At 40.3% G+C, this 57,671-nt stretch carries 54 protein-coding genes, 2 pseudogenes and 1 riboswitch (1 of these 57 running past the window's edge); of the genes and pseudogenes, 28 read left to right on the top strand and 28 right to left on the bottom strand.

Going from position 1 to position 57,671, the window contains the following annotated elements:
* The 6 genes from QMF79_RS06920 to QMF79_RS06895 all read left to right on the top strand — a co-directional run.
* Nucleotides 1-379, top strand: the end of a protein-coding gene (locus QMF79_RS06920) for a lipopolysaccharide biosynthesis protein (protein WP_281773263.1). The gene continues 755 nt to the left of window position 1, outside the view; only the last 379 of its 1,134 coding nucleotides appear in the window; its start codon lies beyond the left edge, outside the window; its stop codon occupies nt 377-379.
* 1 nt (nt 380) lies between these two features.
* A complete protein-coding gene (locus tag QMF79_RS06915) occupies nt 381-1,151 on the top strand; it encodes a glycosyltransferase family 25 protein (protein WP_040216610.1) in 771 nt (256 codons plus the stop codon).
* Entirely contained in the window at nt 1,151-2,353 is a 1,203-nt protein-coding gene (locus tag QMF79_RS06910) for a hypothetical protein (protein WP_281773252.1), read from the top strand. Before QMF79_RS06915 ends, QMF79_RS06910 begins: the two co-directional genes overlap by 1 nt.
* Nucleotides 2,346-3,227, top strand: a complete 882-nt coding sequence (locus QMF79_RS06905) for a glycosyltransferase family 2 protein (RefSeq protein WP_281773251.1) — start codon at nt 2,346-2,348, stop codon at nt 3,225-3,227. Before QMF79_RS06910 ends, QMF79_RS06905 begins: the two co-directional genes overlap by 8 nt.
* A complete protein-coding gene (locus QMF79_RS06900; protein WP_281773250.1) occupies nt 3,227-4,027 on the top strand; it encodes a glycosyltransferase family 2 protein in 801 nt (266 codons plus the stop codon). Before QMF79_RS06905 ends, QMF79_RS06900 begins: the two co-directional genes overlap by 1 nt.
* Nucleotides 4,028-4,140: 113 nt before the next feature.
* Complete coding sequence (locus tag QMF79_RS06895) at nt 4,141-5,913, top strand: AMP-dependent synthetase/ligase (RefSeq protein ID WP_281773249.1); 1,773 nt, start codon at nt 4,141-4,143, stop codon at nt 5,911-5,913.
* A 324-nt stretch (nt 5,914-6,237) separates the two neighbouring features.
* Here QMF79_RS06895 and thrS read toward each other — a convergent pair whose 3' ends face one another.
* The 3 genes from thrS to rapA form a co-directional block, all read right to left on the bottom strand.
* Nucleotides 6,238-8,169: a threonine--tRNA ligase gene (gene thrS, locus QMF79_RS06890; protein WP_281773248.1), complete on the bottom strand. Its 1,932-nt coding sequence runs from the start codon at nt 8,167-8,169 to the stop codon at nt 6,238-6,240.
* Between the two features lie 215 nt (nt 8,170-8,384).
* On the bottom strand, nt 8,385-9,053 hold the full coding sequence (gene rluA / locus QMF79_RS06885; protein WP_281773247.1) for a bifunctional tRNA pseudouridine(32) synthase/23S rRNA pseudouridine(746) synthase RluA: 669 nt from the start codon (nt 9,051-9,053) through the stop codon (nt 8,385-8,387).
* 2 nt (nt 9,054-9,055) lie between these two features.
* Nucleotides 9,056-11,965 (bottom strand): RNA polymerase-associated protein RapA, encoded by a 2,910-nt coding sequence (gene rapA / locus QMF79_RS06880; protein WP_281773246.1) that lies wholly within the window; start codon nt 11,963-11,965, stop codon nt 9,056-9,058.
* Nucleotides 11,966-12,121: 156 nt separating this feature from the next.
* Here rapA and rlmD point away from each other — a divergent pair, with 156 nt between their 5' ends.
* Entirely contained in the window at nt 12,122-13,456 is a 1,335-nt protein-coding gene (rlmD, locus tag QMF79_RS06875; RefSeq protein WP_281773245.1) for a 23S rRNA (uracil(1939)-C(5))-methyltransferase RlmD, read from the top strand.
* A 1-nt stretch (nt 13,457) separates the two neighbouring features.
* Here rlmD and QMF79_RS06870 read toward each other — a convergent pair whose 3' ends face one another.
* Together QMF79_RS06870 and radA are read right to left on the bottom strand one after the other, a co-directional pair.
* Nucleotides 13,458-14,348: an ATP-grasp domain-containing protein gene (locus QMF79_RS06870; protein ID WP_281773262.1), complete on the bottom strand. Its 891-nt coding sequence runs from the start codon at nt 14,346-14,348 to the stop codon at nt 13,458-13,460.
* Between the two features lie 14 nt (nt 14,349-14,362).
* Complete coding sequence (radA, locus tag QMF79_RS06865) at nt 14,363-15,742, bottom strand: DNA repair protein RadA (RefSeq protein WP_281773244.1); 1,380 nt, start codon at nt 15,740-15,742, stop codon at nt 14,363-14,365.
* Between the two features lie 192 nt (nt 15,743-15,934).
* Here radA and QMF79_RS06860 point away from each other — a divergent pair, with 192 nt between their 5' ends.
* The 6 genes from QMF79_RS06860 (at nt 15,935) to yacG (ending at nt 20,510) form a co-directional block, all read left to right on the top strand.
* Entirely contained in the window at nt 15,935-16,402 is a 468-nt protein-coding gene (locus tag QMF79_RS06860; protein WP_281773243.1) for a pilin, read from the top strand.
* Between the two features lie 67 nt (nt 16,403-16,469).
* Nucleotides 16,470-17,855: a GspE/PulE family protein gene (locus QMF79_RS06855; protein WP_281773242.1), complete on the top strand. Its 1,386-nt coding sequence runs from the start codon at nt 16,470-16,472 to the stop codon at nt 17,853-17,855.
* A complete protein-coding gene (locus tag QMF79_RS06850) occupies nt 17,848-19,044 on the top strand; it encodes a type II secretion system F family protein (RefSeq protein WP_281773241.1) in 1,197 nt (398 codons plus the stop codon). The genes QMF79_RS06855 and QMF79_RS06850 overlap by 8 nt, the downstream gene beginning before the upstream one ends.
* A gap of 19 nt (nt 19,045-19,063) precedes the next feature.
* Nucleotides 19,064-19,690, top strand: coding sequence for a prepilin peptidase (locus tag QMF79_RS06845; protein WP_281773240.1), 627 nt, complete (start codon nt 19,064-19,066; stop codon nt 19,688-19,690).
* Nucleotides 19,691-19,710: 20 nt separating this feature from the next.
* Nucleotides 19,711-20,337, top strand: coding sequence for a dephospho-CoA kinase (gene coaE / locus QMF79_RS06840; RefSeq protein ID WP_281773239.1), 627 nt, complete (start codon nt 19,711-19,713; stop codon nt 20,335-20,337).
* Nucleotides 20,325-20,510, top strand: a complete 186-nt coding sequence (yacG, locus tag QMF79_RS06835) for a DNA gyrase inhibitor YacG (protein ID WP_281773238.1) — start codon at nt 20,325-20,327, stop codon at nt 20,508-20,510. The genes coaE and yacG overlap by 13 nt, the downstream gene beginning before the upstream one ends.
* A 110-nt stretch (nt 20,511-20,620) precedes the next feature.
* Here the strand turns inward: yacG and clpB are convergent, their stop codons facing one another.
* Entirely contained in the window at nt 20,621-23,194 is a 2,574-nt protein-coding gene (clpB, locus tag QMF79_RS06830) for an ATP-dependent chaperone ClpB (RefSeq protein ID WP_281773237.1), read from the bottom strand.
* Between the two features lie 266 nt (nt 23,195-23,460).
* Between clpB and QMF79_RS06825 the strand changes: the two are divergent.
* Nucleotides 23,461-24,108: pseudogene (locus QMF79_RS06825) on the top strand (OmpW/AlkL family protein).
* A 484-nt stretch (nt 24,109-24,592) separates the two neighbouring features.
* On the opposite strand, the gene bamE reads toward QMF79_RS06825, so the two are convergent.
* The 3 genes from bamE to greA are packed head-to-tail and all read right to left on the bottom strand — an operon-like array spanning nt 24,593 to nt 26,550.
* A complete protein-coding gene (gene bamE / locus QMF79_RS06820; RefSeq protein WP_040216583.1) occupies nt 24,593-24,952 on the bottom strand; it encodes an outer membrane protein assembly factor BamE in 360 nt (119 codons plus the stop codon).
* 58 nt (nt 24,953-25,010) lie between these two features.
* Nucleotides 25,011-26,015, bottom strand: a complete 1,005-nt coding sequence (yejK, locus tag QMF79_RS06815) for a nucleoid-associated protein YejK (RefSeq protein ID WP_281773236.1) — start codon at nt 26,013-26,015, stop codon at nt 25,011-25,013.
* A 58-nt stretch (nt 26,016-26,073) separates the two neighbouring features.
* The gene (gene greA / locus QMF79_RS06810; protein ID WP_005707342.1) at nt 26,074-26,550 is read right to left on the bottom strand and encodes a transcription elongation factor GreA; all 477 of its coding nucleotides are present in this window, start codon (nt 26,548-26,550) and stop codon (nt 26,074-26,076) included.
* Nucleotides 26,551-26,789: 239 nt separating this feature from the next.
* On the opposite strand from greA, the gene hemA reads away from it, so the two are divergent.
* A complete protein-coding gene (gene hemA, locus QMF79_RS06805) occupies nt 26,790-28,091 on the top strand; it encodes a glutamyl-tRNA reductase (protein WP_281773235.1) in 1,302 nt (433 codons plus the stop codon).
* Between the two features lie 38 nt (nt 28,092-28,129).
* Here hemA and rnt read toward each other — a convergent pair whose 3' ends face one another.
* Nucleotides 28,130-28,789, bottom strand: coding sequence for a ribonuclease T (rnt, locus tag QMF79_RS06800; RefSeq protein WP_281773234.1), 660 nt, complete (start codon nt 28,787-28,789; stop codon nt 28,130-28,132).
* Between the two features lie 5 nt (nt 28,790-28,794).
* Nucleotides 28,795-29,202 carry a lactoylglutathione lyase gene (gene gloA / locus QMF79_RS06795; RefSeq protein WP_281773261.1) on the bottom strand — a complete coding sequence of 136 codons (408 nt, stop codon included), beginning with the start codon at nt 29,200-29,202 and terminating at the stop codon, nt 28,795-28,797.
* Between the two features lie 86 nt (nt 29,203-29,288).
* Here gloA and QMF79_RS06790 point away from each other — a divergent pair, with 86 nt between their 5' ends.
* Genes QMF79_RS06790 through QMF79_RS06780 form a run of 3 tightly spaced genes read left to right on the top strand, consistent with a single transcriptional unit; the run spans nt 29,289 to nt 33,046 of the window.
* Nucleotides 29,289-30,110 (top strand): hypothetical protein, encoded by an 822-nt coding sequence (locus QMF79_RS06790; protein ID WP_281773233.1) that lies wholly within the window; start codon nt 29,289-29,291, stop codon nt 30,108-30,110.
* A 12-nt stretch (nt 30,111-30,122) separates the two neighbouring features.
* A complete protein-coding gene (locus QMF79_RS06785; protein WP_281773232.1) occupies nt 30,123-32,852 on the top strand; it encodes an intermembrane phospholipid transport protein YdbH family protein in 2,730 nt (909 codons plus the stop codon).
* Nucleotides 32,849-33,046 (top strand): YnbE family lipoprotein, encoded by a 198-nt coding sequence (locus QMF79_RS06780; protein ID WP_005707364.1) that lies wholly within the window; start codon nt 32,849-32,851, stop codon nt 33,044-33,046. The genes QMF79_RS06785 and QMF79_RS06780 overlap by 4 nt, the downstream gene beginning before the upstream one ends.
* Nucleotides 33,047-33,079: 33 nt before the next feature.
* Here the strand turns inward: QMF79_RS06780 and ribH are convergent, their stop codons facing one another.
* The 11 genes from ribH to QMF79_RS06725 all read right to left on the bottom strand — a co-directional run bounded on the left by ribH (nt 33,080) and on the right by QMF79_RS06725 (nt 44,449).
* Nucleotides 33,080-33,541 (bottom strand): 6,7-dimethyl-8-ribityllumazine synthase, encoded by a 462-nt coding sequence (gene ribH, locus QMF79_RS06775; protein ID WP_281773231.1) that lies wholly within the window; start codon nt 33,539-33,541, stop codon nt 33,080-33,082.
* A 148-nt stretch (nt 33,542-33,689) separates the two neighbouring features.
* Nucleotides 33,690-34,889, bottom strand: coding sequence for a bifunctional 3,4-dihydroxy-2-butanone-4-phosphate synthase/GTP cyclohydrolase II (locus QMF79_RS06770; RefSeq protein WP_281773230.1), 1,200 nt, complete (start codon nt 34,887-34,889; stop codon nt 33,690-33,692).
* Nucleotides 34,890-34,915: 26 nt separating this feature from the next.
* Entirely contained in the window at nt 34,916-35,458 is a 543-nt protein-coding gene (locus tag QMF79_RS06765; RefSeq protein ID WP_005707386.1) for a cysteine hydrolase family protein, read from the bottom strand.
* A gap of 9 nt (nt 35,459-35,467) precedes the next feature.
* A complete protein-coding gene (gene ribE, locus QMF79_RS06760) occupies nt 35,468-36,115 on the bottom strand; it encodes a riboflavin synthase (RefSeq protein WP_281773229.1) in 648 nt (215 codons plus the stop codon).
* On the bottom strand, nt 36,115-37,200 hold the full coding sequence (gene ribD / locus QMF79_RS06755; RefSeq protein ID WP_281773228.1) for a bifunctional diaminohydroxyphosphoribosylaminopyrimidine deaminase/5-amino-6-(5-phosphoribosylamino)uracil reductase RibD: 1,086 nt from the start codon (nt 37,198-37,200) through the stop codon (nt 36,115-36,117). Before ribD ends, ribE begins: the two co-directional genes overlap by 1 nt.
* Before the next feature lie 183 nt (nt 37,201-37,383).
* Nucleotides 37,384-37,506, bottom strand: a riboswitch (FMN riboswitch).
* Nucleotides 37,507-37,669: 163 nt separating this feature from the next.
* The gene (gene hisC / locus QMF79_RS06750) at nt 37,670-38,776 is read right to left on the bottom strand and encodes a histidinol-phosphate transaminase (RefSeq protein WP_281773227.1); all 1,107 of its coding nucleotides are present in this window, start codon (nt 38,774-38,776) and stop codon (nt 37,670-37,672) included.
* An 87-nt stretch (nt 38,777-38,863) separates the two neighbouring features.
* On the bottom strand, nt 38,864-39,898 hold the full coding sequence (locus QMF79_RS06745) for an oligopeptide/dipeptide ABC transporter ATP-binding protein (RefSeq protein WP_005707274.1): 1,035 nt from the start codon (nt 39,896-39,898) through the stop codon (nt 38,864-38,866).
* A 20-nt stretch (nt 39,899-39,918) separates the two neighbouring features.
* Nucleotides 39,919-40,827: an ABC transporter permease subunit gene (locus QMF79_RS06740; RefSeq protein WP_005707362.1), complete on the bottom strand. Its 909-nt coding sequence runs from the start codon at nt 40,825-40,827 to the stop codon at nt 39,919-39,921.
* Nucleotides 40,824-41,786 carry an ABC transporter permease subunit gene (locus tag QMF79_RS06735; RefSeq protein ID WP_111312146.1) on the bottom strand — a complete coding sequence of 321 codons (963 nt, stop codon included), beginning with the start codon at nt 41,784-41,786 and terminating at the stop codon, nt 40,824-40,826. The genes QMF79_RS06740 and QMF79_RS06735 overlap by 4 nt, the downstream gene beginning before the upstream one ends.
* Nucleotides 41,787-41,798: 12 nt before the next feature.
* Nucleotides 41,799-43,481 (bottom strand): ABC transporter substrate-binding protein, encoded by a 1,683-nt coding sequence (locus QMF79_RS06730; RefSeq protein WP_281773226.1) that lies wholly within the window; start codon nt 43,479-43,481, stop codon nt 41,799-41,801.
* Nucleotides 43,482-43,489: 8 nt separating this feature from the next.
* Nucleotides 43,490-44,449 (bottom strand): sigma 54-interacting transcriptional regulator, encoded by a 960-nt coding sequence (locus QMF79_RS06725; protein ID WP_040216546.1) that lies wholly within the window; start codon nt 44,447-44,449, stop codon nt 43,490-43,492.
* A 195-nt stretch (nt 44,450-44,644) separates the two neighbouring features.
* On the opposite strand from QMF79_RS06725, the gene lpcA reads away from it, so the two are divergent.
* The 4 genes from lpcA (at nt 44,645) to QMF79_RS06705 (ending at nt 48,890) form a co-directional block, all read left to right on the top strand.
* A complete protein-coding gene (gene lpcA, locus QMF79_RS06720; RefSeq protein ID WP_005707372.1) occupies nt 44,645-45,229 on the top strand; it encodes a D-sedoheptulose 7-phosphate isomerase in 585 nt (194 codons plus the stop codon).
* A gap of 219 nt (nt 45,230-45,448) precedes the next feature.
* Entirely contained in the window at nt 45,449-46,318 is an 870-nt protein-coding gene (locus tag QMF79_RS06715; RefSeq protein WP_281773225.1) for a DMT family transporter, read from the top strand.
* 6 nt (nt 46,319-46,324) lie between these two features.
* Complete coding sequence (locus QMF79_RS06710; protein WP_281773224.1) at nt 46,325-48,169, top strand: ATP-binding protein; 1,845 nt, start codon at nt 46,325-46,327, stop codon at nt 48,167-48,169.
* Between the two features lie 229 nt (nt 48,170-48,398).
* The gene (locus tag QMF79_RS06705; protein WP_111426889.1) at nt 48,399-48,890 is read left to right on the top strand and encodes a dihydrofolate reductase; all 492 of its coding nucleotides are present in this window, start codon (nt 48,399-48,401) and stop codon (nt 48,888-48,890) included.
* A gap of 37 nt (nt 48,891-48,927) precedes the next feature.
* Here the strand turns inward: QMF79_RS06705 and trpCF are convergent, their stop codons facing one another.
* Entirely contained in the window at nt 48,928-50,340 is a 1,413-nt protein-coding gene (gene trpCF / locus QMF79_RS06700; protein ID WP_281773223.1) for a bifunctional indole-3-glycerol-phosphate synthase TrpC/phosphoribosylanthranilate isomerase TrpF, read from the bottom strand.
* 230 nt (nt 50,341-50,570) lie between these two features.
* On the opposite strand from trpCF, the gene QMF79_RS06695 reads away from it, so the two are divergent.
* Genes QMF79_RS06695 through QMF79_RS06680 form a run of 4 tightly spaced genes read left to right on the top strand, consistent with a single transcriptional unit; the run spans nt 50,571 to nt 52,271 of the window.
* Nucleotides 50,571-50,882, top strand: a complete 312-nt coding sequence (locus tag QMF79_RS06695) for a YqcC family protein (protein ID WP_281773222.1) — start codon at nt 50,571-50,573, stop codon at nt 50,880-50,882.
* 1 nt (nt 50,883) lies between these two features.
* Nucleotides 50,884-51,609 (top strand): tRNA pseudouridine(65) synthase TruC, encoded by a 726-nt coding sequence (truC, locus tag QMF79_RS06690; protein ID WP_281773221.1) that lies wholly within the window; start codon nt 50,884-50,886, stop codon nt 51,607-51,609.
* A 21-nt stretch (nt 51,610-51,630) separates the two neighbouring features.
* On the top strand, nt 51,631-51,804 hold the full coding sequence (locus tag QMF79_RS06685; protein WP_082020083.1) for a YoaH family protein: 174 nt from the start codon (nt 51,631-51,633) through the stop codon (nt 51,802-51,804).
* Nucleotides 51,801-52,271: a hypothetical protein gene (locus QMF79_RS06680; protein ID WP_281773220.1), complete on the top strand. Its 471-nt coding sequence runs from the start codon at nt 51,801-51,803 to the stop codon at nt 52,269-52,271. The genes QMF79_RS06685 and QMF79_RS06680 overlap by 4 nt, the downstream gene beginning before the upstream one ends.
* A gap of 215 nt (nt 52,272-52,486) precedes the next feature.
* On the opposite strand, the gene fghA is transcribed toward QMF79_RS06680, so the two are convergent.
* From fghA to pip, 4 genes are all read right to left on the bottom strand, one after another.
* A complete protein-coding gene (gene fghA, locus QMF79_RS06675; RefSeq protein WP_281773219.1) occupies nt 52,487-53,314 on the bottom strand; it encodes an S-formylglutathione hydrolase in 828 nt (275 codons plus the stop codon).
* A gap of 8 nt (nt 53,315-53,322) precedes the next feature.
* Entirely contained in the window at nt 53,323-54,459 is a 1,137-nt protein-coding gene (locus QMF79_RS06670; RefSeq protein WP_425591887.1) for an S-(hydroxymethyl)glutathione dehydrogenase/class III alcohol dehydrogenase, read from the bottom strand.
* Nucleotides 54,460-54,603: 144 nt separating this feature from the next.
* Nucleotides 54,604-54,813 (bottom strand): hypothetical protein, encoded by a 210-nt coding sequence (locus QMF79_RS06665; RefSeq protein WP_281773218.1) that lies wholly within the window; start codon nt 54,811-54,813, stop codon nt 54,604-54,606.
* Nucleotides 54,814-54,935: 122 nt separating this feature from the next.
* The gene (gene pip / locus QMF79_RS06660) at nt 54,936-55,865 is read right to left on the bottom strand and encodes a prolyl aminopeptidase (RefSeq protein ID WP_281773217.1); all 930 of its coding nucleotides are present in this window, start codon (nt 55,863-55,865) and stop codon (nt 54,936-54,938) included.
* 125 nt (nt 55,866-55,990) lie between these two features.
* Here pip and yciA point away from each other — a divergent pair, with 125 nt between their 5' ends.
* Together yciA and QMF79_RS06650 are read left to right on the top strand one after the other, a co-directional pair.
* Entirely contained in the window at nt 55,991-56,431 is a 441-nt protein-coding gene (gene yciA, locus QMF79_RS06655; protein WP_049359798.1) for an acyl-CoA thioester hydrolase YciA, read from the top strand.
* Between the two features lie 241 nt (nt 56,432-56,672).
* Nucleotides 56,673-57,464 carry a formate/nitrite transporter family protein gene (locus tag QMF79_RS06650; protein WP_281773216.1) on the top strand — a complete coding sequence of 264 codons (792 nt, stop codon included), beginning with the start codon at nt 56,673-56,675 and terminating at the stop codon, nt 57,462-57,464.
* A 10-nt stretch (nt 57,465-57,474) separates the two neighbouring features.
* On the opposite strand, the pseudogene QMF79_RS06645 reads toward QMF79_RS06650, so the two are convergent.
* A pseudogene (locus QMF79_RS06645) lies at nt 57,475-57,671 on the bottom strand (transposase); the annotation flags it as partial.

Below are 57,671 nucleotides of genomic sequence, written 5' to 3'. Positions count from 1 at the left end.
ATTGGCAATTATTGCTTTGATGAGTTTAGGTGCTATTATTCTTGTCCCTCTTTTAGCAGAACCCGTGATTAAGTTCTTTTTTAGTGCTAAATATATAGAGGTTGCACCAGTCCTTATTTTCTTTGTTATCAACTCTATTATTGCAGGCTTATCTTGGCTATTTTCACAAAATATGCTCATTCAAGGAAAACAAGTTCTATTATTTATTAGTCAGATTATTTCCATTGCAGTCTTTGTGAGTTTATTCTACCTATTCAAAGGGCATCAATTATATGGCGTAGCCTATGCCTTGTTAGGGGCAAGTTTTACGAGACTGATCATCTCAACTATTTATTATTTTAAATATCCTATCGAAAAGTATAAAATTCTAGGCAAATAAAATGAAAAAATATTTAATTTCATTAGAGAAAGATGTAAAAAGACGAGAACTATTTTTCGCTCAACCTGACACCTCTGATTTTGAAATCTTTCGTGCTATCAACACAATGGCGTTAGAAGAAACAGAGTTACAGAATAGATTTAACTTTGAGAAATTTAAACAACGCTATCACCGCCTAGTCACTAAAGGGGAAATTGGTTGTACATTAAGCCATTTAGCTGTTTATCAACTGATTGCAGAAGATCAAACTATCAATGCTGGCGATTATGTTTTAGTATGTGAAGATGATGCACTCTTCGCTGCAAATTTTCAGCAAAATTTAACCGCTTTATTACAGCAAAACCTACAAGCGGATATTGTTTTAGTTGGACAATCAAAAATCCCTACTTTTAATGATGTAGAACTAAAAATTAACTATCCAAGTACATTTATATTCTGGCAAAAACGAATTGAAAATACAGGCTACACTTACTCTTATCCTTACAAAAATTATTTTGCAGGCACAGTAGCTTATTTAATTAAAAAATCGGCAGCATTACGTTTTCTTGCAGAGTTAGAAACGCATAAGCCATATTGGTTAGCGGATGATTTTATTCTATTTGGGCAAGATTTTAATTTAGATATTTTAGTTATTCGACCACTAATGGTTATTGAAAACCCGAATCTTGTGAGTAATTTAGAAGACTTACGTGGTTCATTAAAAAATAATCTATTTAAAAAACTACTAAAACTACCGCTTAAAAAAGCGTTAGCTATTAAGAGAAATTTATAATGAGTGCTTTAGTGAGTCTTTTTTATTTATACGATCCGTGGTTTTTGCATTTTATCCGAATGGGGCTAATAACAGGCTCCATCGTGCTACTATTTTTAGCTTATAAATGGTGGAATAAAAGTCAAAAAAGCGTGATTATTCCTAAAGATAGCCTGATTGCTTGCATCGCATTGCTGATTATTTCTACGATTCCTCTCATCATTAACGGCACTAAAGAAATAGGCGTATTGAGTATGTATGTCAAATCGTTGTTTGTGTTTATCTTGGGCATTGCGATTTATAACTTGTTTTACCAACACGAAAATGGCAAACCGCAACTTATCCGCGACCTAAAAATGGGTATTGGCGTGCAAGCCTTCATTGGCTTTTTTGCTTTGGTTGGCGTGCCGTTTATTATTGATCTTGCCACTAACACCAATTCCAATATGGGCGGGCATTTTGCTCGTTTTATTGGTTCAGAGCAGGAATATCGGCTCTATAATTTAACCTCGGCGGCATTTTTCCCGCTGAGCGTGTTTTACGTGCTGTTGCTTCACTTTATGCTTGCTTATCACGCAAGAACTCAAGCATTAAATCCAATTTGGCTCTTCTTGCTTTTGTGTATCGGGTTGATTGCGGGGCGATTATTTTTAACCTTTTCATTAGTAAGCTGCTTGCTTTATTTCCGCTGGCGTTATCTACCCGCATTACTTGCATTTATCGCATTAGTGCTCTATCTGGCTTATTTCCATACGGAAAATCGCTATGTTGAACACGCACTCGAACCCGTTATTAACCTGATTAACGGCGGAGAACGACTAAGTTCTTCAACCGATACGCTTATGAATAAACATCTTTTTATGCCAACAAATAAACAGCTCTTAATGGGCGATGGCTTATATTATCAACCGAATGGTTGGAGCTATTATGGCGGCTCTGACTCTGGTTTTATTCGCCAAGCCTTATATGGAGGCGTTGGTTATATGTTAGCTTGCTTTGCTTTCACCGCTTATTTTGTGAAAAGAGTGGCTGATAACTGGTTTAACGGTAGTTGGTTGTTTATTTTATCAACATTAGGCTTAATGACCATTTGGAACATTAAAGCAGATACTTACGCTTATCCAAGTGTAATGTTTGGCTTGCTGATGTTCCTCTCCCTATTTGGTACAAGCGGTAAAAATTTTATTATTTATTGCAAGAAAAAAGAGGAAGAAAATGTTTAGTATTATTGTCCCTTCCTATAATCGCAACACGGAAGTGCTTGAATTACTTGAGAGTTTAAAGGCTCAAACAGTTTATAATTTTGAAGTGATTATTGTTGATGACTGCTCACCACGAACTGTGGTTATTGAGCCAAACTATCCTTTTGAAGTAAAGGTTTTTCGTAACGAAATAAATCAAGGAGCAGCTGGTAGCCGTAATGTTGGTGCACAACTTGCTTCACAAGAGTGGCTCTTATTTTTAGATGACGATGATCGCTTTGCCAATAATAAATGTGAAGTGATTAGCCAATATATTGAACAACATCCACAAGTAAATTTTATTTACCATTCTGCCAAGTGTGAAATGGTAAATGAAAAATTCCAATATTTTACTAATCCAATTGAGCCAAATAAAATCAATTTAGATAATATTTTATTAGCCAATAAATTGGGCGGAATGCCAATGATGGGGATTAAAAAATCCTTTTTCATCGCCTTGGAAGGATTAAATTCAGAATTAAAATCATTGGAAGATTATGAATTTGCATTAAAAGTAGCAGATAGCCCCAATTTAAAAGCAGGATTTATTAATCAACCTTTGAGTATTTGTTACTTCCATACTAAGCGTTCAAGTGTTTCAACCAATACGGAGAATACCGAAAAGGCAATTGAATATATTGAGCATAAATATGTCAAAACAGAAAAGCAAAAACAAAACTTTGCCATTAACTCACTTTATATTCTCTCTTATATTTATGCGATGAATTTATCTCGCAAGGCGGCAAATTATTATTTTAAAATATTTAAACGTAGCCATAATATAAAGCATTTTGCTATTGCAATTATTAGCTTTATTTCGCCTAAATTAGCAATCAATATGAAAAGGTTTTTCTAATGGAATTTTCAGTATTAATGTCTCTTTATATTAAAGAGAATCCACAATATCTTAAAGAATGTTTTGAAAGTTTAAAAAATCAAACCCTACCCGCGACCGAAATAGTCGTATTATTTGATGGTGCTGTAACAACTGAATTAGAGGCAATTGTGACCGAATATGAGGCGATTTTGCCAATAAAAGCGGTGAAATTCCCTCAGAATCGTGGTTTAGGTAAAACACTTAATGATGGCTTAAATTATTGTAGCCACGAATGGGTTTTCCGTATGGATACCGACGATATTTGCGTGCCAGAACGTTTTGAAAAACAAGTAAAATTTATTCAGCAGCATCCAGATGTCATTATGCTCGGTGGGCAAATTGCTGAATTTGGCGAAAATATCAATGACATTGTGGCTTATCGTAACGTGCCCACCTCGCAGGAGAAAATTGTGCGTTTTACCCGTTTACGTTGCCCGTTCAACCATATGACCGTGGCTTATAAAAAATCAAAAGTACTTGAATGTGGTGGTTATCAAGGTTTGCAAGAAGATTACACGCTTTGGATTAAAATGGTGGCAACAGGCTTAAATGTAGCAAATTTATCAGATATTTTAGTTTATGCTCGCGTGGGAAATGGAATGGTTGGTCGCCGTCGTGGTTGGAAACAGTTCCAATACGAATGGGAGCTTTATAGACTTAAAAACCAAGTCAAAATTCAAAGCCCAATTTCAGGGCTTGCGATCTTCTTGATGCGTGCAATTCCAAGAATTTTGCCGTTAAGTTTGCTTCAGAGGGTTTATAAACTCCTAAGAAAATAATCTAATACCTTTTCTATTTTTCAGCTTACAGTTGTTCTCTTTTTCTGGATTTCCAGTTTCAAATCCAGTATATTAGCGAACAATTGTTAGCTGAAATATTAAGGTATTATTAGATGTCTGCTTTAGATTTTCATTTTGTTAACCGTCTTCGTTTTCAAGCAAAAAATTTCGCAAATTGCACCGCTTTACGTTTCCAAGAACAAGGAAAATGGTGCAATATGGAATGGTCAACCTTTCAACAAGAGATTGATAACATCTCGCTTGCTTTAATTACTCAAGGTATTGAAATTCAAGATAAAATTGGTATTTTTGCAAACAATATGCCACGCTGGAGCATTGCCGATTTTGGGGCAATGCAAGCACGTGTTGTGACCGTGCCAATTTACGCCACCAACACGCCTTCACAAGTTGAATATATTATCAACGATGCTGATATTAGAATTCTCTTTGTGGGCGAACAAGCTCAAATGGATTGTGCTATTCAAATAGCGAACAACTGTACACAATTAATCAACATTGTGGCAATGAAATCAAGTATCAATCTTCATAATCATCCTCTCGCTTGCTATTGGGAAAACTTCATTCAAGTTGACAAAAATATGGTCGTACTTGAAGCTCGTCTTGCATCGAAACGTTTGGATGATCTCTTTACGCTGATTTATACCTCTGGCACAACGGGCGATCCAAAAGGTGTGATGTTGGATTATGCAAATTTGGCTCATCAGCTTCAATCGCATGATCAGGCTCTCAATATTAGCGAGCAAGATATTTCACTCTCATTTTTACCGCTTTCACATATTTTCGAACGTGCTTGGGTTGCCTATATTTTCCATCGTGGGGCAACTAACTGCTATTTAGAAAATACCGACCAAATTCGTCAAGCACTGGTTGAAATCAAACCTACGGTGATGTGTGCTGTACCTCGATTCTATGAAAAAATTTATGCTGCGGTGTTAGATAAGGTTGAAAAAGCACCATTTATCCGCAGAACGCTTTTCCATTGGGCGATACAAGCGGGCGAAAAACATTATCAATCTGCCAAACCTTCTCGCTGGTTAAAATGGCAACATAAATGGGCAGACAAACTTGTGCTTTCAAAACTACGTGCCTTATTAGGTGGACAAGTACGAATGATGCCTTGTGGCGGAGCGAAATTAGAACCTACCATCGGTAAGTTTTTCCATAGCTTAGGCGTGAATGTCAAATTAGGCTATGGAATGACTGAAACCACCGCAACCGTTTCTTGCTGGGAAGATCACGGTTTCAACCCTAATTCCATTGGTAAATTAATGCCAAATACGGAAGTGAAAATTGGCGAAAATAACGAAATTTTAGTCCGTGGCGGAATGGTCATGCGAGGCTATTATAAAAAGCCTGAAGAAAGCGCTAATGCCTTTACAGCCGATGGCTTCTTAAAAACGGGAGATGCAGGCGAGATAGATGAGCACGGCAATTTGCACATTACCGACCGTATTAAAGAGTTAATGAAAACTTCAAATGGCAAATATATCGCACCACAATATATTGAAGGGAAAATCGGCAAAGATAAATTTATTGAGCAAATTGCGATTATTGCTGATGCGAAAAAATATGTTTCTGCCTTGATTGTGCCATGCTTTGATAGCCTTGAAGAGTATGCGAAGCAGTTGAATATTAAATATCAGGATAGATTAGAGCTGATTAAGCACTCTGAAATTATCCAGATGTTTGAAAAGCGCTTACACGAAGTGCAGAAAGAGCTAGCAAGTTTTGAGCAAGTTAAAAAATTCACGCTTCTACCCCAAGCTTTTAGCCAAGCGATGGAAGAGATCACGCCAACGCTGAAATTACGCCGCAAGGTGATTATGCAGCGTTATCGAGAGCAGATTGAGAAAATGTATGTTTAATAAAAATTGGCTTAAAGTCTTATAGCACAAGGTTTTAGGCCCATTTTTTAAAAGATGAGTCAGTTTTATATGGTGGCTATAGTGATACAGAATTTAAGGAAAAAATCTCAGCCACAATCGGGTGAAGCATTGAAAATAATGGCAAAATTATTGGTAAAAAGTTCAAAAAATGACTTTTCTCGTCGTTTATATGCTTGGTTTATAAAATATGAGGATTTTTTAAATAAAAAGAGTTGCTAATATTTTGAAAAATAAACATTAACAACTCTTTTGTCTACTATACCTTTTTATGAGTGATTGGTTATATCTAAATATAACTTCTGGCTATTCTTCGCCTAACAATTTAAGCTCACGCCCACGTACTTGGTTTTTCAAGATCTCTGCAAATTCTTCAACCTTGAAAGTGCCTAAATCTGCGCCTTTACGAGTACGCACGGCGATTTTACCTTCTGCGATCTCTTTATCTCCACATACAAGCATATATGGCACACGGCGTAAGGTATGTTCGCGGATTTTAAAGCCCACTTTTTCGTTACGAAGGTCTGCTTTCACGCGTAAGCCTGCATCAGATAAGGTTTTCATCACTTGTTGCACATAGTCTGCTTGGCTGTCGGTGATGTTCATGACCACCGCTTGCGTTGGTGCTAACCACGCAGGGAAGAAGCCTGCATATTCTTCGGTGATGATACCGATGAAACGCTCGATAGAACCTAAAATAGCACGGTGGATCATCACAGGTGTGCGGCGACCATTGTCTTCCGCCACATAAGAGGCATCTAAGCGACCTGGTAATGCAAAGTCTAATTGCACCGTACCACATTGCCATTCACGGCCTAAGCAGTCACGCAATGCGAACTCAATTTTCGGGCCATAGAATGCACCTTCACCTTCTTGAATTTCGTATTCTAAACTGTTGTGTGCTAATGCTGCGGCTAAGCCTGCTTCAGCACGATCCCACATTTCATCTGAACCGATGCGGTTTTCAGGGCGAGTTGAAAGTTTCACAGCAATGTTTGTAAAGCCGAAAGTACTGTAAATATCGTAAACCATACGGATGCAGCTGGTTACCTCAGATTCGATCTGATCTTCGGTACAGAAAATGTGGGCATCATCCTGGGTGAATCCACGCACACGCATCAAACCGTGTAAAGAACCTGATGGCTCATTACGATGACAAGAACCAAATTCTGCCATACGAATTGGTAAGTCGCGGTAAGATTTCAAGCCTTGGTTGAAGATCTGAACGTGACCTGGGCAGTTCATCGGTTTGATTGCATATTCTCGGTTTTCAGATTGTGTGGTGAACATTAAATCGGCGTAGTTTTGCCAGTGACCAGTTCTTTCCCATAACACGCGATCCATCATAAACGGACCTTTCACCTCTTGGTAATCGTACTCTTTTAATTTGGTACGCACGAAAGTTTCAAGCTCGCGGAAAATCGTCCAGCCATCATTATGCCAGAACACCATACCTGGTGCTTCTTCTTGCATATGGTATAAGTCTAACGCTTTACCGATTTTACGGTGGTCGCGTTTTGCCGCTTCTTCTAAGCGTTGTAAATATTCGGCTAATTGTTTTTTATCCGCCCAAGCTGTGCCGTAAATACGTTGCAACATTTTGTTTTTGCTGTCGCCTCGCCAGTAAGCCCCCGCCACTTTTTGAAGTTTGAAGTGGTGGCAGAAACGCATATTTGGCACATGTGGGCCACGACACATATCAATATATTCTTGGTGATGATATAACGCAGGCGTTGCGGTGCGTTCAATGTTTTCATCTAAAATCGCCATTTTGTATGGCTCGCCACGTTGCTCGAAAGTGTCGCGGGCTTCTTGCCAGCTCACGCGTTTTTTCACCACATCATAGTTGGTTTTTGCCAACTCAAGCATACGTTTTTCAATCGCATCAATATCTTCTTGGGTTAAAGAGCGATCTAAATCCACATCGTAATAGAAGCCGTTTTCAATCGTTGGACCGATTGCCATTTTCACGTCTGGGAATAATTGTTTGATAGCGTGACCAAGCAAGTGAGCACAAGAGTGGCGGATAATTTCTAAACCGTCTTCATCTTTTGCGGTAATGATTTCTAATGTTGCATCTTGATCGATAAGATCGCACGCATCACGGCGTTCACCGTTTACACGACCCGCGATAGTCGCTTTGGCAAGCCCCGCACCGATAGATTGGGCAACCTCTAAAACAGAAATAGGATTGTCAAATTGGCGTTGTGAGCCATCTGGTAAAGTAATAATTGGCATTTTTTTATCCTTACAGTGGTAACCCATACGACAGGCTACTTGTTAAATTTGAAAAAAATTCGAAAGAAAAAACCGCTTGCAAGCGGTCAATTTCTTAGTTTGATTTGCAATGCGCATTATTTCCCGTACTAATGGGGAATAAGAGCGGGGGTATTTTAGCATAAAGATGACAAAAAATAATCTTTCTAATTTAAGCTATTTTTTTGTTATATAACTCAAAACTCAGCCTCCGCCGTAAACGTCATTCTCTCGCCCGTAATAGGATGCGTAATGGTTAAACTTTCAGCGTGTAAGCAAAGTCTTGGGGCAAGGCTTTTTGCTAGTGGGTTAGCATAGAATTTATCACCTAGAATGGGATGCCCTAGCGCCAAAGAGTGTACACGCAACTGGTGAGAACGCCCTGTAATTGGAGTAAGTTTTACTCTCGTGGTATTGTTTGGCAAATGCGCTAACACTTCATAATGGGTAATCGCTTTTTTACCACGTTCGTAGCAGATTTTTTGACGTGGGCGATTTTCCCAGTCGCAAATTAGTGGGAAATTCATCTCGCCCGTATCGCCCACTTTCTCGCCTAATTTGCCCCATAACAGCGCAATATAATGCTTTTTCGGCTCACGTTCGCGAAATTGGCGTTTCAACTCTTTTTCTGCCACTTTGCTTAATGCAAACAATAAAATACCGCTTGTTGCCATATCCAAACGGTGAGCAGGTTCGGTAAAGCCATATTTTTTCTGCACGCGGGTCATTGCACTGTCAAAATATTCGGGACGATTACCTGGAACGGAAAGTAATCCGCTCGGTTTGTTGATCACTAAAATATGGTTATCGCGGTAAACCTCATCTAAAAAAGGTTCAAGCGGTGGGTAGTATTCGATAAGTGCCATAATTATTCCTGATTACTCACAATCACGCGTAAACTATCCAATCTCCAATTCGCCAGTTCAAGCTGCGCCAGCGTTTCATTCAATTGCTGTTCAAGGGCTTGGATTTCATCATCACGAATATTTTTATTCACCGATTTCAACGCTTCCAAGCGGTGTAATTCGGCTTGTAATTTGCTATTCGCCTCAACTTTCGCTTGTGCAATGATTTCCGCAGCTTGTTCCGCCACTTTTTGTTCGCTCACACGAATCAGTTTCTCGATATTGCGACGTGCCATTTTCACAATTTGGTTTGCCATTTGGCGATTTACAGGCTTGAGCTGTTTTTCCAAACCATTAAACGACACTTGCGAGGCAAGATTATTACCCTTCGCATCCATCAATACGCGAATTGGTGTTGGTGGCAAGAAGCGAGTGAGATTCAAGCCTTTTGGTGCTTGCGTTTCCACCACAAAAATAGTTTCGAGCAACAAGGTGCCGGCAGGCAAGTTTTTGTTAATCAGTAAGGAGACCGCAGATTTACCAATATCGCCAGCGGTAATCAAATCAATGCCGTTGCGGATCATCGGGTGATCCCACGTTAAAAAGTCAAGTTCTTCACGCATTAACGCCAATTGGCGGTTGAAGGTCACCGTATTGCCTTCTTCTGAAAGTCCTGGAAAATCTGGCACGAGCATATGCCCCGTTGGGCGAATCACGATGCTTTGCTCGCCCAAATCTTCTTGCTCCACGCCAATTACATCAAATAAATTTAAAGCAAAATTCACCAATTGTGGTTGATTATCTTGCTTGCCAATTTCTTCGGCTAATTGTTGGGCTTGCCCGCCACCGTTGGAATTCAGTTCTAGCAAGCGATCTCGCCCGCGTTCCAACTCAGCTTTCAAGGCTTTTTGGCGTTTATTGGTTTTTGCAATTAGTTCTGAAAATCCGTCCGCTTGTGGGTTGAGGAAATAAGTCCCCAAGGCTTCGCCAAATTCACGATAAAGTGCCGTACCCATTGGGCAAGTTTCTTCAAAAGCGTTCAAGCCTTGATGATACCAATCGGCAAGCACGGCTTGTGCAGAATTTTCAAAACAAGGCACGTGAATTTTGATGTCGTTTTTCTGACCAATACGGTCTAAACGCCCGATACTTTGCTCCAATAAATCAGGATTATCCGGCAAACCAAACAATACTAAATTGCTGGCAAACTGGAAGTTTCTACCTTCTGAACCAATGCTAGAACTAATCAGCACCTGCGCACCTTCTTCTTGTTGAGCAAAGTAAGCAGAGGCTTTATCACGCTCCACAATCGACATTTTCTCGTGAAATACCGCCGAGCGAATTGCTTCTTTCTCGCGTAAAATTTGCTCAAGTGCAATTGCCGTTTCCGCGTGTTTACAAATCACTAAGATTTTCTCGTCGCGGTGATTTTTCAGGAAAGTGATCAACCATTCCACACGCGGGTCGAACTCTGTCCAACGTGCATTTGGATTGAAACGTTGGAATAGACGTTCTGGGTAAAGACGGTCGCTCATCTGTAACGCCCCCATTGTGCCCATCACTTTCAACGCATTTGCATATTGGTTCGGTAATTCAAGGCTGATTTGATGATACTCACGGTGCGGGAAGCCTTTTACGCCTTGACGTGTATTGCGGAACAACACACGGCTTGTGCCGTGGCGGTCAATCAACTCTTTTATCAACTCTTGGCGAACTTGCAAGCGGTCAGATTCTGCCGATTTTTTGCTATTGATGATTTTAAACATCGGCTCGGTGTCTTCTTCGCCCAATAATTCTGCAATCGCATTCTGCTCTGCATCACTCAACGGTTTGTCATTTAACAAGGTCACCACTGCATCTGCAACAGGTTGATACGCATTTTGCTCCTGCTCAAAGGCGGAATAATCGTAGAAACGATCGGCATCTAACAAGGCAAGGCGAGCAAAATGGCTCTCTTGTCCAAGCTGTTCAGGCGTTGCGGTAAGTAGCAAGACAGACGGAATCTGTTTCGCCAATTTTTCCACCAATTGATAGGCAACCGAAGGCGCTTCTTCCGACCACGCAAGATGGTGTGCCTCATCGACAATCAACATATCCCATTCGCATTCCAATACTTGTTTGGCACGATTTGGCATGGTTTCTAGCCAATCAATGGACGCAATCACCATTGATTCACTTTCAAACGGATTTTCGCTTGCGTCGTTGCCCTCTTCGTCTGCTTTGTCGAAATCGGCACAGCGCTCTTCATCAAACAGCGAAAAACACAGGTTGAAACGACGAAGCATTTCTACTAACCATTGATGTTGCAAGCTTTCAGGCACAAGCACCAACACGCGTTCCGCTCTGCCCGCAAAAATTTGTTGTTGTAAAATCATCCCTGCTTCGATGGTTTTTCCTAAACCCACTTCATCAGCAAGTAATACACGTGGTGAGAGACGTTGCCCCACTTCTTTGGCAATATGCAATTGATGCGGAATCAGACTAGCACGAATGCCTCGCAAACCACGCAACGGAGATTGGAACTGCGCTTGTTGATGCTGCAAAGCTCGATAGCGGAGCGAAAAACGATCTGAACGGTCGATTTGTGCCGAAAATAGACGGTCTTGCGGGCGGCTAAAACTGACTTTGTGATCAAGCAACATTTCAGGCAAAACGCTTTCTTCTTGATTATCCGTTCGTTTGCCTAAATAAAACGCCACACCTTGATTATCCATCACTTGCGTAACCTGCATTTTCCAGCCTTCTTGAGCGGTAATTACATCGCCCACTTGGAACTGCACGCGGGTAAGCGGTGCATTTGAAACCGCATAAATTCGCTCATCTTCCGCAGCAGGGAATTGAATAGTCACCGTGCGGTTATCTACGTTTGAAACTAAACCTAAACCTAAATTATTTTCGGATTCGCTAATCCATCTTTGCCCAACGACAAACATTTTCGCCTCTTTTTTCTGTATTTATTAAGGCAATATTTTAGCAAATTTAAGCCTTGCATTCACGCACTCATTAGCCTTCAAAGCAAGGCATTTGGTGAAGTGTTCGAATTTTAGTAGAATAACCGATAATTTTTAGCTAAGCATCATGACAATTTTATGGCTCTTTTTTATACTCCAAATACCGCAAAGCACACTGCAAAAAAATCTCCAAAATCCACCGCTTGTCAAACTGTCAAAATTCAATCTTTAGATTATCAAGGTTTAGGCGTGGCAAAACTCAATGGCAAAACTTGGTTTATTGAAAATGCCTTGCCTGATGAAGAAGTGGAAATTCAAACGCTAGAAGAAAAACGCCAATATGGGCGAGCGAAAGCGGTCAAAATATTGGAAAAATCTGCAAAACGTCAAACGCCTTTTTGCCAATATTATGCCAAGTGTGGTGGCTGCCAAATGCAACATATCAACCTCGAATTGCAACGCGAGGCAAAGCAAAAAGCACTATTTCATCGCCTACAAAAATTGCAAGCTACACCTATTGATTTTCAACCTATGATTGTTGGAAGCGACAAATATTACCGCCGCCGAACTCGATTAAGCATTGCTCAACAAAAAAATGAGTGGGTGATGGGCTTTAGGCTGCAAAATTCTAACCAAATCATACCGCTTGAACGTTGCGATATTTTAGAGAAACCACTTGCCAATTTACTGCCGAAACTGCAACAGCTTGTGGCGATATGGCAAAACAAAAAATTGCTTGGGCATATTGAGCTCGTGCTTACTGATAATGGCATTGCAATGTTTTTGCGCCACTTGGGCGAAATCAATGAGAAAAACCGCACAACGCTGCTTCAATTCGCAGAAAAAGAGCAACTCTCGCTATTTGTAATGACGGAAGAAAATCAGCTAGAACATTGGTTTGGCGAGCTTCCTTACTATAAAATCAACGGCTTGACGCTCCATTTCGGGATTCGTGATTTTATTCAGGTAAACCGTGAATTGAATCAGAAAATGGTCGAAACAGCCTTAAATTGGCTCGATATCCAACCGCAAGATCGCATTTTAGATCTCTTCTGTGGAATGGGAAATTTCACGCTACCGATTGCGCAAAAAGCCAATTATGTTGCGGGCGTAGAAGGCGTGCAAGAGATGGTGGCCCAAGCCAATAAGAATGCCAAAACAAATGGCTTAAGCAATGTTGAATTTTTCCAAACCAACTTGGATGAACGCTTTGCCGATCAGCCTTGGGCAGATAAACCATTCAACAAAGTGTTGTTAGATCCTGCCCGCAACGGTGCATTGTTTGCCTTAGATCACTTATGCGAACTCAATCCTGAGCGTATTGTTTATGTCTCTTGCAATCCAGCCACTTTGGTTCGAGATGCTGAGAAACTGATTCAAGCGGGCTATAAATTAGCAAAATCAGCAATGATTGATATGTTTCCGCATACAGGTCATTTGGAATCGGTGTCAGTGTTTGTAAAACATCCATAAGCTATATGCCTAGCAAATAATCGACCATCATCCCCGCAATATCTTTGCCAGAAACTTTTTCAATCCCTTCTAAACCAGGGCTCGCATTCACTTCTAGAATCATCGGGCCTTGCTTGGTGCGGATTAAATCAACGCCTGCAACATCTAATCCAATGGCTTTTGTTGCTTGAATAGCAATCTGCTTTTCTTCCTCTGTCAGTTCAATGCTTTCAGCTTTGCCACCTTGGTGTAAATTTGCACGAAAATCCCCATTACCTGCTGTGCGTTGCATACTTGCGACTACTTTATCACCAATAACAAAAGTACGAATATCTTGCCCTCGGGTTTCGGCTATAAAATCTTGTACTAAGGCTTTTTCTCCCACTTGTTTTAGCATTTTTAGCTTATTTAAGGCTGTGCTTTTCTCCTCATATAATTCTACACCAGTACCTTGCATACCGACTAATGTCTTGAGTACGATTGCAGGAAAATGCAAAGCCAATTGTGAAGAGCTTTTAACTAATTCGCCAATGTAACTTGTTGAGGGAATAGGCAAACCATAAGCTACGAGCAATTGCAAACTTTGCCATTTGTCTCGAGCTAATCGGAAAGCTTGGGCACTATTTAGTACTTTTGTTTTTTTGATTTCAAAATGCTGCAACACATAACAGCCCATCTCTGTGCTTGTTGCTCCGAAACGAGGAAGCACAGCGTGATATTCATCGAGCTGTAACTCTTGTTCGGACGTCTGATAGAATAATCTAGCGGTCGATTTTCCTTCAACATTTGCAAGTTTAAGCAGCATTCGATTTGGGTCGAGGATATCGAGCAAAATGCCACGCTGTTCGCATGCAGTTTTAATCCGTTGGCAGCTATATAAGCGTGGCTCACGACAGAGCATCAACCATTTTATAGGGAAATTAGCCATTACAAATTGCCTAAAATATCTAACGCATCACTGAGTTTTTTCACGCCAAAAACTTCCATTCCCTTAATCGATTTTTTGGGCATATTCCCAAAAGGCACAATGGCACGTTTGAAGCCGTGTTTAGCCGCCTCAGAAATACGTTCTTGACCACTTGGCACAGGGCGAATTTCGCCCGCTAAACCCACTTCGCCAAATATCACGAGATCTTGCGGAAGTGGTCGGTTTCTAAAGCTAGAAATTAAGGCGAGAATTAAGGCTAAGTCTGCACTGGTTTCCGTCACTTTTACGCCGCCCACTACGTTGACAAATACATCTTGGTCTGACATTTGCAATCCACCGTGGCGGTGTAAAACAGCAAGCAATAGTGATAAGCGATTGTGATCTAAACCCACAGCAACACGGCGCGGGTTGGCAAGCATTGAATGATCGACTAAGGCTTGAATTTCTACCAAGAGAGGGCGAGTTCCTTCCCAAAGCACAACCACAGAACTGCCTGAAACCAACTCATCGCTACGGCTTAAAAAGATTGCAGATGGATTTTTAACTTCACGAAGTCCTTGTTCCGTCATCGCAAACACACCTAGCTCATTTACGGCACCAAAACGGTTTTTTTGGCTGCGCAAGGTACGATAGCGAGAGTCCGATTCACCTTCTAACAAGAGTGAAGCATCAATTGCGTGCTCTAAAACTTTAGGACCGGCAAGCGTACCATCTTTGGTTACGTGCCCCACCATAATAATTGCCACTTGGCGGGTTTTCGCATAGCGTGTGAGGAATGAAGCACATTCACGCACTTGAGAAACCGAACCTGGTGAAGATTGAATATCTGAAAGGTGCATCACTTGAATAGAGTCAATCACCATAATTTGGGGTTTTTCTTGATCGGCAATGTTACAAATATGCTCAACCGAGGTTTCAGAAAGCATTTTGAGGTGTTCGGTTGGTAAGCCTAAACGGTTCGCGCGCATTGCCACTTGTTGCAGTGATTCCTCACCTGTCACATATAGCGTAGGGATTTCTTTAGATAATCCGCACATTACTTGAAGTAGTAGCGTACTTTTCCCCGCCCCAGGGTGACCGCCAATCAGAATGGCTGAACCAGGCACAACGCCACCACCCAACACACGATCGAGTTCATTAAATCCGCTGCTAAAACGTGGCACTTCTTGCAAGCTGATTTCAGAGAGTGCTTGCACTTTGCCTGAAGTTTCGCCCGCATAGCCACTAAAGCGGTCGTTTTTTTTACTTTCTTTGGCAGAAACCAAACGAATTTCGCTGATGGTGTTCCACGCATAGCACTCTTTACATTGCCCCATCCACTTGGAATATTCCGCGCCACAATCGCTACACACATAAGCCGTTTTTGGTGCTTTTGCCATATTAAACCTCAATCCTAAACTGAAAAATTGGCGAAATACTAGCAAAAAACACTGAATGAATAAACACTAAAAATGTTTATTTTTTCGAGCACGCTCGAAAATTTAAACATTGGTACTCGCCAAAACAGAAAAAATCCGCAAACTTTAAGGGCGTGAATAACACGCATATTGATTTAAAAGGAAATTTAACGAATGAAATCTTTAACGAAAAAGCCTCTTTTTCTTAAGCCTACAAAGGCATTTACCTTGATTGAATTAATGATTGTGATTGCCATCATTGCCATTCTAGCGACCATTGCGATCCCTTCTTATACCACCTATACGCAAAAAGCGGCTCTCTCTGAGCTGCTAAGAGCTTCTGCTTCATATAAATCCGATGTAGAGGTTTGCATTTACAACACTGGTGAGGTAACGAATTGTTCAGGCGGTTCAAATGGTGTACAAGCAAACAAAGCCTCAAGTGACGAAACTAAATACTTGAAATCTGTTTCTGTTGCGAGCGGGGTAATTACGGTAGCAGGTAAAGGCAATATTGATGGATTTGGCTATACCATGACGCCAACCTTTAGCTCCAATACGATTAGTTGGAAAACAACTTGTACGGGCTCTGATACAAGTTTATTCCCTGCAAATTTCTGCTCTACAAGCTCAACAAACTAATAGAACCATTCTCAAGCGGTCAATTTTGACCGCTCTTTTACTAATAAATCACTTATAACAAAAAACTATGACTTACACTGTTTGCGATTTAAACACTCAAAATATTTTTGAAATCTCTGAGCGCCAATGGCAGAAAAATTGCGAAGAGAAAACGATTCTTTTGCGTTATTTAGCCATTCCCGTGAAAGAAGATAAAGAGAAATTATGGCTTGCTATTGATGATTTGAATAATCTGACCGCTTATGAGATCTTTTCCTTTATTGCTCATAAAGAGATTGAACCCATTTTAATTTCTACCGAGGAATTAAAATACCTATTAAATGAGCTTTCGCCTAAAAAAGATATTATTTATGAAACAACAGAAATTATTTATTCAGAAAACAACCAGCAAGTAGAATTAGACTATAATGATCCAGTAATTCATCTGCTAGATGAATTATTTAATTATTGTCTACAGAAAAATGTTTCCGATATTCATTTAGAACCACAGAAAAATAGATTTATGATCCGCTTGCGGATTGATGGCGTTTTGCATATTTATAAAACGCTATCTCTGAATTTATCTAGTCGAATTATTTCCAGATTAAAAATTCTCGCAAAATTAGATATTAGCGAAACTCGTTTACCGCAAGATGGACAATTCCACTTTAAAACAAAAATTTCTGACACTTTAGATTTTCGTGTTTCTACATTGCCAACTAATTTTGGTGAAAAAATAGTACTGCGTTTGCAAAAAAATAAACCTATTGATTTAGATTTTTTAGAACTTGGATTTAATCAAAACCAGAAAACAATTTTATTAGATGCATTAAATCAACCACAAGGTTTAATATTGGTAACAGGCCCAACAGGTAGCGGAAAAAGTATTACATTATATAGTGCACTTAGTTATTTAAATCAGAGTGAAAAACATATTCTAACTGCTGAAGATCCAATAGAAATAGAGATTGAAGGCATCATTCAAACGCAAGTTGATCGTGGTATTGGGTTAGATTTCAGCCAATTATTACGCACCTTTTTACGTCAAGATCCCGATATTATTATGTTTGGTGAAATTCGAGATGAAGAAAGTGCTCAAATGGCACTTCGAGCCTCACAAACAGGGCATTTAGTGCTTTCAACGCTTCACACTAACGATGCACCATCAGCAGTGGAACGCCTTTTGCAACTTGGAATTAAAGAGTTTGAATTAAGAAACAGCTTACAATTGGTGATTGCTCAACGCCTAGTTAGAAAAATCTGCACGCATTGTCAAGGCAATGGCTGTGAGCATTGTTATCAGGGCTACAAAGGACGAATTGGTGTGTATCAATTACTGTCAAAAAATGGAAAAGAATTTGAAAAATCGACCGCTTGTTTAGATTTTTCTACTTTAGCGGAAAGTGCAATACAAAAATATCAAGAAAATAAAACTAATTTATCAGAAATACAACGAGTATTAGGCTATGTTTAAGGTATATGAATTTCATTGGAAAGCGGTTAATCGTTTTCAGCAAAAACAGAAAGGGAAATTATTAGCTCGAAATCAAACCGAATTAGAACAAAGGTTAATTAAAAAAGGTTTTCAGCAAATTAAAATCAGTCGGAATTTTATTTTACCTAAAAACCCAAAATCTGAAGAGGTGACTCAACTTATCTCTCAACTTGCTTTACTCATCAATGCCAAACTACCATTAAAACAAGCACTGTCACTCATTTTAGAGAACACACAAAATATAAAGCTATATTTGTGGCTTGAAGAAATAATACGTTCAGTTGAGTTAGGTTATTCTTTTTCAACATCATTAGAAAATTTAAATCGTTATGTAGAGAGTCAAGAAATTCAGCTTATCAAAATGGGAGAAATAAGTGGAAAACTAGGAATAATACTTGAAAATATAGCTAAATCCAGATCTGAAAGTGAAAAATTATTTTCGAAAGTGAAGAAGATTATGTTTTATCCTGTAATGGTATTAGTTGTTGCTTCAACTCTTTCAATTGGAATGTTGATACTCATTGTGCCTAAATTTGCAGAATTATATAGTGCGAAAGATAAAACATTGCCTTTTATTACAGAGGTACTCTTTTTTCTCTCTAATTTATTGATTGATAATTATACATTTATGCTTTTTTTATTTGTGCTAAGTGGCATTTTACTCTCCTTTTTAGCTAAAAAAACAACGATAATCACAAAAATTAAATACCATATATTAAGTAATTCTCCTGTATTTAAAAATATTATAGCTCAATCACGCATTATTTATTTTACTCAAAATGTAGCCTTAATGCTGAATGCCAGCCTTCGGTTAGATCTTATTTTAGAAACTTTTGTATCAAATAAACAAGCTGATCCTATTTTACAAAAAGAGTGTCAGTCGGTATTAACGCTGATTAAACAGGGTTACGCTTTTTCCGAATGTTTAAACACGGATGTATTTGAAAGCCAGACCGTGCAAATGTTATCTGTTGGTGAACGAAGCGGAAAATTGGCTGAAATGAGCGAATATGTTAGCCAAATCTATAAAAAGAAATTAGATGATCAGCTTGATATTTTATCTCAGCTGCTTGAGCCAGCATTGATGGTGATTCTCGGTGGCATTGTTGGCACTATTATTGTTGGGCTTTATTTGCCAATTTTTGATATGGGTTCTTTAGTTGAATAAAATGAATTTAGTAAAGTTTTTGGAAATTTTAACCGCTATATTATTCGCTTTCTGGTTTAGAAAAGAAATTCCTCTATTTGCCAAGCGAATAAATCAACAAACTTATGATGAATTTTATTCTCTAGTGGATTTTCAGCTAGATTATAGTGATTTTGAAAAAAAATCTAATTTAAAAGCAAAACAGAGTAAATTATCTATTCTGTTTTACTTTATTTTTCCTTTAATAACATTGTTGAATCAAAATTATCTTATTTCAGTCGTAATAATTATTTTATGTTTTCTTAGCGTATTGGATATACTTTATTATCTTACTGATATTCGTTATTTAGCTATTTTATTTTTACTCACACTCTATAAAGGAAATTTAGAGACATTCTATTTTACGGTCCTTTTCTTTATTTTTATTCACTTTTTCTCTATTTTCCTTCTAAAAAAGGAAGGTTTTGGGCTGGGAGACAGTTTATTATTAATCGCTTTATCTCCTCTTTTTACATTAGATCAGATGTTACAACTCGTGCTTATTGCCTCAATGTTAGGAATAACATACTGCCTAGCAGAACGATACATTACTTCGCAAAAACGGCAAAAATTGCCTTTTATTCCGTTTATTAGTATGGCAACTTTTATTATAATTTACCTCAACTAATCATAAATTGAGGATAAAAAATGCCTTATGTTGTTGGATTAACGGGCGGTATTGGAAGTGGGAAAAGCACCATTGGCAATCTATTTTCAGTGCTTGGAGTGCCTGTGATTGATGCCGATATTATTGCCCGTCAAGTCGTTGAAAAAGGCTCACCATTATTAGCAGAATTAGTCTCTCATTTTGGTATTGATGTTCTTACAGAACAAGAGGAGCTAAATCGAGCTAAATTACGCGAAATTATTTTCTCTCATCCTAATGAAAAAACGTGGCTAAATCAATTGCTTCACCCTGCTATTAGAAATGAAATGCTTGCTCAAGTGGAACAATGCCAGCAGCCTTATGTAATTTTAATGGTGCCATTATTGATTGAAAATAATTTGATCCATTTATGTGATCGTATTTTAGTTGTGGATGTATTGCCTGAAACACAAATAGAAAGAGCCACAAAACGCGATAACAATAAAGCAGAGATAATTCAAAATATTATGGCATCACAAGTTTCAAGAGAAAAGAGATTAAGTTATGCCGATGATATTATTGATAATAATCAACCGCTTGAACAAAATTTAGAAAAAATAAAAAAACAAATAAATGAACTTCACCAAATTTATTTGAAAAAAGCAGAGGAAAAGCAATGTCAGAATTAGTCGTAGAATGTCCAACTTGTCAGAAAAAAGTAGAATGGAAAGCCGAGAATAAATATCGCCCATTTTGTAGTAAACGTTGTAAACTCATTGATTTTGGTGAATGGGCTAATGAAGAAAAACGTATTGTAGGTGTTGAATATGATATGTTCTCTGAAGACTTAGAGAAATATTAAAAACTCCCCTAGTAAAGTAGCTATATATTTTTAGATGACTATATTTAGAAATAACCAATCACTTATAAAAAAGTAAAAGAGAGCAAAATAATTTACTCCCTTTTTTATCCCTATTGATTTTCAATCACTAGTTTTTCATCTTGATAATCCACCACAACAGGTCGGCTTGGTAATAATTTACCGCCGAGAATTTGTTGAGCAAGTGGGTTTTCAAGCTCTTGTTGGATTGCACGTTTAAGTGGGCGTGCGCCGAACAATGGGTCGAAACCTGCTTTGCCAATATGGTCGATGGCTGCGTCGGTGATGGTCACTTCATAGCCACGCTCTGCCATACGTTTGATCAAACGTTCTAATTGAATGCGTGCAATTGAACGAATGTGTTCTTGACCAAGTGAGTGGAACACGACGGTTTCATCAATACGGTTGATGAACTCTGGGCGGAAGTGTTGGCTTACCACCGACATCACCACTTCTTTCAATTCGCCATAGGTTGCATTTGGCATTTCTTGAATGAGGTGTGAGCCTAAGTTTGAGGTCATAATCACCACGGTATTGCGGAAATCTACGGTTCTGCCTTGTCCATCTGTTAAGCGTCCATCATCTAACACTTGAAGCAAGATGTTGAACACATCTGGGTGGGCTTTTTCCACTTCGTCCAATAACACCACAGAGTATGGGCGACGGCGAACGGCTTCAGTTAAGTAACCGCCTTCTTCATAACCCACATAACCTGGAGGAGCACCGACTAAACGTGAAACGCTATGTTTTTCCATAAATTCCGACATATCAATGCGCACCATCGCATCAGGATCGTCAAATAAGAAATTCGCCAAAGTTTTGCAAAGTTCAGTTTTACCTACCCCAGTTGGACCAAGGAACAAGAACGAACCAATCGGTTTGTTCGGATCTGATAAGCCAGCACGGCTACGGCGAATGGCATTTGCGACCGCTTCTACCGCTTCATTTTGACCAATCACACGAGCGTGTAATACACTTTCCATACGAAGTAATTTGTCTTTTTCGCCTTCCATCATTTTAGACACAGGAATACCTGTTGCTTTAGAAAGCACTTCCGCGATTTCTTCATCAGTTACTTTAGTGCGGAGTAAGTGGTTTTCGCCGCCTTCTTCTTCCTGTTTTACCGCTTCTTGCAATTGTTTTTCAAGTGCAGGGATTTTGCCATATTGTAACTCAGACATTTTCTCAAAGTTATTTTCACGGCGAGCCTGATCCATCGCAATACGTGCGTTTTCTAACTCAGTTTTAATGTGCTGTGTACCTAGTAATGCAGATTTTTCTGCTTTCCAGACTTCTTCTAATTCAGAGTATTCACGCTCTTTAGCGGTCAATTCTTCATCTAATTTTGCAAGGCGTTGGCGGCTCGCTTCATCTTCTTCTTTTTGTAACGCTTGGCGTTCCAATTTTAATTGAATAATACGGCGTTCCAATTTATCTAGCGGTTCTGGTTTAGAATCAATTTCCATACGTAAGCTAGATGCTGCTTCATCAATTAAGTCGATGGCTTTATCTGGCAATTGACGGTCGCTGATGTAACGGTGCGAAAGCACTGCTGCCGCTACAATTGCAGGGTCGGTAATTTGAACGTGGTGATGGATTTCATAACGCTCTTTTAAACCACGCAAAATTGCGATCGTATCTTCAACACTTGGTTCATCAACTAATACTTTTTGGAAACGACGTTCTAATGCTGCGTCTTTTTCAATATATTGGCGATATTCGTCTAAGGTTGTCGCCCCAACACAGTGCAATTCACCGCGAGCAAGAGAAGGTTTGAGCAAGTTGCCTGCATCCATTGCACCGTCAGTTTTGCCTGCACCGACCATTGTGTGAATTTCATCAATAAAGAGGATTACCTGCCCTTCTTCTTTTGCTAGCTCATTTAAGACCGCTTTTAAGCGTTCTTCAAACTCACCGCGATATTTTGCTCCTGCAATCAATGCTCCCATATCAAGGGAAAGCACACGTTTGTTTTTCAATCCTTCAGGCACTTCACCGTTTACAATACGTTGTGCTAAACCTTCTACAATCGCAGTTTTACCCACCCCTGGTTCACCAATTAACACTGGGTTATTTTTAGTTCGGCGTTGTAGTACTTGCACTGCACGGCGGATCTCTTCATCACGACCAATCACAGGATCTAATTTGCCTGCTTTGGCACGTTCAGTTAGATCAATAGTATATTTTTGTAATGCTTGTCTGGTTTCTTCTGCGTTTTGATTATTCACGGCTTCTCCCCCACGAATTTGGCTAATTGCTTGTGTAATTTTTTCTTTTGTTAAGCCAAGTTTTTTCAATAATTTGCCTAAATCGCCATTGTCATCGATGGCGGCAAGTACGAACAATTCAGATGAAATAAAACTATCGCCGAATTGTTGTGATAATTTATCTGCTTGATTTAATAAGCGAATAGTTTGTTGCGAAAGTTGTGTTGTGCCACCCTGAACTTGTGGTAAGCGGTCTAAAATTGCGGATAATTCACTTTCTAACTGTTTTGGTTGAACGTTTAATGCAGTAAAAAGTGGAGCAATTGAACCATCTGCTTGTTTTAATAAAGCATAAAGTAAATGGGCTGGTTCAATGTATCCGTTATCTTTGCCGACGGCTAAAGACTGAGCTTCAGCTAAGGCTTCTTGTAATTTTGTTGTGAATTTTTCAAAGTTCATATTCTTTCCTCTTTATTTGAATTTGTACCCGTTTCACATTAGCGTGAAACTTTAGTATTACACTAAATGGAGCTTGACAAATGAATTTCAAGAGAAAAATGTGAACTAGATCACATTTTTTTGCGTTTATTTTCTTTTTATGCTAGCAAATGTTAAGAAGTTGATCATTATCAAGAAATTTTATTCTTAAATCGTTAGACTAGCATCTATTACCCTTTAAGGGGTATGAATTACAATGAAAACAAATAACCAGAAGGGACTTTATAATGAAAAAAACAGCATTAGCACTTATGTTAGGTGGGGTATTATTAGCAGGAACAGCTACAGCGCACGAAGCTGGAAGTGTAGTTATTCGTGCAGGTGCAATTACTGTGGATGCAAATTCAGGCTCAAAAGCATAAACCGCCGTAGATGTGGGTTTAAAAGTAAAAAATGACACACAACTTGGTTTAACGGGTACTTATATGTTAACCGATAACATCGGTGTGGAATTATTAGCAGCAACCCCATTCTCACATAAAATCAATGCGAATGTGCCGGCACTTAACCTTGATTTAGGTCGTGCAGCAATCGTAAAACAATTGCCACCAAGCCTTTATGCTCAATACTACTTCTTTAACGCTGATTCAGCAGTTCGCCCTTATGTGAGTGCAGGTTTGAACTATACTCGTTTCTACCATGCAAAATCAGTTCACCCAGCGGTTACTAATTTACAAGTGAAAAAACATTCATTTGGCTCAGTGGCTAACATGGGGGTAGATGTAAAATTAACTAAAAACATCTATTTTAACGCCGCAGCGTGGTACACACATATCAAAACCACTGCTAAATTCCAAGCACTTGGCTTAGATCACGAAGTGAAATTAAAACTTGATCCAATGGTTTACTTTGCAGGTTTTGCAGTCAAATTCTAATTGATTCAAAATCCAAAGAAGAACACAAATCAAGAGCGGTCAATTTTAAGCGGAATTTTACAAATCAAACGGAGGCTCATTTCTTTGAGCTTCCTTTTTCCCTATATTACTTTCGGAAACTTCAAAATCTCTTCTGGCAAGCGTAAGCCTGAGATTTCAATCACCATAACTCTTTGCGAAATTGCATTAATTCTTCGGTGGTAAACTTCACCGCATCGCCCCCAAGTTATCCATTAAGTAATAGCCTTTTGTCGTACCTGTCGTTTTATCAAGTAACCTCACGAATACCTTGATGGTCATGATCATGTGCTTAGCAACGATGTGCTTTTTACTTTTTCCTACTGTGATAATTTCGATTGTGGTAACGAAAATTTTGCGGGCAGTGTTATAAATATAAAATAAAAATTAACCTCGTTAAATAAAATTTAAACGAGGTTTTATCATTTAGAATGTATTATTCCGAAACAAAGTTATTCCTGGAAATTTATTCTACTTTTTCTTCAACAATTTTTTGATCTTTAATATCATCTAATTTGATATCTTTTACAAAACCTTTGTTATCAAAATAAACGAGTAATGTGCGGCGGATTGGATCATTATGCCCTTCACGCTTGATAAAAACATAATCCCAACGATTTTGAGCAAAAACATCGCGAAGTAGTGGCGTACCAAGTAAATATTGAACTTGCTCTTGATTCATTCCTACTTTTAATTGGTCAATTTTATCTTGCTCTAAATAGTTACCTTGTGGAACATCAATGCGATAGACCACTTTATTAACCGTTGAACACGCAGTGATCCCCATTGCAACGAAAGCAATGGCTAAAAGAGATTTCATTTTCATATCTATACCCTAAATTAAAATTATTACAAATAATACCGAAATTATTCGGAAAAAACTATTACTTATTGCGTTCAAGCTGATCACGTAAGTTAGCGGGTAATCCTTTGATTGTTAAAGTATCATTTAGTTCATCCCAAATTAAACGCGTACCTAATAATTCCGCATTAAAACTAATCGTTACACCCTTTCCTGAGCCTGAATATTTGGTTAAGCCTTTTAAAGCATTTCGAACGGGGGGAATTGATTCTTCCAAACCGTACTCTTTCTCTTGAGTAAATTGAGCAAAATTTAATTCATTTAAGGTTGGTAAAGATTCAGAAAGCTCGTTGATCGCAATCTCTTCCCCTTGATTGATTTGTCCTTTGCAATATTCAAACGCTTGTTTTTTAACTTCTCGAGTTTGCGATGCAGAAAGTTCACCTTGCTCGCAAAAATCATTTACCGCTTGCAATAAGGTTTGGTTTTGCACCTGTGGGTTTAGTCCCTCTTCGGCACTTAAAAAATCCATAAAGAAATCGGCAACTTTACGCCCTACTCGCCCTTTAATAAAGGTAAGATAACGGTTTGAAGTGGCATTAATACGGAGTTCCGTCAAGTTAATGCGGCAAGCAATATCGTATTGAGTAATGTCCAAATATTGTGTGCTTTTTACCTCTAAATGCTCATCTACCAAAATAGAAGAGCGACTATCTATTAACGCAATAAAGAGATAATCAGTCGCTAAAAAATTATATCGACAGAGAATAAAGGTACCGCCAGAAGCAAAAGGATATTTTGCCAATTCAGTCGCTAACATATTGGCAGATTGATGGCTAAATAGCAGAAAATCTGTCTCTTTTTCCAAAAAACGATTAAGCTGTTGTGCAAATACAGATTCACTCTTGAACACGCCATAACCCTTCGCTTTGTTCTGATACGCTTGGTGTAATTGCAACATCATTTGCTCGGCAGCGGGGCTTATTGGCAGTAATTCCTCGCGTAACACCGTTTTGAGTTCAACATTCTCGCCTTCTACCTGATGTTGAATTTGGTGTAAAACAATTTCTTCTAAATTTATACTCATATTTTTATTGTGTTAGATATAAAAATGGGATTAAAACAATTTAATCCCTGAAATAATGTTAAATATATTCTACTTCTATAATATCAAACTCAACCTTACCACCTGGGGTTGTAATAGTTACCGAGTCATCCACTTCTTTGCCAACTAAACCACGAGCGATAGGCGAATTAACTGAAATTAAACCTTCTTTAATATTTGCTTCATCATCGCCTACGATGCGATAAGTGACTTCTTCATCGGTTTCAACATTAGTTAATGTTACCGTTGCACCAAAAATGACTTTGCCATTATTTTGCATTTTGGTCACATCAATAATTTGGGCACTGCCTAATTTTCCTTCGATTTCTTGAATACGACCTTCACAGAAACCTTGTTGCTCACGAGCAGCGTGATATTCCGCATTTTCTTTTAAATCACCGTGTTCACGGGCTTCAGCAATGGCAGCAATAATTTGTGGACGGCGTACGTTTTTGAGGAAATCTAACTCTTCACGTAGTTGCTCCGCACCACGTACCGTCATTGGAATTTGTTTCATGCTCTACCTCTTAGCATTTCTCATAAAATAAAAGCATTATTATTCAATTTCTTGGCAAAAATAGCAATAGGCGATTGCAAGCGGTAAATTTTTTACATCAAGTTTACTACTTATTAAGAGGTAATTAACTTGTGGTAAATCAAACCAATCTCTGTAATTATTTGCGCCGCTTTCGCCTATTCGCTAGAATGCACAAAATTCTCTTTTATTTTTTATTGTGGGACACATTGTAGATAAGAATGACTATTCTAGCATTAGGCATTAACCATAAAACTGCTTCAGTGAATTTGCGTGGAAAGGTGGCGTTTGATGTACAAAAACGCCAACTTGCTTTAACACAGGTTCAGCAACAGCATTTGGCTGAAAGCGTGGTTATTCTTTCTACTTGTAACCGAACAGAACTCTATTTTCACAATTCTGAAATTACCCCTCAAGAAGAGAGTGAAGAGAATCAGGCATGGCGTGAACGCTGCTTCGAGTGGTTTGCTAATATTCATCAACTTGAACACACCGAACTTCGCGAATGTCTCTATTTCAAACAAAATATGCAAGCCGCACAGCATTTAATGCGAGTCGCTTGTGGGTTAGACTCACTTATTTTAGGCGAGCCACAAATTTTAGGGCAAGTAAAACAAGCCTATCACGCTAGCGAAGATTTTTACCAAGCAAACGGCGGGATTTCCACAAAACTTTCCCGATTGTTCCAACGCACATTTGCAACAGCAAAACGTGTGCGAACCGAGACGGATATTGGTGCAAGTGCCGTTTCTGTTGCTTATGCTGCCTGTGGTTTGGCTCGCCAAATTTTCGATAATTTCGGCAAATTACGCTTTTTATTAGTCGGAGCGGGAGAAACAATTGAACTTGTTGCACGTTATTTAATCCAGCACGGTGCAAAAAATATAATGATTGCCAACCGTACGGCTCAACGTGCGGAACAGCTTTCAGAGAAGCTTGAAACGCCGATGCAGATTTTATCGCTAAGTGCATTGCAAATTGGTTTGAACCAGGCTGATGTGGTCATTAGCTCAACGGGTAGCCCAGATACACTAATTACACAATCGATGGTAAAAGAGGCACAAAAAAATCGCCAGTTCGATCCAATGCTTTTGATTGATATTGCCGTGCCGCGAGATATTGATGAAAAATCGGGCGATGTAGATGCTGTTTATTCTTATAGCGTAGATGATTTACAAAATATTATTCAACGCAATCTTGCCCAACGCCAACAAGCGGCAGAGCAAGCGGCTGAAATTGTCGATGAAGAGTGCAAAGCCTTTTTTGAATGGTTAAAACAACAACAATCAAGCGACTTAATCAAACGTTATCGCCAAGATGCGGAAGCATTACGCCAAGAGCTACTTGCAAAAGCGATTCAAGATTTAACTTTAGGGCGAGACAGCGAAAAAGTGCTTCACGATTTAAGCTATAAATTAACTAATCACCTCCTTCACGCCCCAACACAAGCCCTACAAGAGATGGCGAAAAAAGGTAATTCACAAGGGTTGCAGAGTTTTTCGAGAGCATTGAAGTTGTCCTAGATACAAAGAGGAGATAAAGTAACTTATCTCCTTTTGCTCTAATCATGGCCAATTGATGCTACTTTTATAGTCGGAAAACCACCCAAATCCTTCAATCTATTGACCATTTTGCAAAACAACTCAGTGGTTTTTTCAGTGTCATATAACGCTGAATGTGCCTGCTTGCCATCGAAGCTAATTTGTGCTTCTTTACATGCTTTAACTAAAACAGTTTGCCCATACATAAAACCTGCAAGTGTTGCGGTATCAAACATCGCAAACGGATGGAATGGGTCGCGTTTAGCGTTAATACGTTTAACTGCTGCTTGCAAAAATCCTTGGTCAAACGCAGCATTGTGTGCCACGATTACCGCCCTCTGACAACCTTGCTCTTTCATTGCTTTACGAACCATTTTAAACATTTCAGGAATAGCAATTACCTCTGGCACAGCACCACGTTCAGGATTATCAATATCAATACCATTTACCTTTAGAGATTCAGGATTAATATTTGCACCTTCAAAAGGTTGAATATGGTAGTGACATTTTTGATCTTCGACTAAATAGCCGTTTTCATCCATTTTTACTGTTATTGCGGCAAGTTCTAACAGTGCATCTGTTTGTGCATTGAGCCCTGCAGTTTCCACATCAATAATCACAGGCAAATAGCCACGAAAACGGTTCTTAAGCAAATTATAATCGGTTGTTTGTTCCATCACGGGAATTAATGCCCCAACGCATCTTGTGCTTGTTTATTTTCGATAAACTCAATTTTGTAGCCATCTGGATCTTCAGCAAAGGCAATCACGGTTTTACCACCAAGTACGGGGCCTGGCTCACGGGTAATTTTACCGCCTGCAGCACGAATCGCCTCAATGGTTTCGTAAATATTGTCTACGCCTAATGCGATATGACCGTAAGCTGTGCCCAACTCATAATTTTCTACGCCCCAGTTGTAAGTGAGCTCAATCACTGCACTTTCGCTTTCATCCGCATAACCTAAAAACGCAAGCGAATATTTGTATTCCGTATTTTCGCTGGTACGGAGCAATTTCATGCCTAACACTTCTGTGTAGAATTTAATTGAACGCTCTAAATTACCCACACGTAGCATAGTATGTAAAATTCTCATCATAATTAACCGCCTTAAACATTAAAAAAGTTGGCGTATTATGGCATAATTCCGCTACAAAATCATTTTTAAAATTAAATTACACTATGTCTCATGATCACAACGCTCAAAAAAAATATGAAATTGCAATTCACGCATTAGTCCCGCTGGTGACAATGCTTTTTGTGCAAATGTTGCTAAATTACACTACAGCTCCTGCCAATATGATTTTTATCTCACCTTATTTATTGGCATTTTGGGTAGCCGTTGTTATCAGTATTTTTGTGCTTTGGAAAGGGCAAATTTGCCCAGGGCAAGCAAGTCGATTGCTCTTTGTTTTTAAATTTTTCCTTATTTTTGCAGTAGGAAATCTAGCCTATTCGCTTGCCTTCACTCCCAAACATATCCCAATGGCGATGGTATCAATTGCTGCTATTCTCATTTCGTTAATCTATTGGAATATCAGCAATACCGAACGTCTAGCCAATGCAGTCGCTTACGGTTGTTTTGCCATTTGTGGCTTGGCGATTGTGCAATATTTAGTAATTTATTGGGTGGAAATTCCCTCTTTATTCAACGGCATTCGTGCCAATAATTTTGCTCAATTATTGCTGGGCATTTTATTGGCAGGTTGGTATTTAATGCTTACCAAAAGCCGTTTAGACGGTTTCTTTAAGTTACTCGTGCAACTTGCCCTGCTTATGCTCATTTTGAACTATGTTTGGGTGGCTTTTGTGCTTTACCAACAGCTTCAAATGATGCCTGAAATATCTCTTGTGCCTTATCTTATCTACTTCGGCATTCAGTTTGTGATTTTTGCGATTTTAGCTTGGTTACTACTTGGTAAAGGCGATAAGCAGATCAAAAATCCGCTTGGTTGGTCAGCTGCACTTGCCTTGGCGATGCTGTATCCCTTCACCAATATTTAACCGCTTGTAACAATGTTAAAACGCCTAGCAATTGGTTTGGTAGCAATGATGGCTCTGCTCGTGGTGAGTGGAGCACTTTTCATTTCTAGCCCTGTTTTTTTCAGCACCGTGAATCGTTTTATGCCTGAAGGTTGGACAATTCAGCGCCTCGAACGAAATTTTTCACTGGAAAACCAATCAGTGCTGTTGCCCGCTTTTTCGGTGAATTTTCAAACTTGCTCGGTGGTAGAGATTGCCCCGATTCAATTCCATTGGCTACCGCCTAAAGTGGTTTCAAGCGAAAAAGTCACGCTTGACTATCAATGCTTGCGGGATTTACCCTCTTCAGAAAGTCAAACCCGCGAATTTTCGCTTGCTCCTATTTTGGCGTTAGTACCAGAGATGACGCTAGATGTGAAGCAAGTTGCGTGGAAAAATCTCCCCGAAACACTTTTGCCTAGAATTAAACAATTGCTTACTGAACCCGCTCAGTTTAAAGCAAGCTATTTGAACGGCACGTTATCTGCCGAAATCAATCAGCAAGCGGTCAAATTCGACGGAAAACTTGCTGATCTCATTTTTACGGGCAACCTGTCTTACCAGCCAAGTGAAACAGAAAAACACAATCTCTTTTTTACCACGCAACTTAATGAAAACTTACTTGATTTACCTAGCAAGTTTAAGGGCGATTATCACTGGATTTATCCTTCAAACATCGCGGAAGATCCCATCTTACGCGAAGGCAATGCATTATTAAATTGGTCGCCTAACGAAGAAAATGCCTTGGTTGGTACAGCTCAAGTCAGATTTGAAAAAGAGCCGAAAAACACGCTGAATTTACCGTTTAAGTTTGATTTTAAATCACTTTACGTTTATCAAGGGAAATTTAACTGGGAATGGCTGCCTGATTTTCCGATTAACGGATCAACTACCGCCACTTTTACGCCAAAATCGATTATGCAAGGCAAGATTTTTCCGATTGAAACCGAATTTCGTTTAAACCTGTTCTCACACGATAAAAATACGCTTAGCCTTGCAACGACAAAAGGTATTATCAAAGATAAAGAGACTTTTGAGTTACCTCTCACGCTGTCTGGCAATGTAAAATATAACAGCTTTATTCTTACCAGCCTTTCAACCATTTATGCAAATGAAAAGGGAATGAAATTCTCGCCAAAATCGGTATTTAATATCATTAGCGGTAAAGAGCGTTTTATTACCATTAACGAACTCAAAATTCCACTTGGCGATATTGAGTTTAACCGCTATGGCGTGACTGGGCGTTTTCAAGCCAATTTCAAAGGCGAAACGCCTGATTTTCGTAATATTGAGATGAATTTAGACGGGTCGGCGAAAAATTTTAAAATGGGCTTTTTAGACTATTTTGATGATTTCAATGGCAAGCAAAATGAGCAAGATCTCTGGCAATGGCAGCTCAATGGTAAAGCACATTTGAATGCATTAAACAGCCAAATTGACTTGCAAGGTCGCGGGCAGTGGCACGCCAATTTGGTGCAGATCGATCAATTAGATGGTCTATTGGCGGATGTCAAAAAATCTGCAATGGTGCTAGAAAAAACGCAACTTTCGTTAAATAAACCGATCAAATTTAATACTGAAAAATGGACATTAGACGGCGAAGCCAAACTAAGAAGCCCCGCATTGCGTTTTGATTATGGTGGAAAACTCACCAATACAGAAGCGATGTTAAATATCAATGGCGAAATTGAAAAACTCAATTTTAACGGCAAGTTACAAGCGGGCAAAATTGGACCGATTTTTGTAAATGGGCATCGAGAGCTGACTGAACAGACGCAAAGCAGTCTTTTCCACGGCAAACTGACTTGGAAAGCACAGCCCGCCGACGTGTTTCAGCCACTTATTCCTGAGCGTACGGATTGGGTTATCAAAAATGGGACAGTGTCTGGCAATACGCTGTTTAGCACAAAATCAACAGGCGGCATCAATGCAAGCGGTCAAATTTCGATAAAAAATGGCGGCATCTCGATGCCAAAAGGCGAGATTAACGGCATTGAGTTTACCTTACCTTATCAACTGAACGATACTCAGCTAAAATTTGGGCGAAACAAGCCGATTGCAGTAAATATCAATGAAGTGAATCTTGGCTTGCCAATTCGTCATATTCGCGTGAATGTATCGGGTTATTATCCTTACAGCCAAAATAAACCGCTCAATTTAAACAAGCTCACGATGAATTTGTTAGATGGCGAATTGAAAGTGGAATCTTTTGCGCTGCCACAACTCAAACCTGCGTATTTAGAGTTGGAGCATATTCGCTTTGAGTCAATTTTAGAGGTGGCACAATACCAGCAGATTGATTTACGCGGACGGGCAAGAGCTCGCTTGCCTTTCTGGTTAAATGGCTCGCCTTGCTATGTCTGTGATGGCGAACTTTGGCAAGAATCGACTTCAACGCTTAAAATCTCCAAAGAGATTATGGATGCAATTTCAAAAAGTAGCGGATATTCCGAGCAAATTTTGGCCTATTTATTAAATGATACAACTATTAACGAACTCAAAAGTCGCCTTGATTTAACAAAATCGGGCGATTTAACACTCAAATCTCAACTAAAAATGAAGTTAAATCAACAAGCAAATGCCCGCTTGAATTTTAATTACAATCATAAAGAAAACTTGTTTCAGCTCTGGCATTTGATCAATACAGGCTCTTATGTGGAACAGGATATTGAAAATCGCCTTTATCAAAAACTAGATAATCAAAAATTGGATAACCTAAAATGAGAATATTTACCCTAATTGCATTTGCAAGCATTCCGCTTTTTCTAACCGCTTGCACCCCCAAAATTCAACTGGAGACACCCAAAGAGGGGATTACCATCAATATGAATGTAGTGGTGGATCATAAAATTGAAGTGAAGATGGACGAGAGATCGAGAGCAATAATTAGCTCAGTTGAGGATAAAGAAAGTAAATAAGCCTTGTTAGAGATAGACAAGGCTTATATTTGATTAAAGTGCTCTTAACACATTTACCATTTCTACCGCACCTAAAGCACATTCCGCCCCTTTATTGCCTGCTTTTGTGCCTGCACGCTCAATCGCTTGCTCAATGCTCTCGGTGGTTAATACGCCGAACATTACTGGCACGCCAGTTTGTAATGCGACTGCACCAATGCCTTTTGCCGCTTCGTTACAAACGTAGTCGTAGTGGGTGGTTGAGCCACGGATAACCGTACCTAAACAGATCACAGCATCATATTTGCCGCTTTCTGCCATTTTTTTCGCCACCAGTGGAATTTCAAACGCACCAGGTACCCATACGGTATCGATGTCGTCTTCAGACGCACCGTGACGCACTAGTGTATCTACCGCACCGCTTAATAATTTGTCATTGATGAAATCGTTGAAACGAGCGGTTACAATACCGAATTTAATGCCCGTTGCCACTAAGTTGCCTGTAATTTTTGCCATTTAGAAGTTCCTTATTGAAATAAAAATTAAACTATTTGTAGGATACGTGAATTGGAAAATCCACGCCTCACTTTGTAAAATATATCGGAAATTATACCGCTTACGTGCATGAATTTTTAAACTCATACCCCCTACATTTTTCCGCTCATTAAAAATTAAACATATGTCCCATTTTGACTTGTTTAACCTTCAAATAATCAATATCGTTTTTATTCGGTTCTACGATAATCGGTTCACGAGCGACAATGTTCATCCCTTGCTCTTTTAAGCCTTCGATTTTCGCTGGATTATTAGTTAATAAGCGAAGAGATTTTACGCCAAGATTCTGTAGCATTTGTGCACCAATATAGTATTCTCGCTCATCTTCTTTAAAACCTAATGCCACATTTGCTTCAACCGTGTCCATACCTTTATCTTGTAATTCGTAAGCTCGCAGTTTGTTGATTAAACCAATGCCACGTCCTTCTTGGCGAAGATAAAGCACCACGCCTCGCCCTTCTTTTTCGATTTGAGTCATAGCCGCAGCGAATTGCTGCCCGCAATCGCAGCGTTGTGAGCCAAACGCATCGCCAGTTAAACATTCCGAGTGAATACGGGTAAGCACGCTTTCTCCATCGGCAATATCGCCTTTCACCAAGGCAACGTGTTCTTTGCCCGAAATAATTTCCACAAAGCTGTGTGCTATAAATTCGCCATATTTGGTTGGCATTTTTACTACAGAAACTTGTTTGACCAAACAGTCGTGTTTACGGCGATATTCTTGCAGCTGGGCAATGGTAATAAATGGAATATTGTGTTTAGTGGCGAACTTTTGCAGATCAGGCATTCTCATCATTGTTCCATCTTCAGCCATAATTTCGCAGCATAAGCCCGCAGGCTTTAGCCCCGCTAAGCGTGCTAAATCTACAGTCGCCTCGGTGTGTCCATTGCGAACCAATACGCCTCCATCTTTCGCAATAAGCGGGAACATATGCCCAGGACGACGAAAATCGGTCGCTTTCGCATTATCGTCCATCATTTTTAACACGGTTAATGAACGCTCAAAGGCAGAAATTCCTGTGCCAGTATCAATGTGGTCAATTGCCACTGTGAAAGCAGTTTCGTGATTGTCGGTATTTTTGGTCACCATCGGGTGCAAGTCTAATTTGTTGGCTAATTCTTGCGAAATTGGCATACAAATCAAGCCTTTACCGTGCGTTGCCATAAAGTTGATATTTTCAGGTGTTGCAAACTCTGCCGCACAGATAAAATCGCCTTCATTTTCGCGATCTTCATCATCTGTTACTAAAATAATTTTACCTTCAGCTATCGCTTTGAGGGCTTCTTCTACGGTTGAAAATTGGAACATAATCTTTCTCTCTTTTTAATCTAGCGTTAAACCACGCTATCAATCAATTCTTGGGTGGATAAAATCAACGCAAATTCTTCGTTTAATGTTGCAATGTTGATTTTATGAACTTGATCAGCATAAATTTCTTCACCATCTGGCATTTTTAATGGGAAGGAAGCGGTCGCATTTTCAATCAGTTTTACCAAAAAGCCGTAATTGGCTGCCGTTCTGGTCGTGGTAGAAACACAATGCGGTAAAGTTAACCCCGCAATCGCCAACTCCGTAATGCCTTGGTTTTTCAAATAATCTAGCAACGCCGTGCCAATAAATGCACTATTTACCTTTTTCTGAAAAACAGGTTCATTGGCTAATGGTTCAAACCCAGCTTGAAATGCCTGCGTTTCACCTTGATAAAACAGCGAATTTGGGTTATCTGAAACGTGCTGAATATGAATAATCTTTCGTTTTTTTACACGAAAATGTTGCAACAATCGCAACATATTTTGCTCTGCATTCGGATTGTTCCGCTTGCCCCATTTAGGGTCGAAAAAGGCATTTTGCACATCAATCAACATCAAGGCTTGCATTTTGTTTCCTTAAAACCCTGCATTTTTTAGAAAATCGACCGTTAATTGGCGTGGTGGATTTTCAGGTTCTTTTTTCAGTAAAAACTGCTCAATATATTTGCCGACAATATCGTTTTCCAAGTTCACAAGGCTGCCGATTTTTTTCGTGCCTAAATTGGTCTCTGCAATGGTGTGCGGAATAATTGACACGCGGAATGAAGTTTCATCGGTATCCACTACTGTAAGGCTGATGCCATCAATGGTAATCGAGCCTTTTTCGATAATATAACGCATCAATTTTGGTGCGGCTTTAATGCGATACCACGTCGAATTATATGCTGGTTTAATTTCCACTACTTCGCCTGTACCATCAATATGCCCTGAAACGATATGCCCACCAAAACGCCCATTTGCTGCCATCGCACGCTCTAAATTCACAGGACTGCTCGGTTTTAGCTCGCCAAGTGAGGTACGTTTTAAGGTTTCTGACATCACGTCCGCAGTAAATTGGTTTTCCGTAAATGAAGTGACGGTTAAACACACACCGTTCACCGCGATACTGTCGCCCAAATGAACATCTTGCAACACTTTGCTGGCCTGAATGGTCACGACCGCAAATTCGCCTTTTTTATTGATTTGTGCGATTTTGCCCACTTCTTCGATAATGCCTGTAAACATCATTCCACCTCATACTCAATCAAAATATCTTCCCCAACCATTTCCATTGAAACTAGCTTCAACTTCACGGCTTGGGATAAATCACCAATGCCTTCTCCGCCAATCGGCGTTTTCGCCTGTTTGCCACCGACCAATTTCGGGGCGATGTAACAATGCACACGGTTTACCACGCCACTTTCTAAGGCACTGAAATTAAGGCTGGAACCGCCTTCAATCAAAAGACTGTCGATCTGCATTTCGCCGAGCTTTTGCAAAAGATCGTCTAAATCCACCCGCTTGTTTCTGGCTTTGCAAACCATCACTTCCACCCCAAGCGGTCGATATTGCTCAATCTTTTGCAAATCCTCACAAACTGTCGCAATTACTGTGCGGTATTCCTTGGCAGTTTGCACTAATTGGCAATCTAGCGGGGTGCGTAATTGGCTATCGCACACCACGCGAACAGGCTGTTTCGCATTCGGCATTCGGGCATTCAGCATCGGATTATCAGCTAACACCGTTTCCACACCGACCATAATCGCACTATATTGGTGGCGGGTTTGTTGCACTTTGGTGCGAGCCGTTTCGCCTGTAATCCATTTGGATTCGCCCGTACTGGTTGCGATTTTGCCATCAGCCGTCATCGCATATTTCAACAATACATAAGGGCGCTTGGTTTGAATATAGTGGAAAAAAATTGGGTTAAGTTTATCGCACTCTTCACGCATAAAATCTTCCACCACTTCTATGCCTGCTGCACGCAATTGTTTAGCCCCTTTGCCCGAGACCAACGGATTTGGATCGCGAGAGCCGATAAAGACTTTTTTAATGCCACGTTCAATCAATAAATCGGAACAAGGCGGTGTGCGACCATGATGACAACAAGGCTCAAGAGTCACATAAGCTGTCGCACCACTAAGGTCAGTATCGCTATTTAAAATCGCATTTCGCTCAGCGTGCCAGCCCCCGATTTTTTCGTGGTAGCCTTCAGCAATAATGTCACCATTTTTGACAATCACGCACCCTACTAGCGGGTTTGGATTTGTCCAGCCCCTGCCCTGTTCGGCAAGGCTGATGGCTCGTTGCATATAGTTTGCGTCAGTCATATATTCTAATTTTATAAAATAGATTTCTAAGGGGTGTTGCATCCCCCCTCTTTATTCAAGGCTGGATTGGGCGTTACAACACATCCCTACAATGCTAGATAGAAATGAAAAAACCTCGAAATCTTTCGATCTCAAGGCTTGCAAAAAAGACATAGAAAACCACCGCTTGCACGGGGTTATTTTTACGCTCTTCTTCCATCCAGACTATACTGTCGGTACTGGAATTTCACCAGTTCCTGCTAAGTGTTTGCCTAGCTCGCGGACTTTACCGCCGATCGGGAATTTCACCCTGCCCTGAAGATTTATAAATTGCTAAAGATTTTGCTCGCCTTCTCTCCAAATGTCAAGGTTTTGCGATTATACATTCGGCTATTGGTTTAATAAATAACACAATCGCCTTTAGCAGTTTAACCGCAACATTTAAAAATAAACATTAGCAACAATTTATCCCATTACACTGACGCAAAGCCTATGAACATTTCAAATTTAACACTTTTACCAATGCCTCAAACAAGCGGTCATTTTCTGCAGGTAATCCGATACTAATTCGCAAATGATTTGGCATGCCATAACCTGCAATTGGGCGAACAATTACCCCTTCACGTAATAAAGCGTCATAAATTGGCTGAGCGACTTGTTTGAAATCAATAGTAATGAAATTCCCTTTTGATGGGATATATTCCAAACCATATTTCTGGCAGAACGCTTCATAGCGTTGCATTTCCAAGCGGTTATTTTCTGCTACCTTTTCGACAAATGCATCATCATTCATTACAGCAACGGCAGAAGCTAATGCGAGGCTATTGCAGTTAAATGGCTGGCGAACACGGTTAAGTAAATCCGCAATTTCAGGATTTGATACTGCATAACCGATTCGCAAGCCTGCCAAGCCATAGGCTTTTGAGAGTGAGCGAGAAATAATCAAGTTCGGATATTTTTGCAATAAACCGAAAGAATCCACCCGCTCTTCCGCTTTGGTAAATTCGGTATAAGCTTCATCTAACACTACAATAATATGGCTTGGTATTTTCGCTAAGAACGTATCAATTTCCGTTTCAGTTAAGAAATTCCCTGTTGGGTTATTTGGGTTCGCAATAAAAATCAGCTTGGTTTTCTCATTGATTGCTGCTTCAAAAGCATCCAAATCATGTCCCCAATTTTTAGCAGGAATTTCACGTGCTACGGCGTTAATCGCTTTAGTAACAAGCGGGTAAACAATGAACGCATATTGCGAATAGATAATCTCATCACACTCGCTAGCAAAGGTATGGGCGAAAAGTTCAAGCAAGTCATTTGAACCATTGCCAAGTGTGATTTGATTAGGTTGCACGCCAAATTTTTTCGATACCGCGGCTTTAAGCTCAAAACCATTGGCATCTGGATAACGAGTAAGCTGGTCAAGTTGATTGATAATCGCCTGTTTCGCACTTTCTGGAAAGCCAAACGGGTTTTCATTAGAAGCTAATTTGATGATATTGGTAATACCCAGCTCACGTTCCAACTCTTCAATTGGCTTACCTGCTTGATATGGAGAAAGGGATTTCACGCCTTCGTTTGCGATGTCGATGTATTGCATTTTATGTCCTTAATTATTAAGTTATTTTATGAGATATGAAACTTGTAGTTTAGCCTAATTTTTATAATATACAATTAGAGCGAGTATTTATTCCCTCTCCGCCACCACAACAGGCTCAAACTCAGCCTTTCGATTTACGTTTACTTCTCTAAAGTTAATCGGGAAATAGCAAGCAAATTCGCGTTGTTTAAACTTTTTAAGCGGTGGTTTTTGAATACATTTTTTCTGAGCAAAAGGGCAACGTGGCCCTAAACGACAGCCAATTGGCATCTCTTGTAGCATAGGAATACTGCCTTTGAGCGTGTTCAAATGGCTTTTGCTCACAAGCGGGTGCGAGAAATCAGGAATACTGTTGAGCAACGCTGATGTATAAGGATGTAAAGGCTTGGTAAGAATATCCTCTTTATCGCCAATTTCTACCGTCTGTCCGCAATAGAGCACGTTAAACGAATCTACCCACGGAGCGATATTTTTCATATCGCTGCTCACCAGCAAAATAGAGGTGCCAAGGTTTTTGTTCATACTGGAAAGCAAGCGGTAGATTTGTAGCTGAGTCGTTGCCTCCATCGTATTGGTCGGCTCATCTGCTACCAACAATCTCGGCTGATTGGCAATTGCCATTGCAATCATGACTTTTTGAGCTTCGCCTTCGGTAATATCACTTGGGTAGCTTCGCATAATGTCTTTGTGATCGCGAATCCCCACACGGTGTAGCAGCTCAATCGCCCTTTTCTTTTTCCAACCAAACCATTGCCACCATTTACCTTTAAATTGCACGGTTTTAATCAATTGTTTGCCGATCGTTTCACTCGGGTCTAAGCTTAACAACGCATCTTGAAAGACCATTGAAATCTGCTCGCCCACCACTTTTCGGCGTTGTGTCACTGGTAGTTTGAGCAATTCAATATCATTAAAACGGAAGCGATCTGCAGTAACAAGCCACTCATCTTTGAGTACACCACAAATCACTTTGGCTATCAAACTTTTACCCGACCCCGATTCGCCCACCAAGCCACACACCTCACCTTCATCCAAGGTAAGGTTGATATTATCTACCATTTTAACGCGTCCGTTTGGTGTGTTGATCTCAATGCTGAGATGTCGAATATCTAAAAGTGCCATTCACTACCATCCATATACGATTAAAAATAGGAAGATGCTCGATGTTTTTTAAGCACGCGGATCAAGCTGTTACTTAACAAAGTAATAATCAAAATGCTAAAGGTAATCGCAAGCCCTGGCAACACAATCGTCCACGGAGCGATGTAAACCAATTCAGCTGAATCACGGAGCATTACGCCCCACTCTGGCGTGCCACTTTTTGCCCCAAGGGCGATAAAACTCAATGCGGTAATGTCCAAAATGCTAAAGATAAAATAGACTGAAATTTCTTTAATTGCCACTACAGTTAAATTAGGCAAAATCACCTCGCGAATAAGCGTTTTTTTGTTCGCACCGTCTAAGCGTAAAGTGACCGCATATTCTCGTTTTAGCTCCAATTGGGTTACCTGATAAATACGGTGGATAAAGTGCGGCAAAAGTGCCAAGAAAATCGCGAACATTGCATTTTGCAAGCTGGTTTCCATTAGTGCTGCGATAATAATCGTAATCAGCAATACGGGAATGAACGAGAAAATATCGAATAAATGACTTAGAAACGACATCGATCTTCCTTGGTTTAAGCCTACAAAAACACCAATAATACTGCCAATAACGCCAATCGCAAGGCAAACCAACAGAGAAGCTCCAACCGTATAATAAAAACCTGCAATAATACGACTGAAAATATCTCGCCCTAAATCATCTGTGCCAAAAAAATGGCGAATTTGGCCGCTTGCATCCCACGAAGGCGGTTGCAATTCCAACCCGACAAATTGTTGCTCGTAGTGATAAGGTGCGATAAATGCCCCGCCAAATACTAATACTAACAAGGCAAGAAAAAGATAGAGGCTGATAAGTGCGATTTTATCTTCGCGAAAGCTCTGCCAAAATGAACGGAAAGAGTGACTTTCGCGGAAATATTCTGGTTCTTTATTTTGTGTTGCGATCATTTCGTGTACCAATCCTTTTTCTGTGAGGGATCTAACAGCGTTTTGAGAAAGCTGGTAAAGAGATCAATCAAAAGTACAAACCCGCCAATGACCACCACACCTGCGGAAATCGCATTGTAATCTTGTTCCGCTAAAGCGTTAATCAGCCAGCGTCCAATGCCGCCCCAGCTAAAGATATTTTCAATCAACATACCAAAGGCAAAAATTACCGTAAAATGGCGAGCAATGGTTGGAATGAGTGCAGGTAAAGAGTTACCAAGCACATGACTACGGAAGATGCGAAACGCTGACCAACCTCGTGTTTGTGCCACTTTGATATAGTTCTGTTTCATCACATAATTTGCTCGTTCTTGAGTAAATCGCATTACTTCCAAAATGGAAGGAATACCGAGCACTAGCGTTGGTAAAATTAGGTGATGTAAAGCACTCTGCATCATTTTAAGCTGATAAGGCGAATCAGTTGAGAGAATATCCAGGATACGGAAGCCTGTAAGCGGTTGAATTGCATAAATTGGATGCAAATCACCAACGGCGGCAATTTCCCAACGGTTGATGGAAGCACTATAAAGTAGCAGCAACGCCAGCCAAAACACGGGCATTGAAAAGCTTAATGAGCCCAACCAAGTCATCACTTTACCTAGCGTACTTTTTTGAATATACGCTACCCAAAAGCCAAGCGGTAAGCCAATTAACAGCGAAAGTAACAAAGCTGACACACACAACGTGATGGTTGCAGGAAACACGCTCAACACCTGCACCGTTAAAGGCTCGCCGTTGATGTAACTAATTCCTAAATCTGCTTGTAATAAGCTTGCTACATAACGGAAATAGCCCGTCATCACACCAATACCATTGAGCGAGTTTAACGGATCGCGAAGCAAAATGTTGTAGCTGATCATTGAGAGGATGATGAGCGTAATCAGCGTTAATAAAAATTTTCGTAAGAGAGCAATAAGCATTGTTTTATCACTTTATTTATGATGTTTTTTTAACCGAATCTCCGACAATTTCACTTGCCCCATCGCATTAATCGCAATGTTGCTCACGCTATCGCTGACCAACAACAAGCGTTTGGCATTCACAAGCGGTAAAATTGGCAGCTCTTGTTGCAAAATAGACTGACTGAGATGGTAGAGCATATTTTGTGTTGCTTTACTTGACGTGGTTTTAGCCAGGTTAATCAACAAATCAAAATAAGGGTTACACCAGTTTGCTAAATTGGTCACATCATGTTTAGCATCACAGGATAAAATCGGTTTTAAAAAGCCATTTAAGTCTGCATTATTAGCGAGCCACCCCGTTAAAATCAGATCGTAATCTGCCTTGCCATTTGCCAGTTGTTGTGCAATATAGGCTTGATTAACAGGAATGAGCGTGGTGAGAATCCCTTTTTGTGCAAGGTCGAAACGAAGCATTTCCGCCATTTTCATCGGATGCGAATTAAACACCCGCTTTTCATCGACCACCCAAAATTTGAGTGGTTTTTGCAAATAAGGAAGGGCGTGGCTAGTCGCGTAATCAAAAGGCACTTTACCGTATGGATCTTGCCATAACACTTCGGGTAACACTTGATCAGCGACGTGGGATGTGCCAAAAAATAAGCTTCCAACCAAACGGTGGCGATCAACAGCTTGAGCAATGGCTTGACGAAGCGTGATATTTTGCATCACTGAGCTTTGCATATTAAATGCTAAAAACGCCAAATTTGCTCCATCAGTTTCAATGTGCTGCTCGATTGGAATTTGCGAAAGCTGGCTTGGTTCTGGAAACACGACCACATCACACTCATGATTTAAGAATTTTGCCAGCCTGCCTGTGCCATCAGAGGCAAAATCGACTACCATATTCTCAATATGTGCCTTTTTACCCCAATATTTTGGATGCGGTTGCAAACGAATATAATCTGATTGAGTCAGGCTAGTAAGCTGATATGGCCCTGTTCCAACAGGCAAAAGATCAAGCTGAGGCAAGTTCTCGTCCGCATTAAGTTGCAAAGCGTATTCTTTGGATAAAATTACTGCATATTGGCTTGCCAAGTGCGATAACAACGCTTGGTCTGGCTCAGTAAGCGTGATTCGCACCGTGTGAGCATTAATGTCTTTTATTTGAGCAATTTTTTGCTTCAATTCAATGCTCTCAAAATAGGGATAATGAGCTAAATTCGCCTTGGTACGATATGCCATTGCTTGAGCGTGGTGAAATTCACCACTTCCGCTACTTTCACGGTTTAAGGCAGGTAAATCGCCCACGATACCCATCATTCGATTCAGCGAAAAAATTACATCTTCCGCATTGAATTTGCGGGTGGGTGTGAACCAGCGAGTATTGTGAAACGACACATTTTTGCGTAAATACAACGTGATTGTCAGCCCATCCGAACTAACATTGTAATGTTCGACGAGCATTGGTTTTAGCTGATTGGTTTTTGGATCAAGTTCAAATAGCTTATCGTAGAGCTGATCGGTCACCACATTTACGTTTGCCCCCATATCTACCTGTTGGGGGTTGAGAGAAAAGCTAGAGGCATTCGTGCAATAAATCAAACTACTATCACGCAACTCATCTGGAATACTAGGTGCAGAATAAGCGGTCGAATTTATCCCAAGAATTGCAAAACTACAGAGAAATTGTACCGCTTGTATAAAAGATTTCATAACCCATCCTATTTGCTGTTGATTCCATACGCTCGCAATTTATTAGCAATAGCAGTATGTGAAATGCCAAGCCGTTGGGCGAGTTTCCGCGTACTCGGATATTCAGCATAAAATTTACGTAGTAGTTCGGTTTCATACTGAGCCATCATTTCATCTAACGAGCCTGTTTCGGGAAAATGAGTTACGATCTCAGTTGTGCTTAACATCGAATTGGGTAAATTGAGATCTTTAACAGATAAACGATAGCTATGTGCTAAGGTACAAGCTCGGTAAAGCACATTGTGCAACTCACGCAGATTACCTGCCCAGCTATAGCGAGAAAGGGCGTTTAAAAAGATGCGATCATACTCCAATGTGGAGACACCAAGCTGGTTACTGATTTCGCTAACAAAATGCTCTACCAATAACGGTAAATCGTCCAAGCGTTCACGCAATGGTGGTAACTTAAGAGTGAGCACGTTTAAGCGGTAATATAAATCCTTTCGCATCTTACCCTCCGCCACCAACTGATTAAGTGGTTTTTGGCTAGTACAAATCACCCGAACATCCACTTTTCGCTCTTGATCTTCACCTACACGACGAAATGAACCATCGTTCAAAAAACGTAACAGCTTCGCCTGCATTTCAAGCGAAAGCTCCGACACGGCATCAAGCAACACTGTGCCGCCATTCGCATATTCAAAAAAGCCTACACTCTCATTTTTTACTCCTCGATGACCAAACATCTCCGTTTCAGCTTCCTCTTCAGGCAACCCAGCACAATTCACTGCAATGAATTTTTGTTCTGCACGATGGCTAAATTGATGGCAAGCTTTAGCAAGTAAGTCCTTGCCTGTTCCTGTTTCCCCCTCAATTAACAGCGGTGCATTGAGCAAAGCGAATTTTTTGGCTTGTTCGATTGCCTGTTGCATATTAGAAGATTGGGTTAAGATTTGGTCAAATGGCGTAGTGTTCTGAGTTGCGTTCATAGTGAAATCCTCAAAATTGATGGAAAGATAATACCCTGAAAATCTATTTTTGGAAAGTTTTGTTTACAGCCTAAAATAATTTAATCTACTCTTTTTATGTTTACATTCCCCAGACAATCTTCTAGACTTTGCACGCTTATTTAACCTAACAAGCGGTGAATTTTTGCCGTTTTGTTGCATTTTCAAGGAATTTCTATGTATTTAGATCAAATTAAAGCAGAATTACAAGAAGCTGCCGATGTGCTTGATAAATTTATGCACGATGAGAAAAACATTCAGCTTATTCAAGATGCGGCATTGTTAATTTCAAATAGCTTCAAACAAGGTGGTAAAGTACTTTCTTGTGGTAACGGTGGTTCACACTGTGATGCAATGCACTTTGCAGAAGAATTAACTGGACGTTACCGCGAAAATCGCCCAGGTTATCCAGCCATTGCGATTTCAGACGTAAGTCATTTAAGCTGTGTCAGTAACGATTTCGGTTATGAATATGTGTTCTCTCGCTATATTGAAGCGGTCGGTCAAAAAGGCGATGTGCTTTTCGGTTTATCGACTTCAGGCAACTCTAAAAACGTCTTAAATGCAATCAAAGCAGCTAAAGAAAAAGGGATGAAAGTGATTGCAATGACGGGTAAAGACGGTGGTCAAATGGCTGGTCTTGCGGATGTAGAAATCCGTGTGCCACACTTCCGTTATGCAGACCGCACGCAAGAAATCCATATCAAAGTCATCCACATTTTAATGATGTTGATTGAGTTTGAGATGGCGAAAGAAGCGTAAGATTTTCCTTCACAAACTGAGATTGTAAAAAATCTACACACTTTAGGAGAGCATAATTCATAGAATATTGATGAGTTATGCTTTTTCTTTAGAAAAAATATTGCAGAAAATAAATTGCAAAAAATATAACAGATCCGACCGCTTAACTCACTTTTTCATAAAAAATAGATTAAAATCGCGAAATTCAATTATATAGAAATTAACGAAAAAGGAGAGTTTATGTTATTTCTTATTCTTGCCGTCTTTTGTAGCGTTGCAGTTTCTGTGCTATTAAAAGTGGCTCGCTCTAAGCAAATTGTGATTGAACAGGCAATTGCCTTTAACTACGTGACGGCAATTTCACTTTGCTATTTCTTACTGCAACCTGATTTCAAAGGCTTAGGATTCACAGAATTTTTCCTTGAAAGCGAAGCTCAGCCGATTTTCCTTTCATTGGGTATCTTGTTACCTTCTGTATTTGTGTTTATGTCCAAGGCAGTTGAATACGCAGGGATTGTTCGAGCAGATGCTGCACAACGTTTAGCATTATTCTTGCAAATCATTGCTGCCGTTTTCCTCTTTCATGAAGAGTTAAGCCATTTACGTATTGTGGGAGTGGTCATTGCTTTCCTTGCGTTATTCTGCTTACTTTCTAAACCAACTAAAGAGATAGGTAACGCAGGCAAAGCGGTACTTTTCTTAGGGTTAGTTTGGCTTGGTTACGGCACAATCGGCATTTTATTCAAACAGATCTCGAAAATGGGTGGGGCATTCCCAACTACGCTTTTTATCTCGTTTGTACTAGCAGGTGCGATTATTTTTATCTACCTCATGCTTAAACGCACACAATGGAACGTGCCAAGCTTCTTAGGCGGCATTTTGCTAGGCGTGTTGAACTTCTTTAATATTCTTTTCTACATCAAAGCACACCAACATATGAGTGACAGCCCAACCATCGTATTTGCAGGAATGGATCTCGGTGTAATCTGCTTAGGTGCACTCACAGGGGCATTTATCTTTAAAGAGAAAATCAGCAAGTTAAATGCTGTTGGTATTGGCTTCGGTGTGATTGCAATTTTATGTATGTACGCAGAGAAATTGTTTGGTTAATACATAATGGGGATCTTCAAAAAATGTAGTGAAAACTACGTAAACTGGGTTATCAAACTTGGCAAAATCCGTTCGGCTATTTTAGGTTTTGTCGTGCTTGCTGTTTCGGCTATTTTGCTACAATTTTTTCTGGATTATCTGTTTCTGGGCGAAGTACTCGCTATTGATATTCTTCGCTCAGTACTTTTTGGGCTGATTTCAGCCCCATTTGTAATCTACTTTTTTAATGTAATTGTTGAAAAATTAGAAAAATCACGGATTAAATTAGAACAAAATGTGTTCGAATTAGGGCGTTTACGTGAGCAAGATTTTGTACTGAATAAACGTCTTGAAAAGAATAGCCAAGATAAAACGCAGTTGATGGCAACCATTAGCCACGAGCTTCGCACACCGCTAAACGGCATCATTGGGCTCAGCCGTATTTTACTTGATGGTGGATTGAACGCTGAGCAACAGCGGGAGTATCTAAAAACGATCAATATAAGTGCGATGTCGCTGAGCAATATTTTTAGCGATATTATTGACCTCGAAAAAATCGACAGTAAACGCATTGAGTTGTTTAATAAACCTGTTGAAATGATGCAAATCATCCACGATATCAACCATTTTACTCAGCTAATGGCGGGCAAAAAAGCGATTAAATTTGAGCTGAATTATGCAAAAAATCTACCTGAATTTATTCTGACCGATAACGCTCGTCTCAGCCAAATTCTTTGGAATTTGCTCAGCAATGCAGTGAAATTTACCCCTGAAGGTGGCTCAGTTCGCTTAAATATTGAAAGCCACTCGCCCGAATATTTGCAATTTAGTGTGCAAGATACAGGATTTGGCATTGCAACAAGCGAGCAAGAAAAGATCTTCCAGATGTTCTACCAATCAGAAAATTCTAACGGATACAAAGCACAAGGCAGTGGGATTGGCTTAGCAGTTTCAAAACAGATTGCCCAGTTAATGCAAGGCGATCTTACCGTACAGAGTGAATTGGGCAAGGGCTCAACGTTTACACTTTTCATCAAAGCGGAAGAAGTAGTGAACGATCTGCAAATTCAAACTGTCGATTTAGGCTTGGAAGTCTTGCTAGTTGAAGATGTGGAAGTGAATGTAATTGTCGCGAAAACAATGCTTGAAAAATTTGGATGTAAAGTAGATGTCGCAATGACAGGCGCGGAAGCTTTCCAAAAATTTGAGCACAATAGCTATGATTTAATTTTACTTGATATTCAACTGCCAGACACAACAGGCACTGCAATTGCACAAGAGTTACTTCGCCGTTATAAAGCTGAAGAGCTTGATTACTTGCCTCTGATGATCGCTTTAACGGCCAATATTATGCAGACCAAAGCTGATTACCAACAGCAAGGAATGGATGATGTGCTCCGCAAACCCCTTTCATTGGAATCACTTTCAACCTGCTTACACGAACATTTTGGCTATATGATTTTGCCAATTTCTGCAGAAAATTCACCGCTTGTTGATGACCCTTCTTTACCTTATAACCCACAAATGGTTCAGGAGTTGTTAAGTGTAATGGGAAAACAAGGTGTTTTAGCTAATCTTGTGCTATTCGAGCAATTGATGCCTAACTATTTGAAAGAACTGAATGATGATTTTTCTCGTTGGCAACAAGATAATTCATCAGAAAATCGTAAAAAAGTAGCGGATCAAGCTCATAAAATCAAAGGGGCATTTGCTTCTGTGGGACTAAATCACTTACAAGAAATTGCCCAGTTAGCACAAACTGATGATGGGAAGCACTGGGAGAATCAGATAGAAAATTGGATAAAGCAAATCCAGAAAGAGTGGAAAGATAATTTACAAGAATTGAAATGGACAATTGAAAAAAACGATTGATTTCTTTGCTTATTTTTACTACCAAATCACCCATTCCCTCTTTTTAAAGAAGGGATTTTATCGTAGTACATTTAAATTTTATCTTTTTACTTCAACACCTAAAAATGAAAATGAGCCAGATAAATTTTATTTCATAAAGAATAATTCCCCTCTTTAGCAAAGAGAGGCAGGGAAGGTTTTGCAGAATAGAATCCAACCTCATATATAAATATTTACATCAGAGAAAAATATGAAAACCAGTATTATTGTTGCACGAACTCTAAACCATGTTATCGGTAAAGATAACACTATGCCGTGGCATTTACCTGTTGATTTAGCGTGGTTCCGTCAAAATACCATCGGTAAGCCCGTGATCATGGGACGAAAAACCTACGAATCTATCGGAAGATTACTGCCAAAACGCCCGAATATTATTCTTTCTCGTTCAGGCTTTGAGGCTGAAGGGGCTTATTCTGCTTCTAACCTTGCACAAGCTATGGAATTAGCCAAAACATTTGCAAATGTGGATGAAATTATGATTATTGGTGGCGGGGAGTTGTTCAAGCAAGCCTTGTCCCAAGCGGATACGCTCTATCTCACGGAAATTCAAGCCAACATAGAGGGCGACACATTTTTTGAATTTGATGAGGAGAATTGGGCATTACAATCAGAACAATATTCAGATATTGATATGCAAAATCCATATCAATGTCGGTTTATGATTTGGAAGAAAGTGGATTAGCAAAATACAATAAAGCCCCAAGCTAGGGGCTTTATTTTCAACCTTTTTTTATCTTCTCAAAACAAGCGGTCAATTTCGTAAAATCTTTTACGCCTTTACTGCTTTCCACGCCTGAATTTAAATCTACCCCCAAACAGCCTTGTTGAAGTGCCTGTTCAATATTCTCTGGACTAATACCGCCAGCAAGCAACGATTTTGCTTTAATGTTTTCTGGAATAAGCGACCAATCAAAAACCTTGCCCGTGCCGCCTTGTTGATTGCCTAATTTGCTGTCGAGCACAAAACGGTCGATTTGCGAGTTATCATCAATGACCACATTGTCGGCATTCAAATCAATAGAAACGGCTTTCCAAATTTGAATTGTGCCTGCCAAACGCTGATGCAGTTCGTTGATGTAATCTTCATCTTCATTTCCGTGCAGTTGCACTGCAAAGAGTTCTAATTGTTTTGCTATTTTTTCGACAAAATCGACCGCTTGATTTTGGAATACGCCCACATAGCGAAGCGGTGCATTTACAACCAATTCTTGAGCTTGACGAAGCGAGAGTTGGCGTGGCGAACCTTCGGCAAAAATTAACCCGCCATAAAGTCCGCCCAATGCATACACGGCTTTAACATCTTGCGGACGGGTTAATCCACACACTTTGTTTTCGCCGAAAATAATCGCACGCACTGCATTGTTTAGATCTGAACTTCCCATTAAGCTACTGCCGATTAAAAAAGCGTGTGCATAAGGTTGGATTTGTTGCACTTGGCTGTGATTGTATACGCCCGATTCAGAGATTAAACGAACGTCAGCAGGAATACTATCGCGATATTTTTCCACCAAACGCACAATCCGATTCATATCAATAGTAAGCGTATGTAAATTGCGGTTGTTTACGCCAATAATTTTTGCCCCTAGTGCTAAAGCTCGTTCAAACTCTTCTTCTGTGCTGGTTTCCGTTAGCACGCCCATTCCGAGTGAGTGGGCAAGATCGGCAAGTTCAGTGTAAGTGGCATCATCAACCACAGAAAGCATCAACAAAATCGCATCCGCATTGAAATAGCGGGCAAGATAGACTTGATATGTCGAGATCATAAAATCTTTACATAAAATCGGTTGCGTGGTTTGCTGTTTCACTTGGTTGATATAGCGAAAATCGCCTTGGAAATATTGCTCATCAGTAAGCACTGAAATGGCGGAGGCGTAGTGTTTATAGACATTCGCGATCGCATCTAAATCAAATTCCGCGCGAATTACCCCTTTAGACGGCGAGGCTTTTTTGCATTCCAAAATATAAGCGGGCTGATTATGCGAACCTTTTGCTAATTCAGCATAGAAATGGCGATCGCTTTGTATGATATGTGGCAAAATTTGCTCAAGCGGTAGTTCTTTTTGTTTATTTTCTACCCAGATTGCTTTGTCTTGCACAATTTTTTGAAGAATAGTCGGTTGGTTGGTTTGCATATTTACCTTCTGTTGTTCGTCATCATTAGATTTTTACAAAAAGTTTACTCTAAGCTGTCCAAAATAGGAAGAAAATAGCCTAAAATATCAAGCTTAATGATTAATATTTTATCTGGTGTAGGGGCTAATTACATTAGCCCCATAATTCAGGGCAAAATCAATAGGGCAAATATAATTTGCCCCTACAAATTGTTAAAAATAGCATAATACTATTTGTGGATAGATAAATAATGAAAACCAAAATTAGACAACATTTAACCGATTTACAAATTGCCATGCGAACCCACGAAATCTGGGAAGCCGCACCACCTTCAGCAGAAGCGCTTGCCAACCCTCAGCCTTTCTGTATTGAAACGCTTACACCAACGCAATGGCTACAATGGATTTTTATTCCACGTATGCACGCCCTTTTAGATAGCAATGCGGATTTACCGCGCAATTTTTCCATTACACCTTATTTAGAAGAAGCCTTAAAAGAAGAAGGCTACTTAAAGGCAATCCACTCTCCTGTCTTGCAAATTGAGTTGCTGTTAAAAGATTGATATGGAATTAGAGATTTTATATCGCGATGAGGAGCTGATTGCGATTAACAAGCCTGCAGGAATGTTGGTGCATCGCAGTTGGTTAGACAAAGCCGAAACGGTATTTGCGATGCAAACCTTGCGGGATCAAATTGGTCAACACGTTTTTCCACTGCACCGTTTAGATCGCCCTACTTCGGGCGTGTTGCTGTTTGCCTTGAATAGTGACATGGCGAAAATAATGAGTGAATTATTCGAAAATCATCAAATGGAAAAAGGTTATTTGGCGGTGGTTCGAGGTTATTTGCAAGGACAAGCGAGAGTGGACTATCCGCTCAAAGTGATTTTAGATAAAGTGGCGGATAAATTTTCTCAAGAAAAGGAAGCACAAGAAGCGATAACCGACTATCAAGGTTTAGCAACGGTGGAAATGCCATATCCTGTGGGTAAGCATCAAACCGCGCGTTATTCATTGATCGAGCTTTTCCCGCGAACAGGGCGAAAACATCAGCTAAGACGCCACTTGAAGCATCTTTTTCACCCGATTATGGGGGATACTAAATATGGCGATTTGCATCAAAACCGTGCCTTAGGCGAACATTCTGGCGTAAACCGACTGATGTTACATTCTCATTTTTTGCATTTTATTCACCCAAAAACTTCGCAAAAAATTACCATAAAAGCACCGCTTGATGAACAATGGAAAATGCTTTTTCAGTTCTTTAATTGGAATTTCCCTGATTTTTAATTAGACAAAAAGAGAAACAAAATGGATAATGCATTACTTTCATTAACGCATGAGCAACAACAAGAAGCGGTTGAAAAAATCCAGAAACTTGCACAACAAGGCATCAGTATGGGACAAGCAATTCAAATTGTCGCGAATCAGTTAAGAGAACAATATCAACAAAATCAATTAGATAAAACGGAGAAAATTAAATGAAAAAAATGATGATTGCAACACTAGCACTTGTTTCTGCAACTGTAATGGCAGCACCTAAAACAGAAACCAAAGTTGCAGATCCTACTAATGGTCAGCCAGCAGTAGTTTTAAACGTATATGATTTTAGCTCAAAATCTCCGCGTCCTGTAAAAGGTAATAAAATTTCTCAAAGCAAAAATCAACAACTTTGCTGGACCTCCCTCAATGTACCGTTAACAGGTAGAATGCGCATTGCAGAAGCATTTTATGCACCCGCACCAACCAATTTCGCCTCTGAAGGAATGAGTGTTACCGCATCAGAAGACAAAAAAGAGTTCTTGATTGTTGGTGATGTGATTGCAAAAGACCAAGAGAATATTACCCGTTGTTGGAGATTTGGTAAGTCAGATCCAATTGGCAAATATGGAATGGAAGTGCAAGTCGGTAACTACGTATTTAAAAACCTTTCATTTGAAGTCGTAAAATAATATCTAAGCATCAGACAAAAAAATCTGCCCTCAAAAAGTTGGACTCAGCAATCAACTAATTAAGGTGCAGATTTTTTGTATAAAAGATATCTGGATAAAAACTTTCTCTCTATTCCAGCCTTGCTAGCACACTACTACAGTCATATTTTTAGATACTTATTTGTCAATTAACCGTACCAGCTCATCGAAAAGCTTTGGAAGCTGCTACCTTTTAGTTACTTCAAAAATGCCGCATGATGGGCAATATGCTCACCAATAAAACTGGCAATGAAATAATAGCTATGATCGTAGCCTTTGTGGAAACGCACATCGATCGGTTGATTTGTCGCACGACAAGTTTCGATAAAATCTTCGGTGCGTAATTGTGTTGGCAAAAACTCATCTTCTAAGCCCTGATCAATACGCATACCTTGTACTTTATAGCCTTGTTGAATAAGCGAGCTGGCATCATATTGCTGCCATTTTTCACGATCTTTCCCTAAATAAGCAGTAAAGGCTTTTTCTCCCCAAGGCACAAGGCTTGGTGATAAAATAGGCGAAAAGGCAGAAACACTTTGATAACGTTCTTGGTTTCGCAGTGCCAATACCAATGCACCGTGTCCGCCCATTGAATGCCCCATAATGGAACGTTTGCCATTGGTAGGAAATTTTTCCTCAATCAGGCCAGGCAACTCGTTCAAAATATAATCATACATTTGATAATTCGTCGCCCAAGGCTGCTCGGTCGCATTAAGATAAAAGCCTGCTCCTTGCCCTAAATCGTAAGCCGCATCGTTCGGCACTTGCTCTCCGCGAGGGCTGGTATCGGGCGCAACCACAATCACTTGATGTTCTGCCGCGTAACGCTGAAAGCCTGATTTGGTAATGAAATTTTGTTCCGTACACGTTAAGCCGGAAAGCCAATAAATCACACCAAGTGGTCGATTCTCTGGATTATCCGGCAAATAGACGGCAAATTTCATTTCGCATTGCAACGTTTGGGCATGGTGTGCCCAAACTTGTTGCGAACCGTCAAAAATTTGATGTTGTTCAATCAGTTTCATCGCGTACCTTAGTAATGAATAACAGCGCGGATCGATTTACCTTCGTGCATTAACTCAAAGGCCTCATTAATTTGATCAAGTGTCATTGTGTGGGTCACAAACGGTTCTAACTGGATGTCGCCTTTCATTGAGTCTTCCACCATTTTCGGAAGTTCAGAGCGGCCTTTCACGCCACCAAATGCCGTGCCTTTCCAAACACGACCCGTTACCAACTGGAACGGACGAGTTGAAATTTCTTGTCCTGCACCCGCTACGCCGATGATAATGGATTGCCCCCAACCGCGGTGTGCACTTTCTAATGCTTGACGCATTACGTTTACATTGCCGATACATTCAAAAGTATGGTCAATACCCCATTTATTGATGTCTAACAACACATCTTTGATCGGTTTATCGTAATCGTTCGGATTCAAACAATCCGTTGCACCGAACTGTTTTGCCAACTCGAATTTTGCAGGATTGGTATCAATAGCAATAATACGACCGGCTTTGGCTTGACGTGCACCTTGCACCACCGCCAAACCAATCGCGCCCAAACCAAACACGGCCACAGAGTCGCCTTCTTGCACTTTTGCTGTGTTATGTACCGCGCCAATACCTGTGGTCACGCCGCAGCCGAGCAAACATACATGTTCGTGGTTGGCTTCCGGGTTGATTTTTGCCAGTGAAACTTCGGCAACAACTGAGTATTCACTGAAAGTCGAACAGCCCATATAGTGATAAATCGGCTGACCTTGATAAGAAAAACGCGCCGTGCCATCCGGCATTAAGCCTTTACCTTGCGTATCACGCACTGAGACACATAAGTTGGTTTTACCCGAACGACAAAACTCACACTCTCCACATTCAGCGGTATAAAGAGGAATAACGTGATCACCCGGTTTTACGCTTGACACACCTTCACCCACAGCAACAACCACACCCGCACCTTCGTGCCCAAGCACCACAGGGAATACACCTTCAGGATCGCTTCCTGATAACGTAAATGCATCAGTATGGCACACGCCAGTATGAGTGTTACGAATTAACACCTCGCCTTTACGCGGCATTTCCACGTCGATTTCCACAATTTGTAAGGGTTGATTTGGGGCGAATGCCACCGCTGCACGCGATTTGATGATTGAATTGGTTTGTTTCGTTTCCATTATTTTTGCCTTTTAATTCATTAATAAAGTTATCTAGTCTAAGTAAGATAACCACAGTTTATACTTTGGAACCTACCCTGAAGCAAGCGTTTTTGCAATTTTGACTCCGGCAGTAGCATGATCAACTGAAGAGCCACCATGCAATCAGTGATTAAAGAGTTCCGAATATTTCCCTAAGTCATGAAGCTGTCCCATCTGGCAGGCAATTTCCTGCGCATCAAATACCCGGGCAAACTCAGCCGCCATTTCGCCCACATTTACCGAATGACTTTGCAAGGTTTGCCAATGTTTGTAAGGCAAGAGATTACCGAGTTCATCTTGCACAGAATGGGCGTAGTAAATTAGAGGTTTCATATTGAAATTCTAAAAAATTCAAATTGATACAGATGCAATGATAATATGATATTGAATTTAATATGTAAATATAAAAAATGCCGTCTGAAACTTTTTCAGACGGCATTGTTATTGATTAACCTTTATAACTTGCTTCTAATATCTTCTACTGCTTTCACTAATGCTTCAGAAAGCGAAGGATCAAAAGAAGAGTGGCCTGCTTGGACAATTCTCAATTCTGCTTCTGGGAAGGCTTGCGAGAGTTCCCATGCGCTTTGCATTGGGGTGCACAGGTCGTAGCGGCCTTGGACAATGATGGTTGGGATATGGCGGATTTTGTCGATGTTTGCCAAAATAGCCTTATCGCCCTGTAGCCAGCCTTCGTTCACGAAATAATGGTTTTCCATTCTTGCGATGGCAAGGGAGGCTTGCGGGTCTTCATCCACGTCTTTTGGTTCAAACTGAATAAGGTAGCTTTCCCAATCTGCCCATGATTTGGCTGCTTTGAGGCGCGTGGCTTCATCTTCGCTGAACAGCATTTCATGGTAGGCTTTGATTAGGGTTTTGCGTTTGTTTTCGGCTACGGGAGCAATAAATTTTTGCCATTGAGCCGGATAAATTTGGCTGACGCCGCCTGCTTCGTTCAGCCATGCCATTTCAGACGGCCTGCACAGGAAAATACCGCGCAAAACTAAGCCGCTGACGCGATCGGGATGGGTTTCGGCATAAGTCAGCGACAAGGTGCTACCCCATGAGCCGCCGAAAACCAGCCATTTTTGAATGCCAAGCATTTTGCGTACTTTTTCAATATCGGCAACCAAATCCCATGTGGTGTTGTCTTCGATACAAGCATAGGGTTTGGAGCGTCCGCAGCCGCGTTGGTCGATGATGACGATGCGGAAATGTTCTGGATTGAAAAAGCCGCGGCAGGCCGGTGATGCGCCTGCTCCGGGGCCGCCATGCAGGAAAATCACGGGGTGGCCATCAGGATTGCCTGATTCCTCCCAGTAGATTTCGTGAATGTCGGATACGCGTAAAAGACCGCTATTTCGTGGTTCTTGAATCGGATGCATGAGCTTTCTCCTTTGTCTGATGAATATATTTAATTGTAACACTTTACCTGCTGATTTTTCAGACGGCCTACATAGGTTTAACGCCACAAATGGCGTAAAATACCACTTTTTGACAGGATTTTTTTATGACTGACAACAAACAAACCCATGCTGCACCCGAAGGACAACTTTTATTGCGTACGGTAGCCATGCCGCGCGATACCAATCCTAATCAGGACATCTTCGGCGGCTGGATTATGTCGCAAATGGATTTGGGCGGCGGTATTTTGGCGGCAGAAATCGCACAGGGACGAATTGTCACCGTGGCCGTTCAAGAAATGAATTTCATCAGACCGGTAAAGGTCGGCAACGTTGTATGCTGCTACGGTCATTGCGTCCGCGTCGGCAATACTTCTTTGCAACTGAAAATCGAAGTGTGGGTGAAGACTTTGATGAACGATATGGTAACGGAAGACCGCCAACTGGTTACTGAAGCTGTATTCACTTACGTCGCCATCGATGCACAAGGCAATCCGCGCCCTATTCCACGCGAAGGCAATGCAAAGCTGGCTCATTTGTCAGTTTAAGAAACCAAAACTAGGCCGTCTGAAATTTCAATGTTCAGACGGCCTTTTTTTAATATGGAGACAAAATGTAATAATATTTCTTTTGAGCTAAAGCAAGGCGAAGTATCTGTTTTTTAGGTTTAATTTAGGCTGATTGATAAGACAAAGACCGTACACCGGCTCCCTATAACACCACTCTACCGCGACAGTTTGTACCACCTTTAAAACAACGTTTCCTCCTCAACCCACTTTAAGGAACATCATGGCTTCGCGCGATTTATACCCACAGGAAATTTTACAGGTTGTTCTCGACAAAAGCTGCGCCAAAGCACAATCCAGCATCCCCACACTGGCAATCTTGAGCATTTTGGCCGGCGGATACATCGGCTTCGGTTATCTTGCCTATTTAAAAGTAGTCAGCGGCATTCCGCACGAATGGGGCGGTGTTGCAACTTTACTTGGCGCCGCCGTATTCCCAATCGCCTTGATTTGTATCCTGCTTGGCGGCGGCGAGCTGGTAACCAGCAACATGATGATTATGTCTTTAGGCAGATTGGCCGGAAGGATTTCCTCCAAAATGCTGCTGCGCAACTGGGTTATCGTCTGCATGGGCAATTTGGTAGGCACTCTGGCAATGGCGTTTTTCCTTGGATACTATGTCGGTATGATTGAAGGCAGCGTGGCAGAAAAAACCATTGCTGTGGCGGAAGCAAAAGTCCATATGGATTTCGGCCGCGCTTTCGTATCGGCAGTAGCATGTAACTGGATGGTCTGTATGGGCGCGTGGTTGCACTTTGCCGCCAAAAACACAACCGGACGAATGCTGGCCATTTGGTTCCCCGTCATGATTTTCGTATTAAACGGCTTCCAACACCTTGTCGCCAATATGTTCGTTATCCCAGCGGGTATTTTGGCAGGTGCAAACATCACTTGGGGGCAGTTTTTCTTCAACATGATTCCCGTATTCCTGGGCAATGTCGTCGGTGGCGCATCCTTTGTCGGCGCATCGTATCTTTATACTTATAAAGACACGCTGAAAGATAGTGCCGAATAGACCTGCTTTAGAAACAACAAAACAGGTTGAAATCGATGCGGGTGATGAGGCTGTTTTCGAGTTCGGGATCGGATGTCCGATCAGGACGGCTTTGAACATGGACAACAGGGGATAGGCGGGACGGCCGCGATGGTCTCTAAGGTAACGGGTTTTTTGACGATTCAGGTATTGTTCGATCGGTTGCCAATCAATCACCTGATCCAACTT

Source organism: Pseudohaemophilus parahaemolyticus (genome assembly GCF_938021905.1).
Classification (GTDB): domain Bacteria; phylum Pseudomonadota; class Gammaproteobacteria; order Enterobacterales; family Pasteurellaceae; genus Haemophilus_A; species Haemophilus_A parahaemolyticus_B.
This window is presented reverse-complemented; position numbering and strand designations above follow the sequence as displayed.

What these genes read in the sequence shown, in the direction of transcription:
- QMF79_RS06915 (WP_040216610.1), top strand. Translation starts at nt 381, where the DNA reads ATGAAAAAATATTTAATTTCATTAGAGAAAGATGTAAAAAGACGAGAA.
- QMF79_RS06910 (WP_281773252.1), top strand. Translation starts at nt 1,151, where the DNA reads ATGAGTGCTTTAGTGAGTCTTTTTTATTTATACGATCCGTGGTTTTTG.
- QMF79_RS06905 (WP_281773251.1), top strand. Translation starts at nt 2,346, where the DNA reads ATGTTTAGTATTATTGTCCCTTCCTATAATCGCAACACGGAAGTGCTT.
- QMF79_RS06900 (WP_281773250.1), top strand. Translation starts at nt 3,227, where the DNA reads ATGGAATTTTCAGTATTAATGTCTCTTTATATTAAAGAGAATCCACAA.
- QMF79_RS06895 (WP_281773249.1), top strand. Translation starts at nt 4,141, where the DNA reads ATGTCTGCTTTAGATTTTCATTTTGTTAACCGTCTTCGTTTTCAAGCA.
- thrS (WP_281773248.1), bottom strand. Translation starts at nt 8,169, where the DNA reads ATGCCAATTATTACTTTACCAGATGGCTCACAACGCCAATTTGACAAT.
- rluA (WP_281773247.1), bottom strand. Translation starts at nt 9,053, where the DNA reads ATGGCACTTATCGAATACTACCCACCGCTTGAACCTTTTTTAGATGAG.
- rapA (WP_281773246.1), bottom strand. Translation starts at nt 11,965, where the DNA reads ATGTTTGTCGTTGGGCAAAGATGGATTAGCGAATCCGAAAATAATTTA.
- rlmD (WP_281773245.1), top strand. Translation starts at nt 12,122, where the DNA reads ATGGCTCTTTTTTATACTCCAAATACCGCAAAGCACACTGCAAAAAAA.
- radA (WP_281773244.1), bottom strand. Translation starts at nt 15,742, where the DNA reads ATGGCAAAAGCACCAAAAACGGCTTATGTGTGTAGCGATTGTGGCGCG.
- QMF79_RS06860 (WP_281773243.1), top strand. Translation starts at nt 15,935, where the DNA reads ATGAAATCTTTAACGAAAAAGCCTCTTTTTCTTAAGCCTACAAAGGCA.
- QMF79_RS06855 (WP_281773242.1), top strand. Translation starts at nt 16,470, where the DNA reads ATGACTTACACTGTTTGCGATTTAAACACTCAAAATATTTTTGAAATC.
- QMF79_RS06850 (WP_281773241.1), top strand. Translation starts at nt 17,848, where the DNA reads ATGTTTAAGGTATATGAATTTCATTGGAAAGCGGTTAATCGTTTTCAG.
- coaE (WP_281773239.1), top strand. Translation starts at nt 19,711, where the DNA reads ATGCCTTATGTTGTTGGATTAACGGGCGGTATTGGAAGTGGGAAAAGC.
- yacG (WP_281773238.1), top strand. Translation starts at nt 20,325, where the DNA reads ATGTCAGAATTAGTCGTAGAATGTCCAACTTGTCAGAAAAAAGTAGAA.
- clpB (WP_281773237.1), bottom strand. Translation starts at nt 23,194, where the DNA reads ATGAACTTTGAAAAATTCACAACAAAATTACAAGAAGCCTTAGCTGAA.
- bamE (WP_040216583.1), bottom strand. Translation starts at nt 24,952, where the DNA reads ATGAAAATGAAATCTCTTTTAGCCATTGCTTTCGTTGCAATGGGGATC.
- yejK (WP_281773236.1), bottom strand. Translation starts at nt 26,015, where the DNA reads ATGAGTATAAATTTAGAAGAAATTGTTTTACACCAAATTCAACATCAG.
- greA (WP_005707342.1), bottom strand. Translation starts at nt 26,550, where the DNA reads ATGAAACAAATTCCAATGACGGTACGTGGTGCGGAGCAACTACGTGAA.
- hemA (WP_281773235.1), top strand. Translation starts at nt 26,790, where the DNA reads ATGACTATTCTAGCATTAGGCATTAACCATAAAACTGCTTCAGTGAAT.
- gloA (WP_281773261.1), bottom strand. Translation starts at nt 29,202, where the DNA reads ATGAGAATTTTACATACTATGCTACGTGTGGGTAATTTAGAGCGTTCA.
- QMF79_RS06790 (WP_281773233.1), top strand. Translation starts at nt 29,289, where the DNA reads ATGTCTCATGATCACAACGCTCAAAAAAAATATGAAATTGCAATTCAC.
- QMF79_RS06785 (WP_281773232.1), top strand. Translation starts at nt 30,123, where the DNA reads ATGTTAAAACGCCTAGCAATTGGTTTGGTAGCAATGATGGCTCTGCTC.
- QMF79_RS06780 (WP_005707364.1), top strand. Translation starts at nt 32,849, where the DNA reads ATGAGAATATTTACCCTAATTGCATTTGCAAGCATTCCGCTTTTTCTA.
- ribH (WP_281773231.1), bottom strand. Translation starts at nt 33,541, where the DNA reads ATGGCAAAAATTACAGGCAACTTAGTGGCAACGGGCATTAAATTCGGT.
- QMF79_RS06770 (WP_281773230.1), bottom strand. Translation starts at nt 34,889, where the DNA reads ATGTTCCAATTTTCAACCGTAGAAGAAGCCCTCAAAGCGATAGCTGAA.
- QMF79_RS06765 (WP_005707386.1), bottom strand. Translation starts at nt 35,458, where the DNA reads ATGCAAGCCTTGATGTTGATTGATGTGCAAAATGCCTTTTTCGACCCT.
- ribE (WP_281773229.1), bottom strand. Translation starts at nt 36,115, where the DNA reads ATGTTTACAGGCATTATCGAAGAAGTGGGCAAAATCGCACAAATCAAT.
- ribD (WP_281773228.1), bottom strand. Translation starts at nt 37,200, where the DNA reads ATGACTGACGCAAACTATATGCAACGAGCCATCAGCCTTGCCGAACAG.
- hisC (WP_281773227.1), bottom strand. Translation starts at nt 38,776, where the DNA reads ATGCAATACATCGACATCGCAAACGAAGGCGTGAAATCCCTTTCTCCA.
- QMF79_RS06745 (WP_005707274.1), bottom strand. Translation starts at nt 39,898, where the DNA reads ATGGCACTTTTAGATATTCGACATCTCAGCATTGAGATCAACACACCA.
- QMF79_RS06740 (WP_005707362.1), bottom strand. Translation starts at nt 40,827, where the DNA reads ATGATCGCAACACAAAATAAAGAACCAGAATATTTCCGCGAAAGTCAC.
- QMF79_RS06735 (WP_111312146.1), bottom strand. Translation starts at nt 41,786, where the DNA reads ATGCTTATTGCTCTCTTACGAAAATTTTTATTAACGCTGATTACGCTC.
- QMF79_RS06730 (WP_281773226.1), bottom strand. Translation starts at nt 43,481, where the DNA reads ATGAAATCTTTTATACAAGCGGTACAATTTCTCTGTAGTTTTGCAATT.
- QMF79_RS06725 (WP_040216546.1), bottom strand. Translation starts at nt 44,449, where the DNA reads ATGAACGCAACTCAGAACACTACGCCATTTGACCAAATCTTAACCCAA.
- lpcA (WP_005707372.1), top strand. Translation starts at nt 44,645, where the DNA reads ATGTATTTAGATCAAATTAAAGCAGAATTACAAGAAGCTGCCGATGTG.
- QMF79_RS06715 (WP_281773225.1), top strand. Translation starts at nt 45,449, where the DNA reads ATGTTATTTCTTATTCTTGCCGTCTTTTGTAGCGTTGCAGTTTCTGTG.
- QMF79_RS06710 (WP_281773224.1), top strand. Translation starts at nt 46,325, where the DNA reads ATGGGGATCTTCAAAAAATGTAGTGAAAACTACGTAAACTGGGTTATC.
- QMF79_RS06705 (WP_111426889.1), top strand. Translation starts at nt 48,399, where the DNA reads ATGAAAACCAGTATTATTGTTGCACGAACTCTAAACCATGTTATCGGT.
- trpCF (WP_281773223.1), bottom strand. Translation starts at nt 50,340, where the DNA reads ATGCAAACCAACCAACCGACTATTCTTCAAAAAATTGTGCAAGACAAA.
- QMF79_RS06695 (WP_281773222.1), top strand. Translation starts at nt 50,571, where the DNA reads ATGAAAACCAAAATTAGACAACATTTAACCGATTTACAAATTGCCATG.
- truC (WP_281773221.1), top strand. Translation starts at nt 50,884, where the DNA reads ATGGAATTAGAGATTTTATATCGCGATGAGGAGCTGATTGCGATTAAC.
- QMF79_RS06685 (WP_082020083.1), top strand. Translation starts at nt 51,631, where the DNA reads ATGGATAATGCATTACTTTCATTAACGCATGAGCAACAACAAGAAGCG.
- QMF79_RS06680 (WP_281773220.1), top strand. Translation starts at nt 51,801, where the DNA reads ATGAAAAAAATGATGATTGCAACACTAGCACTTGTTTCTGCAACTGTA.
- fghA (WP_281773219.1), bottom strand. Translation starts at nt 53,314, where the DNA reads ATGAAACTGATTGAACAACATCAAATTTTTGACGGTTCGCAACAAGTT.
- QMF79_RS06670 (WP_425591887.1), bottom strand. Translation starts at nt 54,459, where the DNA reads ATGGAAACGAAACAAACCAATTCAATCATCAAATCGCGTGCAGCGGTG.
- QMF79_RS06665 (WP_281773218.1), bottom strand. Translation starts at nt 54,813, where the DNA reads ATGAAACCTCTAATTTACTACGCCCATTCTGTGCAAGATGAACTCGGT.
- pip (WP_281773217.1), bottom strand. Translation starts at nt 55,865, where the DNA reads ATGCATCCGATTCAAGAACCACGAAATAGCGGTCTTTTACGCGTATCC.
- yciA (WP_049359798.1), top strand. Translation starts at nt 55,991, where the DNA reads ATGACTGACAACAAACAAACCCATGCTGCACCCGAAGGACAACTTTTA.
- QMF79_RS06650 (WP_281773216.1), top strand. Translation starts at nt 56,673, where the DNA reads ATGGCTTCGCGCGATTTATACCCACAGGAAATTTTACAGGTTGTTCTC.